Origin of the sequence: Streptococcus suis (assembly GCF_002960425.1) — a bacterium.
In the GTDB taxonomy this organism is placed as follows: Bacteria; Bacillota; Bacilli; order Lactobacillales; family Streptococcaceae; genus Streptococcus; species Streptococcus suis_S.
On sequence record NZ_POIZ01000087.1, the window covers coordinates 115,344 to 173,014 of the forward strand.

Below are 57,671 nucleotides of genomic sequence, written 5' to 3' on the forward strand. Positions count from 1 at the left end.
AACAGTTCTTCATCTGCCAAGCAGGTACAAGAACAAGGAACTATGACAAATTCCAGCTCTTCCAGTCCAACAGCTATCACTTGGGAAGTACAGGCTGAACCAGTCAAACTACCTATTCTCATGTACCATGCCATTCATGTCATGGCACCTGAGGAAGCTGCAAATGCAAATTTGATTGTTGACCCTGCAACCTTTGAAAGTCATTTAAAAGCCTTACAGGACGCGGACTATTACACGCTTTCACCTGAAGAGGCCTATAAGGTGCTCACTGAAAATGTCTTACCAGCTGGGAAAAAAGTGGTCTGGCTAACCTTTGATGATAGCCTCTGGGATTTCTATAGCCACGCCTACCCCCTGCTCAAGCAGTATCAGATGAAGGCTACAAATAACGTCATCACAGGTTTTACAGAATATGAACAAGCTGGTCATCTGACCATCGAGCAAATCAAGGAAATGCAGGCAGCTGGTCTTTCTTTCCAAGGTCATACTGTCAACCATCCAGACTTGGAATACAGTACCATTGAAACACAAACCGAAGAACTGACTACATCTAAGGCCTATCTAGATAGTCAGCTACAGCAAAACACCATCGCCATTGCCTATCCTGGTGGTCGCTATTCAGCTGATACAGTTGCCTTGACTGAACAAGCAGGCTACAAACTAGGTGTCACAACCAACAACGGTTTGGCTTCTGCTAGTGACGGCCTGCTCACTCTCAATCGCGTTCGCATCCTCCCTACCACTACAGCTGAAAATCTACTAGCAGAAATTGCCTATTAAATGTTACAAACATGTATATGAGAAAACTCCCCTGTCATCACTGACAAGGGAGTTCGTTCATATACTAGTATAGAAGATCTACCTAAAATTTCACTTTGTTATTTACCATACCAAGCAATACCTTCATATTTCCAACCACGTTCTTGAAGGATTTTCACCTCGTTCTCATCGGTAGTATAATGATGTGAGCCCGATGTAAGACTGCTATGGAATAATCGGTGAACATGCGTATCACCACCTGAATACCAAGCAATACCCTCATTTATCCAATTATACTGACTAGTTAAAATATCCACCTCATGTGTGTCTATTGTATAGTGGTGATCCTTCAATATTGGATTATAAAGGCGATATACAGCTTGACCTGATGCAGGTGACAACCAAGAGATTCCCTCATAAGAACCCCAACCTATTTTGGTTAGGAAATCTCGCTCATCAACTGACCCTGTGTAAAAATGCTCTTTATTATTGGGATTGTAAAAACGATACATTGGTCTGCCATCAAAAAAATCTGCTTCTACAACTGTAACTTCCCAACCAACCTTCACCTCATTAACTATTAATTTTAACGGTGACTTAGCCAATTCTTCTTGAAACTTTTTAGCCTGTATACTATCACCACTTGGAAAATTTGGAATGACTTCTGTTTTTCCAACTTTTAGCGCCTCCCAATTCCCCTGCTCATCAAATGAGATGATAGATGGGTCCCTTACCGTCATTTCAAATGAATAACGAAAATCTTTCAATGGGGAATTCTGAGGACGAAGAATTTGTCCTTTTTCACCCACTTTTAATGTCATTCTAAAGGTTCCTGGTTCATATTCTGAAGCACCATGACTGATAAATTCAACTAAATGTTCATCAGTTGAACTTATTTTTTCAACGACTGTACTATCATTTTCTAAAGCAGAAACACCTAGATTTCCAGATGGTTCTAATAATAAAACTGAAATAAGCAAAATAAATAGACCAATTATTTTTTTCATTGCTATCCTCCACAGTACCGTATCTTGCGGCAACGCTTTTAAATTAAAACGTAAATCATTTTATTTATGTTAATAGGTACAACTCCATCGCCTTCCTTCACGCTAATACTTAGTTTAATGGTAATATGGTTAGTCGAATCAAGTATCGTTCCGACACCTTGTGCTTTATATATTGATACATTTATTATAGAACTAATTATTGATACTGTCAATCAAAACAAAAATTCATTATAGGGGACTCCCTGCCTTCTACTGAAGAGAAAAACCTTCAAGTAGAAATTACCAATAAATTTTTACAAAAAATTATATGAGAAAACTCCCCAGTCTTCACCGACAAGGGAGTTCGTTTTATGTATACTCAATGAAAATCAAAATCAGGCTAGCTCCAAAGGTTTGGGGAACCTTTGGAGGTTAGAAATAGAACGAACGAAGTTCGCTTCTCCAAGAGCAGATAGCCCCCTACTACTTTCGCATCTTCAGGTAGTAGGCTGAAAAAATCCACAGGATTTTTTCACTCATCAAATCAAGTCAACAACGTCTGCTTTTTGATTTTCGAAGAGTATTGGATTGACTAAACTGACTTTGATACAGATTATAATAGAAACCCTTGTCTGCTAAAAGACTGTCGTGGTTGCCTTGTTCGATAATCTGCCCATCCTTCAAGACCAAAATCTTATCAGCTTCCTGAATGGTTGATAAGCGGTGGGCGATGACAAAACTGGTCCGCCCCTTCATCAATCGCTTCATAGCCTTTTGAATGAGGAGTTCCAAACGTGTATCAACGGAAGAAGTCGCTTCATCAAGGATGAGAATGGCTGGGTCCGCTAACAAGGCACGCGCAATAGTCAAGAGCTGTTTCTGACCTTGGGAAATATTGCTGGATTCCTGGTTCATTTCCATGTTGTAACCACCAGGCAGGGTGCGGATAAAGTGGTCGACATTGGCAGCTTTGGCAGCCTCAACAATTTCTTCATCCGTCGCATCCAGACGTCCAAAACGCAGGTTTTCCTTGATGGTCCCTTCGTAGAGCCAAGCATCCTGCAAGACCATACCAAATTGACTACGGTAGGATTGACGAGAAATCTTTCTAATATCCTGACCATCCACCTTGATAGCACCAGATGTGACATCATAGAAACGCATGAGCAGGTTGATGAGGGTTGTCTTACCAGCCCCTGTTGGTCCAACGATCGCCACCATTTCACCTGGTTTCACATCAAGAGTAAAATTACGGATAAGTGGCTTATCTTCTGAATAGCCGAATTCGACCAGTTCAAAGCTGACTTGTCCGGTCAGACTAGCTGACAACTCTAGCGCATTTGCGTCTTCTTCGTCAAGCTCATCTAGGACTGAAAAGATGCGTTCAAGGGAAGATTTAGCAGACTGCAACTGGGGTGCCAACTGGGTCAAGGTTTGGACGGGCTGAGAAATCTGCCAGACGTATTGGACGAAGGCCTGCATATTACCAACTGTCAATGTACCCGCAAGGACTTTCAGACCAGCAAGTAAGGCCACGACGACATAGGCAATGTTTGACAAACCGTGTACCAGGGGCATGAGCAAGCCAGACATGAAACTAGCCTTGAAGCCAACTTCCTGCAAGTCAGCAGTTATCTGGCGAAATTCTTGCGTGGACAACTCTTCACGACCGTAGAGCTTGAGGACGTTAAAACCAGTAAGGTTTTCTTGGACAAAGCCATTCAAACGGCCAAGCGCATCAGCCTGTTGTTTAAAGTAGGGTTGGGATTTGCCCATGACAAACTTGGAACCAAAATAGGTCACTGGAACCAAGGTTACGACTACAAGTGCTAGGGATACATCCAACCAGAAACACATGAAAATGGCTAGAGAGAGAGTCAGAACAGCATTGACTAACTGAAGGAAACTTTGTTGCAGGGCATTCGACACAGTTTCCACATCGCTTGTAAAACGTCCAAGTAAATCACCATACTGGTGCTTGTCAAAATAAGAAACAGGAATTTTGTTAATCTTATGGCTCAAGTCCTGACGCAGTTCCTTGGTCGCCCCCTGCACTGCCTTGGTCATAAAATAGTTAGAACCATAGGCACCGATTTCATACATCAGAGCGCGCAGGGCATAGATGGCAAGCATGATGGCGATGTAGGAATAGTTTAGTTGAGCCCCTGCTACTCCATTTGCCATGTCCAGCAAATTCTTGGTCAATTCTGTGATGATAAGCCCCAACACAAAGGGTTCCAAGGCATTCATGACTGCACTGATGGTCTTTAGAAAAACAGCTAAAAATACAGAAGATTTGTAACGACGTAGGTAGCCCCAAACACGGGTAAATACTGATGAATTCTTCATACATTCCTCCTATTCTTCTGTCAAGGATTGACGGTTAAGCTGGGAGTTGGCAATTTCACGGTAAATCTCATTGCTTTCCATCAATTCATTGTGAGTACCACGACCAACGATTTCACCCTCGTTTAGCACGATAATCTGGTCGGCATCCATAATGGTTCCGACCCGTTGAGCTACAATCAGCACCGTCGCATGTTCCGTTACTTCCTTCAAACGAGCTCTCAAAATGGCATCCGTCTTATAGTCCAAGGCTGAGAAGGAATCATCAAAAATATAAATGTCTGGCTGTTTGACAATGGCACGGGCAATAGACAAACGTTGCTTTTGCCCGCCCGACAGGTTACTTCCGCCCTCTGCTAGATGGGTGTCGAATTTCTCTTCCTTGCTCTCGATAAAGTCCTTGGCCTGAGCCACATCCGTCGCTTCCTGCAACTCCGCCAAACTCGCATCTAGCTTCCCGTACTTGAGGTTTTCTGCGATGGTTCCGGTAAATAGCAGAGCTTTCTGCGGAATAAAGCCAATCTTGCTACGAAGTGCCTTTAGATTGTAGCGTCTGACATCCACACCGTCCACCAAGATACGACCAAGTGTCACATCATAAAAACGCGGAATTAACTGCACCAAAGAAGACTTACCAGAACCAGTCGAACCAATAAAGGCAATGGTTTCCCCAGGCTTAGCCTGAAATGAAATATTGTGAAGAACAGGAGATTCCGTTTCACCAGGATAGGCAAAGGTTACATTTTCAAATTCCAAATAACCACGAGTGTCTGTTTCAGTAATGCCATCTTCATTCTTAGAAATGGAAATGGGCATGTCCAAGACTTCCTGAATCCGTTGGCTCGATACTGACATCCGTGGATACATGTTAAACAAGTTGGCAAAGAGCAAGAATGAGAAAAGCGCGTGGAAACTATATTCTATAAAGGCTACCAAATCACCGATTTGCAGACTGCCTGTTTTCAAGGGTTCCAAAGCAAACCAGACAATGGCCACAATCATAGCAATGATAATCTGCACAAAGAGAGGCTCTGTTAAACCAGTCAGATTAAAGAGTTTTTTGGATGTTTCTGTGTATTCTTCATTGACTGCCGCAAAACGCTCCTCTTGAAATTCTTCCCGAGTAAAAGCTCGAATAACCCGCAAGCCCATGAGGTTTTCACGAACATACTGGTTGATGGTATCCAAGCGTTTTTGCTGTGTTTCTGATAGAGGGCGGGTTTTAGTTGCTACATAGAAAATAACGATAACAAGAAACGGCATGGCTACTGCGACTGTCCAAGCTAGACTCGGACTGGTTACCAAGGTCATAATGACAGAAGCAATCATCATCAAAGGAGTGATAATTCCCAGCTTCAATACCATCTCCGCAAACTGCATCAAGACAAAAGCATCATTAGTCATACGAGCAACCAGAGAAGAAACACCAATCTGCTCATACTCGTTATGAGAATAGTCCTGAATTTTCTCGTACAAATCATTTCGAATATCTTTGACGATATTGGTTGTCAACTGACCAGCTGCATAGGCAAGCGTTATTCGTCCAAGAATTCCAAGCAAGACGATTAAGCCCATCATGCCCGCCCAATAATAGAGCTGACCAACATCATTTTTTGTAATTCCTTGGTCAATCATTCTCGCCAAAAATGTCGGCAAGCCCAAGTTTACCACTACAAATAAGAAGGCTCCCAACAAGTCCAAGGCAATCCACTTAGGATATTTTTTCAAATAGGTCCAAATCAGATTCATCTTTTCACCCTTTCTATATGTTCATACTCAATGAAAATCAAAAATAGACCAACTCTAAAGGTTCGTGGAACCTTTGGAGCTTGGTGATAGAGCGAACATCTTTGATTCTCTGAACGGATAGAAACCTGTTACTATTTTGTTTCAAGGTAACAGGATGAAAACCTCCACTGGAGCTTTTCACTCATCAAATCAAGTCAACAATATCTGCTTTTGATTTTCAAAAAGTATAAAAAGGGGCATAGCCCCTTTATCTAAGTTAAAAGCCACCAAATGGTGACTTTCTATTCTTTCTCGTCAATCACTAAACGAACTTTTTTATCACTTGTTGGAACAGAGTAAACAATCGTTCTGATTGCAGAAATTGTGCGTCCTTTTTTCCCAATGATACGGCCAATATCAGATTTATCCAAATCCAAATGATATTCTAAAAATTCAGGTGTATCAACAATTTTAATTGTCAAGCTATCAGGCTGTGAAATCAAAGGTTTCACAATCGCAATAATGAGATTTTCAATCATGTCCATAAGTGTTCTCGCTTACTGTTCTTATTTAGAGAATTTTTGCTCGTGGAATTTCTTCAATACGCCAGCGTTTGAAAGAAGGGCACGAACTGTATCAGATGGTTGTGCACCTTTTGCCAACCACTCAAGTACACGCTCTTCTTTAAGAGTTACTGAGTTTTCAGCCAAAAGTGGGTTGTAAGTACCAACTGTTTCGATGAAACGACCATCGCGTGGTGCGCGTGAGTCTGCAACGTTAATACGGTAGAAAGGTTTCTTTTTAGAACCCATACGAGTCAAACGGATTTTTACTGCCATTTTAAAATGTTCTCTTTTCTTTATTTTTTTATTCGGTGAAATAGCAGAGCTATTTAGCACATGTTCTATTATAACACACTTTGACCAGCTGTCAAGAAAAAAACTTGACAGAACGAAAAAATATCCGGCAACTCATTTACAACCTCATCAAAAACACATCCATCATTTCAAGATATCCCAACAAGCTCCACATTTTCTAGCATTCAAACGTCCTATAAAAAACGCATAAAATCAAATATTTTTAACCATATTGTATTCATTTAATCCTTCTTCAGTACTTTACTTACATTCTTGAAATCATTTCAATCACTTATAATGATGAACTATTTCCCGTGTCCAGTGCTATCGCGCTTCATTCGTTACATTATCCTCCATCTGCTGATTATTCTGCATTTTGTAATATATGCCCCCCATAGCCATCAATTCTTCATGATTACCTTGTTCCACAATTTTTCCATCCACCATGACCAAAATCAAGTCGGCTGATTGAATGGTAGAAAGCCGGTGGGCAATGATAAAGCTGGTCCGTCCCTCCATCAATTTAGCAAAGGCTTCTTGTACCAAGAGTTCGGTCCGTGTATCAATAGAGGAAGTCGCCTCGTCTAAAATTAGGATTTTAGGTATTTTAACAAAAACACGCGCAATGGACAAGAGCTGACGTTGCCCTTGTGATAAAGAAGAGCCGCCATCTGATAGCACCGTATCGTAGCCCTGCGGAAGCTGACGAATAAAGAAGTCTGCATTGGCTGCCTTAGCTGCCTCAATAACCAATTCCCGCGTGGCATTTGGATAGCCATAGGCAATATTATCATGAATGGTGCCAGATTTAATCCAGGTCTCCTGTAAGACCATGCCAATCTGTCTGCGAAGGTCTTCACGACTATACTGGCTAATCGAAACCCCATCTAAAACAATCTGACCAGCCGTTACATCGTAGAAACGCATGAGCAAGTTAATCATGGTTGATTTACCAGCTCCTGTCGGTCCAACAATGGCAACTTTCTGCCCAGATTTAACGTCAATATTTAGAGCTTCAATCAATGATTGATTATCTCTGTAAGAGAAAGACACATTTTCAAAGGAAATAGCCCCCTTCAACTCCTCCCAATCAATTTTCCGCTCTGCCCGATCGATAATACTGTCTTGAGCCAAGATAGCAAAGAGCCTGTCTGCACAAGCTAAGGCGCTCTGCAATTCCGATAGGACAGAAGAAATATCATTAAAAGGCTTGCTGTACTGACTAGCATAGTTGAGAAAGGTTGTCAGCGATCCCACTGTAAAATTCCCTGCCATAATTCTCAGCGCGCCAAGTCCAGCTAGTAAAGCATAAATAAGGGCGTTGACAAAGCGAGTGCTAGGATTGACTGTCGAAGAGGCAAAGATAGCTTGTTGGGAATAGGCTGCATACTGGTCATTGACGACCTGAAAATGCTTCGTAAATTGCTCTTGAGCATTGAAAGACTGAACCAGTGTCAATTGACTAATTGATTCCTCAAGCAACTGGGACTGCTGGCCACGCGCCTGAGTTTGCTTTCTATAATAACCATAGGATTTCTTAGCAATATAGCGTGCCACAAGCAGAGAAACAGGGGTCAGAGCCACAACGACCAACATCATGGTCATGTCCAGTCTAGCCATTGTAAAAATGGTTAGGAAAATAATCAAGATACCAATGAAAAATTGATTAAAGATCATCAAGAGACCATTTGTTAATTGCTCACTATCACTTGAAAATCGCGCTACTAAATCGCCGACTGATTGACGGTCTAAATAAGCTAGGGGCATATGGTGCAGCTTCACATAGACTTGTTCCCGCAAATCAGCCACCATTCCGTAAACCAAGCGATTAGTTAGGAGCGGGAGATACCATTGCACCAGCGTATTAAGCAAGATAACCATAACCATTTTTCCAAGAATACCGAGCAAGACCTGACTGTCTGCTATCAAAACTGCATCAACTGCCTGACCAATCAAAATCGGCAGATAGACTGTCAAAAGCACTTGCGCTAAACTTCCCACCAACATCAAGAACATTCGGAGTGGCTGTTTGAAAACCAATTTGACCAGTTCCTTAAAACTAGATTGTTTCATGGCTGCCCTCCTCCCTATGTTGTGATTGATCGATTTCTTGGTAAATAGCAGAGCTTCTCAGCAAGTCTTCATGGCGACCAAGTCCAACTTGACGCCCTTGATCCAAGACTAAAATCTGATCAGCTGCCCGCAAACTATTAGTCCTCTGCGACACCATTATTAAGGTTTGCTCTGGCAATTCACGACGAATCGCAGCCAATAAGCGACTTTCTGTTAGGTAGTCCAAGGCAGAGGTCGCGTCATCTAAAATCAAAATCGGTGCTTTCTGCAAAATAGCACGTGCAATGGTCAAGCGTTGACGTTGCCCACCAGAAAAATTCTTCCCAAAGGCTTCTACAGGACTATCTAAACCACCCTTGTCCTCTATGAAAGATTTAGCTTGAGCAATTGCTAAGGCCACCCACAAATCACTATCTGATACACTTTCCAATCCTAAAGATAGATTAGAACGAATAGTTCCAGCAAAAAGCTGTGCTTGCTGTGGAACGATAGCAATTTGCCGGCGCCACTCTTTTACATTCTTAGGACTTTTTCCATCCATATAGATAGAAAGTTGGCTGGTCGGTAAAGAATAGAGTGCCTGCAATAAATCCACTAGGGTGGACTTACCTGCTCCAGTCCCTCCAATAATTCCCATGAATTGCCCCTTGCGCAGTTGGAAACTTATGTTAACCAAGGATTTTTCAGCTGATTGGGGGTAAGTAAATGTAAGGTCATGAACTAAGAACACCAATTCCTTATCCCTACTATTAACCACAGGCAAATCAGCTTGCACATCTTCAGACTCTTGTTCAAAAACTTCTTGAATGCGTTGGACTGAAATATAGGTCTGATTAAGAGTAGACACAACCATAATCATCTTAACCAGCTCAACCAAAATTTGAAGGAGATAGTTGATAAGAGCAACCAACATCCCCTGTTCCAGTAGATTGTTTGAAATAGCTGTATTTCCTTGCCAGATGAGAATGAGTAAGGTGCTATTTACCACTAGAAAGGTCAATGGAGATAAAAGACTAGACCAAAAACCAGCCTCTAGTTGTTGCTGCTTATAACGCTGATTGATGCCTTGAAAAGCCTTTATTTCCCGCTCTCTTTGCCCAAATGCACGAATAATCCTCCAACCCGTAACCGTTTCTCGCACCTGTCCTACCAAACCATCTAATTCCTTTCGAATGGATTGGTAAATACGGCTGGTCAGGATGGAAATTCCAGTCACTATGATAAGTAAGAGGATAATCATTCCTAAGAAATAGACCGATAAATTTGGACTAATGTAGAAGGCCATCATCAGCGAACCAAATACAACTATGGGAGCTCGTAAAAATAAGCGTAAAAAGGTATTGATTCCTGTCTGGATTTGCAAGGTATCACTGGTCAGTCTGGTCAAAAGACTTGAAGAGGAAAGAATATCTCGACTAGATTTTGGAAGTGAAAGGACTTTTTGATACAAATCATTCGTAAGCTCCTTTGTCACACCAACTGCTGCCTTGGCAGAAAAGTATTGAGCTATCAGCGAAACAGTTATTCCGACACAAGCAAGACCGACCAATAATAAAAGCATAGCAACCAGGTTTCCCCGGTTGCCATTTGGAATAATGCTATCAACCATATAAGCAATCAACAAAGGTACCAACAGCTCGAAGCTAGCCTCCAATAACTTGAAAACTGGACCTAATAGTGTTTCCTTCTTATATGGTTTAAAATATCGAAAAAGTGATGTCATCTGATTACTCAGCAGCAATCGCTTGTGCCGCAGTAATAATACCCAATTTGTAGACATCTTCTGAACTACAGCCACGTGAAAGGTCGTTCACTGGCTTGTTCAAGCCTTGCAAGACTGGACCAACCGCTTCGTAGCCACCAAGACGCTCAACTACCTTGTAAGTAATGTTTCCTGCCTCAATAGCTGGGAAAACAAAGACATTGGCTTGTCCTGCTACTGGGCTTCCAGGTGCTTTCAAACGAGCTGTATCAGGAACCAAGGCCGCATCCATCTGCAACTCACCATCAATCAAAAGATCTGGACGGAGTTCTTGGGCAATACGAGTAGCTTCAACAACCTTGTCTACACGTGGACCAGAACCTGAACCTTTTGTTGAATAGGAAATCATAGCTACTTTTGGATCGATACCAAATGTTTTAGCTGTTTCTGCAGATTGGATCGCAATCTCAGCCAAGGTTTCCGCATCTGGTTCAATGTTGATTGCACAGTCACCAAAGACAAACTTGTGCTGGTCTTTCACCATCAAGAAGACACCTGAAGTACGTTGCACACCTGGCTTGGTTTTAATGATTTGAAGGGCTGGACGAACAGTATCCGCAGTTGAGTGAATGGCACCTGATACCATACCTTCAGCCAAGCCCATTTGTACCAACATAACACCAAAGTAGTTGACATCACGCAAGATTTCATCTGCCTGCGCCTCATCAACCTTGCCCTTACGAAGAGTCACAAACTCCTGCTTCATGGTATCAAAGTTTCCGTAATTATTCGGGTCAATCACCGTAATACCAGGGTTTGAGAAACCAAAGTCTGTCAACAAGGTATGAACATCTTCTGGCACACCAAGGATGATTGGCTCTACCAAACCTTCAAATTTCAAACGAGCTGCTGCACGCACGACACGCTCATCTGTACCTTCTGGGAAAACAATACGCAGTTTTTTACCTACGATTTTTTGCTTCATTTCACCAAATAAATTCCGAATTTCCATGAAAATTCTCCTTATATATATTATTTATTAGTTAACAAATTGATAACAGCCTGAAAATCGTCTGGAAGCTTTGCTTCCAAGTCAATCCTTTTGGCTGAAAAAGGATTGTCAAATGCCAAATGATGGCAATGCAAGGCTTGACGTTGAATACCACATTCTAAACTTCCCCCATACATATCATCTCCCAAAAGCGGGAAACCGATGTGAGAAAAATGAACACGAATCTGGTGGGTCCTACCAGTGTGCAACTGAATATCCACTAGATGAATATCCCCCCAAGATTGGACAAGTCGATAGGAAGTATGGGCATATTTTCCATTCTTGGTCACACAGCGTGTGATAATACTATCTTCTGGACGACCAATCGGTGCAATAATATCCCCCTCGGCTTCCAACACACCATCCCCTTTAACCAGAGCATAATAGCGCTTGTGGATGAGCTTGGCCTGCAACTGCTTGTCCAGTCGAGCATGGGCATAGCCATGTTTGGCAAAGAGCATGACACCCGAAGTATCTCTATCTAACCGCGTTACGATATGGACCTGCTTATTTTCGTAATCTTGCTCCACAAGGTAGCCTTTCACAAAATTAGCAATGGTCGAGGAATGCAGAGCTGACGGAATAGAAGCATAACCAACCGGCTTATTGATTGCTAGAAAGTGGTCATCTTCATAGACAATATCCAGCGAAAAAGAAATCGGTTTCAAACTTCCAGTCAAATCCTCCTCAGCTGGTATGTCAATTGTAACCCTATCTCCAATATCAAGCAAGTAAGTTGCATTGCGCTCGATGTCATTGACCCAAATATTGCCACCTGTGTACTTGATTTTTGCCAACAAGCCCTTTGAAACACCATGCTTTTTCAAAAACGTTTTAATTTTTGTATGCTGGTCAGCTATAAATTCAAACCGCATTACTCCACCTCTCCGATAAAGGCATCTTTCACACGGTTCCAGAAACTTGTATGGCTGGGGGTCGCAACAAAGTGAATTTTATGCTGGTCAATCTGGTACTCAATTTTTTCAATGTTGTCATAGACATAGGTCTTATTATCAACAGCAATCGAATAGCGGTCACTATGCTTGGGCTCAATGACAATCTTGTCTTTCTTGGGAACCACGATAGATGACCCTAGTGTGCGATAAACGCGGTTATTTAGACTGGCTACTTCTGCAATCTGCAAGGCCTCAATAGTCGGATGTAAAACAGCACCACCTAAGGACTTATTGTAGGCCGTCGAACCTGTTGGAGTAGATACTGAGATGCCATCTCCCCTAAAGCGTTCAAACGGTACATTGTTGATAATGACGTCTGCCACCATGGTTTTGGATAAACGCTTGATGGTCGCCTCATTCAGAGCACGCGCCTCCATAACCCGACCATCCAGTAGTTTGACCTTGACATTCAAAATGGGATAGGATACCTTGGCACCTGTATCAAGCTTGAGGTTCTCGATCAGTTTATCCACCTCAAAGTCACGGTAATCCGTATAAAATCCTAGATGGCCTGTATGAATACCGACAAAACGCACACGGTCAATCAACTTTTCATACTTATGAAAGGCCGACAGGAGCATACCATCACCACCGATTGAAATCACAATATCAGGATTTTTAGGTGTCAGTATGAAATTTGCTTCTTTCAATTTTGTCCAAAGTTCTTTGGAAACTGCCTCACTCTTTGGATTTCGGCTAGCGAGCAGAGCGATTTTTTTTCTACCTGTATTCTTCATCTGTATCATCACTATTTCCGACACCGTCATTCAGCTTCCTATGTGCAGGATCGAATAAGGCCTGGGCCTCCTGAATGTCGTTACGGATTTTTCGCATCTCCTCATCTAATTCATAGGCAATCTTTGCTGTCACTTCCAAGCGTTTCTTGATTTCTTCAGGAAAATTTCCCTTATACTTATAGTTGAGGGAATGCTCAATGGTCGCCCAGAAGTTCATAGAAAGAGTACGGATTTGGATTTCTGCAAGAACCGTTTCATTGCCATTTATGGTGTCCACAGGGTATGAAATAACTACATGATAGGACCGGTAGCCAGAAGCCTTTCGGTAGTTAATATAATCCCTTTCGTGGACAATTTGCATATCCTTGCGCTTGCGTAAAATCGCCAAGACTTCCTCAATATCGTCCACAAATTGAACCATAATTCGAAGCCCAGCAATATCCTGCATATCTTGAGCAAGATTTTCTAACTTAATCTGTCGTAGGGCCATCTTTTCCTTAATGGATTCAATAGGCTTTACCCGACCAGTCACGAACTCTATAGGAGAGTGCCGATTGGCTTTCCGGTACTGCTTGCGAATACCACGCAGTTTGATCTTCAACTCACCTACTGTCTGGATATAGGGGTCTAAAAATTCTTCCCAGTTAAAGTCCATACTACCCCTTTCTTGTCAAAATTTTTAAATTGTATTAGAATAACACAAAGACTATTCTATTATAACACATTGAAAGGGTTTACTGCATGAAAAACCACCTTGAAATTGAGTATAAAACCTTATTAACCAAATCCGAGTACCTACGCCTTCTCTCTGATTTTTCAGACGTAAGCCCTGTTCTTCAAACCAACCACTATATTGACACTCCTGATTTAGATATGAAGAACCACCGTTTTTCACTCCGTATACGGACTTTTAAGGAAATAGCAGAGCTGACCTTAAAAATTCCCCAGGAAATTGGCAATCAAGAGTACAATCAAGTTCTAGACATCCAGACTGCTCATCAGTTAATCGAAAACTTCCAACTGCCCGCAGGACACATTGCCGACATCATCTCAGCCACAGATGTTCCGATTGACAAACTGGCTGTCTGGGGGAGCCTGACTACCAAACGTCATGAAAAAGAAACCTCCATCGGACTGATGGCCCTAGATGAAAATGAATATGCCGGGCAAGTGGATTATGAACTGGAAGTTGAAGTGACGGATGCCCACCAAGGCAAAATTCTCTTCGAAGAATTTCTCAAGAAGAACTCCATCCAATTTAAATATGCCAGCAGTAAGGTTGCACGAACTGCCAGCCATCGAAAATCAGTCCAATAAGGCTGATTTTTTTACTTGAATACTGAAAAAATTTCTTTTTTTTGATAGAATAGAACCATCTATTGTAAAATTTTCTTTTATGTTTCTCATAAAAGCTTAGTGTGTAAAAGGAGTTACTTGAAAATGGGTCAACCACTCGGTGAAAATAACATTAAAATCTTCTCACTCAATAGCAATCGTGCCATCGCTGAAAAAATTGCCGCATCAGCTGGCCTTCCACTAGGAAAATTATCATCACGCCAATTCTCAGACGGTGAAATCCAAATCAACATTGAAGAATCTGTCCGCGGTGTCGATGTCTACATCATCCAATCAACCAGCTACCCAGTCAACAATCACTTGTGGGAATTGCTGATTATGATTGATGCCTGCAAGCGTGCAAGTGCCAACACTATTACAGCGGTTATGCCTTACTTTGGCTATGCTCGTCAGGACCGCACGGCATCTCCACGCGAACCAATAACTGCTAAACTCGTTGCAAATATGCTGGTCAAAGCAGGTGTTGACCGTGTATTGACACTGGACCTACACGCTTCACAAATTCAAGGTTTCTTCGATATTCCGGTTGATAACCTTCTTACAGAACCACTCTTTGCATCTTACTACATGGAAAAAGGGCTCTGTGGTGATGACGTTGTAATCGTTAGTCCAAAAAACTCTGGTATCAAACGTGCGCGTAACATCGCAGAATTCCTGAACGCACCTATTGCCATTATCGACTATGCCCAAGATGATTCAGAGCGTGCAGAGGGCTACATCATTGGTGAGGTTGCTGGTAAGAAAGCTATCTTGGTTGACGACATTTTAAATACTGGTCGTACCTTCTCTCAAGCTTCTAAAATTGTCCAAGAAGGTGGCGCCACTGAAATTTACGCCGTTGCCAGCCACGGTCTGTTCGCTGGTAGTGCGGCTGAACTGCTAGACGCTTCTCCAATTAAGGAAATTTTGGTGACCGACTCAGTTGCAAGCAAGGAACAAGAACCTAAGAATATCGCCTTCCTAACAGCTAGTGACTTGATTGCTAATGCCATCCATCGTATCCAAGAGCACCAACCACTCAGCCCACTCTTCAAGTTTACCAATCCTGAAAAAGAAAACTAGGAGTACCTTCTTTGATTTATTTAGATAATGCAGCTACCACTGCCCTATCTCCCACTGCTCTCCAACGGATGTTGGAAGTAGCACAAGAAACCTATGGCAATCCCTCCAGTATTCACCAGTCTGGAAGAAAAGCCAACCAAATTTTACGCCAAGCCAGACAGGATATCGCCCAAGTACTCGATGTCCCAGCAGATCACATCATTTTCACCGCAGGAGGTTCTGAGGCAGATAATTTGGCAATTCAAGGCTATGCCCTTGCCAATCAAGTCAAGGGTAAGCACCTGATTACTACTGCTATCGAGCACCATGCTGTTCTTCATACCATGCAGTACCTTGAGGAACGCTTTGGGTTTGAAGTAACCTATATTCAGCCAATCAATCAGGTCATCACTGCCCAGCAAATCCAAGAAGCCCTGCGACCAGATACTATCTTGGTCAGCACCATGTTTGCCAACAATGAAACAGGCCAAGTCCTTCCTATTAAGGAAATTGGTCAACTATTGGCCAACCATCAGGCCGTATTTCATGTAGATGCTGTGCAGGTCGTCGGAAAAATGGATGTAAAGCCTGCTGACTATGGCATTGATTTGCTAGCTGCTTCTGCCCATAAGTTCCACGGACCAAAAGGAGTCGGTTTTCTATACAGTCGCTTGCAGGGATTTGATTCCCTTATTCATGGAGGGAAGCAAGAAAATCAACACCGAGCAGGCACAGAGAACCTTCCAGCCATTGCTGCCATGGCACTTGCTCTTCAAGAACAGGTCTATCAACTTGACAGTAATGTTCATCACATCCAAGGCTTGAAAAATCACCTCCTAGCTGGATTAGATGGCTATTCATTTTACATCAACCAAGCAGGTCCCCATCTCCCTCATGTTATCAACATCGGTTTCCCTAATAAGCTCAATGAGCAAGTCCTCATGCGACTAGACTTGGCAGGCATTGCTGTATCTAGTGGATCAGCTTGCACTGCTGGCGTTGTTCAGAACAGTCATGTGCTGGAAGCCATGTATGGAACAAATTCCCAACGACTGAAAGAGTCTATCCGTATCAGCCTATCTGAAACAAATACCCTAGAAGAGATTGACGCTCTCCTCACTGAATTACAAAACATCATTGGAGGATAAAATGGCCTTTCAACAAACAGTAAGCCTAAAAGATTGCGCATTTACTTATCACATTAGCCCTAACATCAAAAAATATACCCTGCGAGATACAACATTTGAACAAACCAAAGCAGGACACTATCAACTCACTCGCCTACTAGAAGAAGTTCCCAACTCAAATCAAGGTTTTCTTTTAAAGATTATTGTCAATAAAGAACTTACTGGCTTTAAAATCAACATTACAGACAAATCTGGTTTGCATCTGGTTAATATCTTTAAAGAAAATGGTAACAAGGTCATTCAAGAAAAATTCTATTTCTTGATGGATAGTCTGGTAGACCGTGACCTGTTTACAAAGGAAGGTTAATGATGATCGTTGTTCACTATCAAGATGCATACAAAATAGATAGAAAACAGGAGTTTGACAATCTGGATGCTGCCAAACTGGCCTTCTCTGGTTGCCTCACTCTTCCTGATTACTATCCTGTGACCAAACTAACACAAGATGGTCAAGAATTAGATTATAGAGGTACAATCGGCGACCTCTACCGCTACTTTCAAACACTAGACTAAGCAAGATTTCAAGCTTAGTCTTTTTCAATCCAATCTGTTGATTTTTTCACAATCTTGGACTAGAATAGAAGAAAGAATTGATTTAGAATGATAGATGATAGGTCTAGGAATTGATAATTACCTATCAAATTGAAGGAGCAACTTGTGAAAAACGATAAAAAAGCAGATATCCCACGCGCCACTGCCAAACGACTTTCTCTCTATTACCGTATTTTCAAACGCTTTTATGCTGGAAATATTGAAAAGGCTAGTTCTAAGGAAATCGCTGAAGCAATCGGTATCGACTCAACAACAGTACGCCGTGACTTCTCCTACTTCGGTGAACTAGGTCGCCGTGGCTTTGGTTACAATGTAAAAGAATTGATGGATTTCTTTGCGGAAATTCTCAATGACAATTCGATTACAAATGTCATGCTTGTTGGTGTCGGAAATATGGGCCGTGCCCTTCTCCACTACCGTTTCCATGAGCGCAATAAGATGAAAATTGTTATGGCCTTTGAAGCCGATGATAATCCTGCAGTTGGAACGGTTGACGAAAATATTCCCATCCATGCCATTTCCGAAATCAAGGAACGCATTTTGGAAGCAGATGCCCAAACAGCAATTCTGACTGTCCCAAGTATCAAGGCTCAAGAGGTAACCGATATATTAGTCGAAGCTGGTGTCAAAGGCATTCTCAGCTTCTCTCCTGTCAACCTATCCGTTCCAAAAGATGTTGTCGTGCAGTATGTTGACCTGACTAGCGAATTACAAACCCTACTCTATTTCATGCGCAAGGGTGAATAAACAGTAACAGAGGATCCTCATCCAAGGACCCTCTGTTTTTCTTTCTAAAATAACTCACTCTCCTCCCTAAAGGAATAATAATTCTTATTTCCCACAATCAAATGATCCAACAGAACCAATCCTAGCGTATCGCAGGATTTTTTTAAATTCTCAGTAAACAATAAATCATTCTTACTTGGCTCCACCGAGCCTGATGGATGGTTGTGAACAATGATAATGGAAGTTGCCATAGACTTGACCGCATAGTGTAAGATTTCTCTCGGCTCTGCAATACTCCGATTAACACTGCCAATAAAAATCGTTTTTTGGCTGATAATCTGGTTTTGCGTATTGAGATAGAGAGCAACAAGATGCTCTTGCTTTTTATCTCCAAGTTCTTGGATCATCTTTCGTCCCAATTTCTCACTTCCTAAAATCCGTTCATTCATGAGTAATTCTGACTGGTTGATCCGTTTGCCCAATTCAATCATAGCCTTGATTTCAATAGCCTTGACACGCCCAATCCCTGTCAAACTCTGCAATTCTTCTATGGACAATTCTCTAAGGGCTGCCAAATTTTCCAAACGATTGAGCAGATTATTGGATAGGATAGAAACTGGCTCTTTTTTAGTCCCTGTTCGGATAAAAATAGCCAGTAATTCTTGATTGCTCAATCTTTCTGCCCCAACTTCTAACAATCTTTCTCGCGGCAAAAGTGCCTCTTCCTTAAAATCAATTTGGTACATAAAATCCTCCTCACTTATTTTATTCGTAAACAAGCAAGAAAATGAAAAAAGACTGAGAAAATTCTCAGTCCTAAACCTTACTGACCATAATCATATTGATTATATGATTTATTAAATGAATCAAGTATATCTTGTGAGGTTTCAGTATAAGGCGTTGTTGATTCTAGCACACCTTTTACGATAATCCGTGCAGTCGCATCATAGTCTTCACAAGTTACCAATGTTACTTCTGTACGTCCTTCTACATCATCAATGACATAGACACTCTCAGGTGTAACTGTCTGCACACTGTCAATCACATAAGTATAGACATTGGTCTTGTCAGTGATATAGATTTTCATACCATTCTGGGCCCTATCCAATGGAGAGAAGAGAACATCCGCCGCACCGGCTACACCAAAAATGTGGTGACTAGCCAAAGCATAATTCCCTTTCCCCATTTCCTGGGTTTCCTTCATGGTTCCAGCACCGTACATTAGAGATGTGTTCCCCACACCTTTGAAAATAGGTAAATTGATGCCAAGTTCTGGGATTGAAATACCACCAATTACAGGCAACCGTTGGGCTTCCCACTGGGCCGCTAATATGGCTTCCGTTGAAATTGCCTGAACCTGTTCAAAATCAAAAGTCGTTTCTGCCTCTTTGTTTTTTTCAATGTCCTCAGCAGTGACTTTTGAAATCTGATATTTATTGGTATTCCATCCAATTATAAAATTACGGATAGAGGTGTTAAAGATGAGAGCCAGGGAAATCAAAACCAGCAGCAAAGCTAGAAGATTACGCCAAATCCCACTTTTTCCTTTTTTATTTTTAGTACGTTTTAACATACAACTACTCCTGCTCTTCTTCATTCTTAGCATCTGCAGCATCTACCAGTGCAAATGTCATAATTTTTGCCTCATCGTTTAGACGCATTACCTTGACACCCATGGTTGAACGACCAGTTTGGGAAATATTGGCAACACTTGTACGAATAATTACACCTGTATCGGTAATGACCATAATGTCCTCATCACCAGATACCGTTGTCAAACCTGCCAGAGAACCATTTTTCTCAGCAACTTTGAGGGTCTTAATCCCCTTACCACCACGGCCTTTGGTAGGATATTCGCTGGCTGGTGTCCGCTTACCAAAGCCTTTCTCCGTCAAAACAAGAACTTCCTGGTCATCTGCAATCATGGTCGCACCAACCAACTGATCTCCCTCACGTAAATTGATACCACGAACACCCGTTGCAGTACGCCCCATATTCCGAACATCTGTTTCTGTAAAGCGAACAGAGTAACCAAATTTGGTTCCCATGATAATATCCGCCTGACCATTTGTCAAGAAGACGTTAATCAATTCATCTTCTTCTTTCAGATTCAAGGCCTTAAGACCACTTTGTCGAATATTAGCGAATTCTGAAACACTGGTCCGTTTGACAACACCTTGACGGGTTGCGAAGAAGAGATAGCTGTCTGCTTCCTGGTCCTTGGTCACATTGATGATGGTCTGGATTGCTTCATTTTCTTCCAACTTGAGCAAGTTGACAACTGGCAATCCTTTAGCCGTACGACCATATTCTGGGATTTCATACCCCTTCAAACGATAAACACGACCTTTATTGGTAAAGAACAAGAGGCGATCATGGGTGCTAGTCGAAACTAACTCACGCACAAAATCATCGTCCTTGACACCTGTTCCTTGAACACCACGTCCACCACGTTTCTGAGCCTGGAATTCATCCTGAGCCAGACGTTTAATGTACCCTTGATTTGACAGGGTAATCAAGACATCTGTTTCCTCAATCAAGTCCTCATCTTCAAGAGAAAGAACTTCTCCGACCATCAATTCTGTACGACGTGGGTCAGCGTACTTGCGTTTGACTTCATCTAATTCTTCCTTGATAATCGTGACAACACGCTCTGGTTTAGCTAAAATATCAGCCAAATCAGCAATCAAGGCAATCAGCTCATCATATTCAGACTGAATTTTGTCACGTTCCAAGCCTGTCAAACGACGGAGACGCATATCAAGAATAGCCTGACTCTGACGTTCAGAAAGCTCAAATTTCTCCATCAACTCAGCCTGGGCAATAGCGTCCGTTTCTGAATTACGGATAATGCGAATGACCTCATCAATGTGGTCAAGGGCAATCAGCAAGCCTTCCAAGATATGAGCCCGCGCTTCTGCTTTTTCTTTATCGAATTGCGTACGACGAGTGACTACTTCCTTCTGGTGTTCAATATAAGATTCTAAAATCTGACGGACAGAAAGAATTTTCGGCACCCCGTTTTGGATGGCCAACATATTGAAACTGAAATTAGTCTGCAACTGAGTTTGCTTGAAGAGATTATTCAAAATAACATTGGCAGAAGCATCGCGGCGAACTTCGATAACAAATCGTACGCCTTCGCGGTTGGATTCATCCCGAACAGCTGTAATCCCGTCGATGCGCTTTTCTTGCACCAATTTGACAATGTGCTCTTGAACCTTGGACTTGTTGACCATGTATGGAAACTCGGTTACGACAATCCGTTCACGACCATTGCCATATTCTTCAATCTCTGTACGAGAACGGAGGGTAATAGAGCCTTTCCCTGTTTCGTAGGCACGGTGAATACCAGATTTGCCCATAACCAAGGCACCCGTCGGAAAGTCAGGACCAGGCAAGACTTCCATGATGTCACGAGTGGTTACCTCTGGATTGTCCATCACCAGCTTCACAGCTTCGATGGTTTCGCCCAAGTTATGTGGCGGAATGTTGGTCGCCATACCAACAGCGATACCTGTCGTACCGTTGACCAAAAGGTTAGGGAAGCGAGCCGGTAGAACTTCTGGCTCACGCTCATTGGCATCATAGTTGTCCGCAAAGTTTACAGTATTTTTGTTAATATCACGGAGCATTTCAAGCGCAATCTTGCTCATACGAGCTTCTGTATAACGCTGGGCAGCGGCTCCGTCACCATCCATGGAGCCAAAGTTTCCGTGTCCATCTACCAACATATGACGGTAAGACCACCATTGCGCCATACGGACCATAGCCTCATAAATGGCAATATCACCGTGTGGGTGGTATTTACCCATAACATCCCCTGTAATACGGGCTGATTTCTTATGGGGTTTGTCTGGTGTAATCCCTAACTCATTCATTCCATACAAAATACGGCGATGAACAGGCTTGAGACCATCACGTACATCTGGCAACGCACGTGAAACGATAACACTCATAGCATAGTCGATGAAAGATGACTTCATCTCATTGGTCAGATTTACCGTTACTAAGTTTTTATCTTGCATTATATGCCTCTTTCAACAGTCATTGTGCCTCTATTATATCATATTTTGCCATAAAACTCTTTGTTGGAAACCAGCATGTAAACATTTTCAAAGCCCCTTTCACAAGTGACAAAACCTTTAAAAAGTGCTAGAATGGAAGATGGTCGGGATGATGTCATCCCCAAATAAAACTAAGGAGATGTTTAGAATGACTGCAACTAAACAACACAAAAAAGTTATCCTTGTCGGTGACGGTGCCGTAGGTTCTGCTTATGCTTATGCTCTTGTTAACCAAGGGATTGGTCAAGAATTGGGTATCATCGATATCAACAAAGACCGTACTCAAGGTGATGCAGAAGACTTGAGCCACGCATTGGCCTTCACATTCCCTAAAAAAATCTACTCTGCTGAGTACTCTGACGCTCACGATGCAGACTTGGTTGTATTGACAGCAGGTTTGCCACAAAAACCAGGTGAAACTCGTCTTGAGTTGGTTGAGAAAAACCTTCGTATTAACCAACAAATCGTTACTGAAATCGTTAAATCTGGTTTCAACGGAATCTTCCTTGTTGCTGCTAACCCAGTTGACGTATTGACTTACTCAACTTGGAAATTCTCTGGTTTCCCTAAAGAGCGCGTTATCGGTTCAGGTACGTCACTTGACTCAGCTCGTTTCCGTCAAGCCTTGGCTGAAAAAATTGGTATCGACGCACGTTCAGTACACGCCTACATCATGGGTGAGCACGGTGACTCCGAATTCGCAGTTTGGTCACACGCTAACGTTGCTGGTGTGAAATTGTACGACTGGTTGCAAGATAACCGCGATATCGATGAGCAAGGTCTTGTTGACTTGTTCGTATCTGTTCGTGATGCAGCTTACTCAATCATCAACAAAAAAGGTGCAACATACTACGGTATCGGTGTTGCCCTTGCTCGTATTACTAAAGCAATCTTTGATGATGAAAATGCAGTTCTTCCATTGTCTGTATACCAAGCAGGTCAATACGAAGGTGTTGAAGATGTCTTCATCGGTCAACCAGCTATTATCGGTGCACACGGTATCGTTCGTCCAGTAAACATCCCATTGAATGATGCTGAATTGCAAAAAATGCAAGCTTCTGCTAAGCAATTGAAAGACATCATTGACGATGCTTTCGCCAACCCAGAAATTGCTGCTGGTGTTAAAAACTAAGATATATAGAAAAGGTGAACCCATTACGGTCCACCTTTTTTAATTCCGAACGTCATAACGCAACATAGCAATGCCATCTGTAACTGTAGTTTCTACCAAGGTCAACTTCTGCTCATCTGAAAGCTTATCAAAAAGAGAAATCCCTTCTCCTAAGATTGTTGGAATAATACCGATGATGAAATGGTCAATCAATTTGGCTTCCAAACAAGTCTGTACCAACCCTGCACCACCAAAAAGCCAGATATCACTTCCCTCTTCTGCTTTCAATCGCTCAATTTCTGCAACAATGTCCTGCACAAATCGAACATTGTCATAATCCGTCTGTGCCCTACGACTAGCGATAATAAATTGCTTATTCTGATATCCCTCAACCATCTCCAAAGGGCAATCTTCCAGTGATTTTCGCCCCATGATGACTGTATCACAAGCATTAAAAAAAGCGGGATTATCGAATTGCAGGGCAGTATCATATTGATTTGTTCCTTGCCCTACTATCCAATCATAGCTTCCATCTGTTCTGGCAATAAAACCATCCAAACTCATGGCAATGTTTAGTACTAAACGTCTCGTCATATCTATCCTCCTAGCCTACTTATCAAGTATCCAGTATACCATAAAAATATAAAAAAATAGCTTAGAATATCCTTGTCAGAGACCTACATTCTAAGCTATTTAACTTATTCAGATTTCAATTAGATGGGGATTTTTATCCAACCACCTTACTTGGATTTAATATAGTTAATACCGTCTGCTTTTGGTGCGACTGCTTTTCCGAAGAAAGCAGAGAGGGCAACTACTGTGATAAGATATGGGGCGATTTGAAGATAGACGGTTGGGATATCTTTCAAACCTGGAAGCTGACTTCCAACTACTGCCAAACTTTGAGATAAACCAAAGAAGAGACTGGCTAACATTGCACCAATTGGATTCCACTTACCAAAGATAACTGCGGCCAAGGCGATGAAACCCGAACCCACGATAGTTGTTGCAGAGAAGTTGATGTTTACGGATTGGGCGCTTACGGCACCACCAACACCACCAAGGAATCCAGCAATCAAGACCCCTGCAGAACGCATTGCATAAACATTGATACCAAGCGTGTCAGCAGCCTGTGGGTGTTCACCAACTGAACGCAGACGAAGTCCAAACTTGGTCTTATAAAGGATGAACCAAGCCAAGAATGCCGTTGCAATGGCAACATAACCCATCAAACTCGTATTCTTGAAGAAAATATCTCCAATAACAGGAATATCAGCCAGGATAGGGAATGAAAATTTACCAAATGACTGGGTGATACTATCTGTTTGCCCCTTGTTGTAAATAACTTTTACAAGGAAAACACTCAAGGCTGGTGCCAAAAGATTCAATACTGTACCAGATACAACGTGGTCCGCACGGAGATAAATGGTAGCAATAGCATGAATGGCAGCAAATAGGATACCTGCCAGACCACCAACAAGAATAGCTAGCAAAGGAGTTGTTTTGCCAAATGTTTCAGCAAACTCAATGTTGAAGACAACACCAGCAAAAGCACCAATAACCATGATCCCCTCCAAACCAACGTTTACAATACCGCCACGCTCAGAGAATACACCACCAAGACTAGTAAAAATCAAAGGTGCTGAGTAAATCAACATCTGCGAAATGAGTAAGGCAAGAATTGAAATATTCATCTTATTTCGCTCCTTTCGCTTTATTTTTGGCTTTAAGCAACTGCTCAAAGATAAATTTCACACCGATAAAGAAGATGATAGACGCTGTAACAACGTTAATCAATTCAGGTGGAATTTGGGCACGAACCATACCTGGTGCACCAACAGAAAGGACACCGAAGAGGAAGGCTGCCAAAGGAATTCCCAGTGGTGAGTTTGAAGCCAAGAGGGCAACAGACATGCCATTGAAACCAATATCCAGGTTACCACTTTGAATGTAGACATTTTGGAAGGTTCCAAGACCTTGAATAGCACCTGCAAGACCTGCAAGAGCTCCTGAGATAACCATTGAAAGAATAATAGTACGTTTAGCTGACATACCTGCGTAGTCAGAGGCTGTTGGGTTCAAACCAACTGAACGAATTTCAAAACCAAGGGTTGTCTTGGTCAAGAGGAACCAAATAACCACTACGGCAATGATTGCAAAGAAGATACCCAGGTTCATACGGGAATTATCTGTCAATGCACGCAACCACTCTGTCTGGTAAGAAGCATTAGCTGATACATTGACAGTAGAATCTGTATTCTTCATCAAACTATCCGCAAAAACTTCACGAATGATATAGTTACATGAATAAAGCAAGATGTAGTTCATCATGATGGTGACGATAACTTCACTGGTTCCAAGGTAGGCACGCAAAATACCTGGAATAGAACCTGCAATACCACCAGCGACCATAGCGATGATGACTGTTGCTAGAATAAGAATTGGACGAGGCATATCAGGATTTGACAAGGCAAACCACCCTGCAAATACCCAACCAACATAGGCTTGACCAGGCAAACCAACGTTGAAGAAACCTGCACGACTAGCTACAGCAAAACCTAATGCAGTGAAGATTAGCGGTGCCATAGCACGGAAGATCTCACCGATAGATTTAATATTACCAAAGGCTGAATAAAATAGTTCTTCGTAGCCCCAAATTGGGTCGTAACCGAAGATAAGCATGATGATGGCACCTAGCAACAGACCAGAAAATACTGCCAAAAATGGAAGGGCCACATTGTGATATTTCTTAGGCATGACTTTCTCCCTTCTCTAATTTTCCACCTGCCATCAAGACACCAAGCTCCTGCTTGTTTGTTGTCGCAGGATCTACGATTCCATGAATGGTACCGTCGTGAATAACGGCAATACGGTCTGAAACATCCAAAATTTCATCCAATTCAAAGCTGACCACAAGAACTGCCTTGCCCTTGTCACGCTCTGCAATCAAACGTTTACGAATGTATTCGATAGCACCAACGTCCAATCCACGAGTTGGCTGGCTAACGATTAGAAGATCTGGGTTACGGTCAATTTCACGGGCGATAATAGCTTTTTGCTGGTTACCGCCTGACAAGGCCTTAGAAGGTACTAACTCACTAGCACCACGCACATCAAACTCTTCCATGAGTTGACGGGCCTTTTCATTGATAAAGTTATAGTTCAGAATACCATTCTTAGAGTTTGGCTCTTTATAGTAGGTCTGTAGGGCAATGTTTTCTGCGACAGACATTTGTAAGACCAAACCATCACGATGACGGTCTTCTGGGACGTGGCTGACCTGCATTTCAGTGATTTTACGAGGTGTTTTTCCGACAATTTCTTCACCTTTGATGGTAATAGAACCGGATTTAACCTTACGCAAGCCTGTAATAGCTTGGATGAGCTCACTTTGTCCATTTCCATCGATACCAGCAATACCAACGACTTCTCCAGCCCGAACATCAAGGTTAAGTCCTTTTACAGCTGGAATACCACGGTTTTCATTTACTACCAAATCCTTGATAGAAAGGATAACTTCTTTAGGATTGGAAGCAATTTTCTCTGTTTTGAAGGATACAGAACGACCAACCATCCACTCAGCAAGGTCTTGGTTGGTTGCACCTGCTACATCTACTGTTTCAATGGATTTACCGCGGCGAATAACTGTTACACGATCAGCTACAGCACGGATTTCATCTAGTTTGTGGGTAATAAGGATGATGGACTTACCTTCTTCAATCAATTTCTTCATGATTTTAAGAAGCTCTGCTATTTCCGCAGGAGTCAAAACGGCTGTCGGCTCATCGAAAATCAATAGGTCAGCGCCACGGTAGAGGGTTTTCAAAATCTCTACACGTTGTTGTGCTCCGACAGAAATATCTGCTACTTTTGCTGTCGGATCGACCTCTAAACCATAACGCTCTGATAGCTCTTTAATTTCAGCAATGGCTTTCTTGAGATCAATCACGCCACCTTTAGTCGTTTCGGAACCAAGAATGATATTCTCCGCAACTGTGAAAGCATCAACCAACATAAAGTGTTGGTGAACCATACCGATCCCAAGATGGGCAGCTTTAGAAGGTGAGTCGATCGATACAACTTCACCATTGATTGCAATTTCTCCGCTGGTAGGCTCCAAAAGTCCTGCCAACATATTCATAAGAGTTGACTTACCAGCACCGTTTTCACCGAGAAGGGCATGGATTTCACCTCGTCTGACATGTAAGTTGATGTGGTCATTTGCTACAAACTCACCGAAAATTTTGGTGATATTGCGCATTTCAATGACATTATCCCTAGTCATAATCTTCTTCCTTTCTGACGATCATTTTTGTCAGTAAAACCTACCATTCATTGATAGGCTTTACTGAGAAAAATTCTCAGCTCCGAAAAGGGCGACCGATCAGGTCGCCGTTTCGGATTCTTGTTTATCTATGATTAAGGAGCTTCTGGAACAGTTACTTTACCGTCCAAGATAGCTTTCTTAGCTTCTGCAATTGCTTTTGTAGCATCTTCTGAAAGATTCGTTTCAGCCAAGTCAACACCTCCATCAGCCAATGAGAATTGGATGATTTCGCCACCTGGGAACTTACCTTCAACTGCCTTGTTAGCAATATCTTTTACTGACGTACCAACTTGTTTCAAAGTAGAAGCCAATACGAAGTTAGAAGCTTTACCATCTTTAGAAGTGTATTCACCTTCAGCAGATTGGTCACGGTCAACACCGATTACCCAAACTTTATCTGCTTCGTTACGAGTTTCGTTTTCAGCTTTTGCAGCTGCGAATACACCGTTACCTGTTTGACCTGAAGCGTGGAAAATAACGTCAGCACCTGCAGCATATTGAGCTGCTGCGATTGTTTGACCCTTAGCCGAGTCTACGAATGAACCAGCGTAGTCAACTGTTACTTTGATGTCAGGATTTACAGATTTAGCACCAGCTACGAAACCAGCTTCAAAGCGGTCGATAACGACACCTTCCATACCACCGATGAAACCGATATGATTTGACTTAGTTGATTTAGCAGCCGCTACACCAGCAAGGTATGATGCTTCATGGTCAGCAAATCCAACACTTGCTACGTTTGGCTGATCTTTAACAACAGAGTCTACGATAACGTAGTTTGTATCTGGGTTATTTGGCGCTACTTCAGCGATAGCAGATTCCAAGGCAAAACCAATACCGAAGATAACATTGTATCCAGCAGATACTGCTGAGTCAAGGTTAGTGATGTAATCTGCTTCACTAGCTGATTGGAAGTAGTCATAGCCGCTACCTTTAGACAAGCTATGTTCTTCACCCCAAGCCTGCAAACCTTCCCAAGCTGATTGGTTGAATGAACGGTCATCAATACCACCTACGTCGGTAATGATCGCAGCTTGCACTGATGACTCAGTGGATTCGCTGCTTGAAGAGCTAGTAGACGTACGGCTACCACAGGCAGCAAGAGTAAGTGCTGCAAGTGATACAACACCCAAACCAACAAGTTTCTTGTTCATTTCTGAACCCTCCTAAAAAATTCTTTGGCAACAAATTGTTGCGATGATAAATGTGTTCAGTCTACCGACTGGCTTACAAACTTAAGTCAAGTCTGTAAAAGAGTATGGAAGTAATTCCCCGACTGTCATCTCGACTGTCGATTTATCTTTAGCGACCAAGGTCACTTTTAGATCCTGTTCAAAAAATTCCGCCATCACTTGACGGCAGGCCCCACAAGGGGAGATTGGCTTTTCTGTTTCACCATAAATGACGATTTCAGAAAAATCAAGAACTCCTTCGGAAACAGCCTTAAAAATAGCTGTTCGCTCTGCACAGTTTGTCAACCCAAAGCTGGCATTTTCAATATTTACTCCAGTAAATACTTGGCCGTTTTTGGCAACCAAGACTGCACTTACTGGAAAGTGGGAATAGGGAACATAAGCATGGCGGCTATTTTCCACGACCAAATCAATCAGATTAGTAGTCTCCATCCGCCTTTTCTCCCTTCATGATTGCAACACCTGATGAAGCACCAATACGAGTTGCACCAGCTTCAATAAAAGCAATGGCATCTTCATAAGAACGAGCACCACCAGAAGCTTTAACCCCCATATCAGGTCCAACAGTTTTTCTCATAAGAGCAACGTCTTCAACAGTTGCACCACCCGTTGAGAAACCAGTTGACGTCTTGACAAAATCAGCACCTGCTTCTTTTGATAGTTCACAAGCTTTTACTTTTTCCTCATCCGTCAACAGACACGTTTCGATAATGACTTTGACAAGCTTATCGCCACTAGCAGTAACAACAGCCTTAATGTCCTCTAAGACCAAATCATAGTTTTTAGATTTTAAAGCACCGATATTGATGACCATATCAATTTCATCAGCACCATTTTCAATAGCATCCTTGGTTTCGAACGCCTTAAGAGCTGGAGTATTGGCACCCAAAGGGAAACCGATGACGGTACAAACTTTTACATCGCTATCTTTCAACTCTTGAGCTGCATAAGCCACCCAAGTCGGATTGACACAGACACTGGCAAAATCATATTCTTTGGCTTCTGCCAAGATTTGTCCAACTTGTTCTTTACTGGTTTCTGGCTTTAAAATGGTATGGTCGATATATTTATTCAGTTTCATACTTTCTCCGTACATTAAGAAATAATTTCAATAATTTCTTTCGTTTTTACACTATCTTTATCTATTTTAACATTTTTCTTGAAATTTGTAAGCAAATTTTCCGAAATATTTTCATTTGCGTAAATTGTTGCTACGGTTTCTCCTTTGGAAACTGGCTCTCCAACTTTCTTATGGAACACAATTCCGGTCTCATAATCCAAATCGTCTGTCTTCACAGCCCGACCAGCACCAATTCTCATAGCAAATAGTCCAAATTCCAAGGCTGGAAGTCCAACAATATAGCCGTCTTCATCTGCCAAGACATCTACTTGATGTGAAACCTGAACTGGACGATACAAGTCTTCCAAATCACCACCTTGTGCGACAACCATCCCTTCAAATTTCTTGAGGGCAGCTCCGTTTTCGATATGCTGATGGACTTCTTCTACTGTTTTTTCAACATTTGCCAAGCTGAGCATAATCTGAGCCAATTCACAGATGAACTCGGTCACATCTGCTCTGCCTTTGCCCTGAAGAATGTCCAAGGCTTCAAGAATTTCCAAACGATTACCAATAGAAGTGCCTACTGGCTGAGACATATCTGTCAAAACAGCCACTGTCTTACGACCAACTGCTTTTCCAAGGTCAACCATGGTACGAGCCAAGACACGCGCGTCTTCGATGTTCTTCATGAAGGCGCCTTCGCCAACAGTAACATCAAGAAGAATGGCATCCGCACCCGCCGCAATCTTTTTAGACATAACCGAACTGGCAATCAGCGGAATGATATCAACTGTGGCAGTCACATCACGCAAGGCATAAAGCAATTTATCTGCCTTAACCAGATTATCCGACTGACCGATAACAGCCACACCCGTTTCTTGAACTTGTTTAATAAAATCTTCTTGGCTCACTTCGATTTGGTAACCCTTGATAGCCTCCAGTTTATCCAGAGTACCACCTGTGTGCCCCAAACCACGTCCACTCATCTTGGCAACAGGAACACCAAAACTTGCCACAAGCGGTGCCAAAATCAAGGTAACCTTGTCACCTACACCACCAGTCGAATGCTTATCAACCTTGACACCTGCAATTGCCGAAAGGTCAATTTCTTCTCCAGAATGCACCATAGCCATGGTCAAGTCTGAAATTTCTCTTGTAGACATCCCTTTAAAGTAAATGGCCATTGCCAAGGCAGACATCTGATAGTCTGGAACACTACCGTCCACATAGCCATCAATCAACCATTGGATTTCTTCAGTAGATAACTCCAAGCCGTCACGTTTTTTCTGAATTAAATCAACTGCTCTCATTCTTTCACACTTTCAAGGATATAGTATCCCTTATCTTTTTTAATAATCTGGCAATTTCCAAATACTTCTTCCATCCGTTTCTTAGCACTTGGTGCCCCTTGTTTCTTCTGGATGACAATAGTTAAGCTACCACCGTCAACCAAATGTTCCTTGGCACCTGTAATCACTTCATGCACAACTGACTTCCCAGCTCGAATGGGAGGGTTAGAAATCACATAATCAAAACGACCCTCAACTGCTTCATAGACATCGGATTGGAAAATCGTCGCAGAAACACCATTTTTCTCAGCATTTTTTTCTGCCAACTCTAAAGCTCTGCTATTGACATCAATCATGGTAACATTTAGGTCATAGACTTTTGCTAAGGTCAATCCCAGAGGTCCGTAGCCACATCCTACATCCAAGAGAGTTTTTCCCTTCGCTAGTTCCAGGGAATTCAAAAGCACCTGACTTCCATAATCAACCATTTTCTTACTAAATACACCAGCATCTGTTAAGAAAGTCATAGGAGTATCCAGCAAGCTGACACGGAGTTCATGAATATCATGTGCTGCACTTGGATTCTTTTCATAATACATATTAGACATACCTTGATTATACCATTTCTTAAAAACGTTTTCAAGAGTTTTGCAAGATTGGAAAATATGATAAAATGTAAGTATTATGTAAAACGCTTACTTCTATTAGAAAGAATAAACTATGAAGAATGAATTTTTAAATTTTGAAGAAATCGACCGGAAAACCTGGCAACAGCTCCATCGGAAGACCACTATTCCCCTGAGCCAAAAAGAGCTCAATTCAATCAAGAGTTTCAATGACCGTATCCAACTGCATGAAGTATCGGACATCTATCTGCCTCTTATCAACCTTATTCATATTTATCGGAAGGCTCGAAAGGACCTCAATTTCACCAAGAGCCTCTTCCTGCAAAAATCCATCAAACCTCAGCCTTTTATTATCGGTGTTTCTGGTAGTGTGGCCGTAGGAAAATCCACCACCAGCCGCCTGCTTCAAATTCTTATCGCCCGTACCTTTAAACACGCCAAGGTTGAATTGGTCACAACAGATGGCTTCCTCTATCCAAATGCCATTCTGGAAGAGCGCCAGATATTGAACAAAAAAGGATTTCCAGAGTCCTATGATATGGAAAAATTGATTGATTTCGTGGATAAGATAAAAAATGGTTATGATTGTCAAATCCCTGTCTATTCTCATGAGATTTATGACATCGTACCTGATCAACTTCAGGAAATTAAGGCCCCTGACTTTCTGATTGTAGAGGGAATCAATGTGTTTCAAAATCCACAAAACCAACGACTTTATGTCAGCGATTATTTCGACTTGTCTATATACGTTGATGCCGATGTGGAACATATTGAAACCTGGTACCTAGAACGTTTCCAAAAATTATTAACTCTGGCAAAGAATGATCCCAACAACTACTACCATCGTTTTACTCAGATGACCTATCCAGAAATCATTGCCATTGCCCAAAATACTTGGAAAAATATAAACCTAGCTAATTTGGAAAAGTTCATCGAACCCACCCGAAACCGTGCAGACATTATTCTCCATAAGGCTGATAACCATGAGATTGATAAAATTTATCTAAAAAAATAAATTTCACTTGTCAAAACCTATCTTTTCAGATATAATGGTATAGTTAGTACAAGAAAGGGTGGAGGTGAAACCATTGGCAAACATTAAGTCAGCTATCAAACGCGCTGAATTGAACGTTAAACAAAACGAAAAAAACTCAGCACAAAAATCAGCTATGCGTACTGCAATCAAAGCATTTGAAGCTAACCCATCTGAAGAGCTTTTCCGCGCTGCTAGCTCAGCAATCGATAAAGCAGAAACTAAAGGTTTGATTCACAAAAACAAAGCAAGCCGCGACAAAGCACGTCTTGCATCAAAACTTGCTTAATAAAAAAAGAAACCTTCGGGTTTCCTTTTTTTATTCTCTCATACTCACCAGCCAGTCACTTCAAATGTATAGGTCTGGTTATTATAATAGTACTGATAGGTATAGACATAACCCAGGGCATCAAAGAGGGAATTATTGTCGCTTCCTGCCAGGTTTACCATTTCCTGCAAAGCTTGCTGATTTGAAAATTGCAGAAAAATCCTCTCTGCCCCCTGCTCTTTCTGCTGACGAACACTTTCTAAGATAGCTAGCTCATCAAAGCTTGGGAAATAGGCTCCCATCTGCATATAATAATTAAGGGAATTGTCTTGAGCAGATGGATAGGCCAAGGGCCTTGACTGAAAAGGGTATTCCTTGCCCCAGTAAACCAGTAAATCACTATCAGCCTTTCTACTTCTATTTAAAAATTCATCCGTAACACAGAGATAGTCATAGGAAATATCTGATTTCGCTTGACCACCCATGGCTTCTTCAAAGACAGGATCACCCCAGGTCGTGTCAATACCGTAGTACTGACCATCAATCTGAACCAGGTTCCATGCATGGCCGATTTGGTTTCCCTGCTCACTATTGGCCATTCCACTCACATAGATACAATCTATACCAGCTAATTTACATAAATACTGAAAGGTTCGGCTATAGCCTGCACATACAGATTTCCGTTCAAGAAGAACACTGGTAATCCCCTGTTCTTTCCAAGAAAGACTGTCATTGGACAGGGCCTCTAAATCATAGTCAGTTTGTTTGATAATGGTTTCGTAGAAAAACTTGACCATCTCATAATCTGAACCTTTAGGAGCTTGTTCAATAATAGCTCGGGCAAGATTTTCAAGTTGCCAACTGACTTGCTCAACATCATCAGGATAGATAGGATTTGATAAGTCTGAAAAACCAATGCCATCAACCATGGCATCCGTCAACCAGTAGTATTCCGGGAAATCATTGGCAACAGAAAAATAGACACGAGTATAGGTTTCCTGATTGACCGAATCAATCTCAATCCTGCTTTCTCTTTTTCTCAAGCCATTAACAAATTGGAGATAGGCACGCCGTTCCCTATCTGTATCCAACTCTTGAAAATAAAAATTCCCCGCAACTTCTTCCCTTAGTGCAGACAATTCTGCCTCACGTTCTTTTTTCTCCTGAACAAATTCAAATTGCAGGTCTTTTAGTTTGTCTGCTACTTGATTAGTTGAACAAGCAGTCAAAGTGATTGCCGAAAGACTGAGGAGGCAAATAAGGGATAATTTTCGGGCATAGAAATACTCTTTCATGGTTCACTCCTAACAACAATTTGCTCTTGAACTAGGGAATCAACAGAGTTCAGAGCACTTACAGATTAGTATATCATACTTGACAAAAAAGAGGAGTAGGAAACCTGTTTAAAGGTTCCACTACTCCTCCTAGTTTATCTCATTTGTTCAAGAGCTAATCTTGCTAGTATTATTTAGGGATATGGACTTCAAAAATACTGCCTTTTGGCTGATTGTCTTTTACCAAAATTTGACCATTAAGGGATTTGATAATCTGCTGAGCCAGAGAAAGCCCCAGACCAAATCCACCTTTTTGCCGTGTCCGAGCCTTATCAACCCGATAAAATCGGTCAAATATTTTCTTCTTATCTGCGTCAGAAATCCCCAAACCATTATCAGCAATAGTAAAGGAAACATAGCGCTCCTTGATGGTTGCTGTGATATGAATAGCACCGTCCTCACCCGTATATTTCATTGCATTGTCAAACAAAATCGTCAATAATTGCTTGATCAAGACCCTGTCCGTTCGGATTGACTGGCCAATATTGTTTTGAACTTGGAACTGCTTGCCATTATCCTCAGCAATCATGCCATAATTTTCAAATATTTCATCGAAATAGGATGGGGCAACGTATGCCATCTCAAGCTTGAAACCATCATCCCGACGGGCAAGATTGAGCAGATTAGTCGTCAATAATCGCATATTCCGCACTTCTTCCAGACTAGAACCGATGCTCTCACTACTTTCTAAAATCGTTGCTTCTGGATGACGGAATAGGCTTTCCAAACGATTTTGCAAGACTGCTAGTGGTGTCCGCAATTCATGGCTGGCATTTTCAACAAAATCCTTCTGCTTTTGATAGCTGACCAAAATTGGTTTCATACTAAGGTTTGCCAAATAAATACTCGCTACAATCGAAATCAACCATGCAGAAATCATAACAATAGCTACTGTGGATTCATAGGTCGCAATAGAAGATTTTATCTGGCTAACATTGACCAAAATTGTCGCACAAGTAATGTCATAGCTGGAATAGTAGCCCAAATCTTCTGGAGATATTTCAATCGTCACATACCGATAGTGTTCTTCGGTTCCAAATGGAGATTCAACCGTCAACTCCTTGATTTCGCCCAATTTTTCCTTATCAACCTTCAAATTAGACAAGCCTGTAAAGTTATCAGGATTCAAGAGCTCCCCACTCTTACTATAGAGCAGAACGTGAGTATTAGTTCCCAGCCGCATTTGATGCTTCCCCTTCATATCCTTTTGAGGCGGTTCTTGGGACGAAGAAGATGTTGAGGAAGAAGTTGGAGATGAACTAGTCGCTGACGGCTGGTCATTTTCGTCCTGAATAATAAATTCAGAATCAGGTTCATAAGTCCGTGCAATCGCAAAACCAACCAGCATGGCTGGTTCATCTTTAATCCGATCTAGTGTATCATCTGTTGTTTGATACATGGTCGAACGCATAAGCTGAAAGATGATAGCTGTCATCAAGCCAAATATCAGGGTAAATACAGCAAAATAGCGAATGAAGAAGGAAAAACTTTCCGTAGCTACTATCTTTTTATATCTCTTAAACATTCTTCAGAATGTAGCCGACACTGCGAAGGGTTTGCAGATTTTCTCCGAAGGTCGTTCCTTTCAATTTTTTACGAACTTTAGACACATAAACTTCTACTACTGAAATCGTTGTATCGCTATCAAATCCCCAGAGACGATCAAAAATCTGTGTCTTAGGTAGGATAACATTCTGATTTTGTAGGAAGTAGACCAACAAATCAAACTCTTTGCCAAGAAGTTCCACTGCTTTACCATCTACCAAGGTCGTATTAGTTGATAGGTCAACTGTCACATCTCCATAGGTTAATAAATTATCATTGAACTTACCCGAACGTTTGAGGAGGGCTTGAATGCGCATCTTCAATTCCTCCAGATAGAAAGGCTTGGTCAAATAGTCATCAGCACCAAGCTCAAATCCATGCCCCTTATCCTCTAAACTTTCCTTGGCTGTGGTAATAAGAACTGGAGTGGTCACTCCCTTCTCACGCAATTCTTTCAAGACTTGGAAGCCATCTTTTTCAGGTAACATCAAATCCAAAAGAATTAAATCGTATACACCCGACTCAGCTTCGTAAATTCCTTCCTCTCCATCGAAGACTTGCATAACATCTGCAAAATCATCTAGGAAATCAAAAACGGAGTTGGATAGGCTTAAATCATCTTCTACCAACAAAATCTTTATCATGTCTATCTCCTTAACCTAATCTTTAAAAGACAATTCAAAGACACAAGTAAAAACTTGGTCTTTGAACATATTTTTTCACTTTAATAAGTTGCCTCTGCATTTCTGTCAGAGTTTCATTTATTATACCACTTATTCCTTATTTTTCCTATGGATTTGAAGTGCTAGAGCTACCTGAAATTTGTGCTTTGATTTCTTGATTTTTCTCTTTTAAAGCATTTACTTCATCTGAGGAAGTATTTGATTGCCTTGCACCACTTGTGGTATTTGGCGGTGTAGTACCTTGCCCCGATGGTATACCTTGAGTGGTGCCATTTTGTCCTGGCGGCATTCCTCGCATTGCTCCGTCTCGGCCTTGTGGCATACCTTGCATTTCTCCGTTTTGCCCTGGTGGCATACCTCGCATTTCTCCATTTTGCTCTGGTGGCATACCTCGCATTTCTCCATTAGGGGCAGTTGGCATTTGATTACCTGTGTTTGAATTAGCCTGGCTATTTGCTGTACCAGCTTGATTTTGAGCCAAAGCTGCCTGGCTTTGTGTAGTGGCTGTTCCAGCATTTTTTGCAACTGACATCCCACCAGCAAAGCCTACAGTTGCCGCTGTAATAGCAACCGCTGCCAAAACTGTTTTGGATTGTGATTTCAATTGATTGATCAATGACATAAAGTTCCTCTTTTCAATAATTTTTATCATAGTGAATAAGCACTCACCTGATGATAAGAATAGTATAAAAGGAGAAACTTAAAGCAAGCTAAAGATATATGGCACTTTTCTTAAAGCAAACTAAAAGAAGTCCTTTCGGACTTCCATTTTACAATTCTGTAATATCACCTGTGCGAAGGTAAACAACCCACTCACAAATATTTTTAGCATAGTCACCAACACGCTCCAAGTAGGTCAAGACTTGGAAATAGTCACGACCAGCAACCAAAGAATCTGGATTTTTCTTGATTTCTTCAGTTGTCAATTCTTGGATTGTTGAATAAAACTCATTAACAACCTCATCACGAGCAGCTACTTCATATGCGACTTCCATATCCGCATCACCAAGATAAAGCTCCAAAGTTTCTTCAACAAGTTTTCGAACTTCGCGACCCATCTTCTTCACTTCATCTTCAACTACTGGAATACGGACTTCGCCTTTCATACGAATAGCAGCTTTTGCGATCGAAACTGCGTGGTCTCCCATACGTTCTAAGTCACTTGTTGCTTTCAAGACAGTGATTACACGACGTAAATCTGTAGAAACTGGCTGTTGCAATGCAATAATCTCTAAAGATTTCTTTTCGAGTTTAATTTCAAAATCATTGATTTTTTTATCTGCTTCGATCACTTCTTTCGCCAATTCACGATCATGAGTTGTAAAGGCACGAACAGCATTATTAATTTGAGCCAAAACTTCATTTCCCATAGCGTAAAATTGGTTGTGGAGTTTTCCTAATTCTTCTTCAAACTGCGCTCTTAACATATAAACCTCTTTTCTTTTTAACAGGCCTAACCAAACTTACCTGTAATATAATCTTCTGTCTCTTTGTTTACTGGGTTCATGAACATTTCTTTAGTAGAATTGTATTCGATTAAATCTCCATCTAAGAAGAAACCTGTTCTATCTGAAATACGAGACGCTTGTTGCATAGATCGTGTTACCAAGACCATGGTGTACTTATCCTTCAAACCATACAAGGTATCTTCAATCTTACCAGCTGAGATAGGGTCAAGTGCTGATGTTGGCTCATCCAACAAGATAATTTTAGGACTAGTAGCCAAGACACGCGCTACACAGACACGTTGCTGCTGACCACCTGACAAACCAACTGCTGAATCATGCAAACGATCCTTAACCTCGTTCCAAATAGATGCACCAATCAAGGCACGCTCTACAGTCTCATCAAGAAGTTGCTTGTCCTTAATACCATTGATACGAAGACCGTAAACAACATTCTCATAGATGGACATCGGGAATGGGTTTGGTTGTTGGAAAACCATCCCGATTTCCTTACGAAGGTCTACAGTATCCGTACGAGGACTGTAAATATTTTTACCATTGTAATCAATAGCACCAGTCAAGGTTACTTCTGGGTTCAAATCACCCATGCGGTTAATCGCACGCAAGAGCGTTGACTTACCAGAACCTGACGGACCAATCAAGGCTGTAATTTCATTTGGATAGAAATCAATTGAAACACTATTCAAAGCCTTTTTCTTATTGTAGTAAACAGACAAATCTTTTACTTGTAAAATAGGTGATGTCATTGTTTCCCTTTCTATCCAAAGTGTCCTGAAACGTAATCGTTCGTAGACTTGAGTTTGGCATTTTGGAAGATATTTGCTGTTTTATCGTACTCGATTAAGTCACCAAGATAGAAGAAAGCTGTGTAATCACTTGCACGCGCTGCCTGTTGCATATTGTGCGTAACGATGATAATCGTGTAGTCTTTCTTCAACTCAAACATGGTTTCTTCCAACTGCATAGTGGCGATTGGGTCCAAGGCTGAGGCTGGTTCATCCATGAGCAAGATTTGTGGTTTAACAGAAATCGCACGCGCGATACACAAACGTTGCTGTTGTCCACCAGACAAGGTAAAGGCTGACTTGTGCAAATCGTCTTTTACCTGATCCCAAAGGGCTGCTTGTCTCAGTGAGGTTTCAACAATCTCATCCAAGACTTCCTTATCTTTTACACCTGCACGCTCGTGAGCAAAGGTAATATTGCGATAAATCGATTTTGCAAATGGGTTAGGACGTTGGAAAACCATTCCGATATGCTTACGAATTTCGTAAACGTTCATATCTGGTCTGTTGATGTCAATTCCTTCGTAGAGGATTTGGCCTGTTACCTTAGCAATATCGATCGTATCATTCATACGATTGAGACTGCGAAGATAGGTTGATTTACCACAGCCTGAAGGACCAATCAAGGCTGTAATTTTATTTTTCTCGAACTGCATATCAATGCCCTTGATGGCTTCATTTTTACCATAGTAAACATGAACATCTTTTGTTGAAAGGGCAATTTTTTCCTCTGGGAAAGTGATGATATGGCGTTCATTCCAGTTGTAATCTGCCATTTTTTCTCCTTAATAGTCAGACTTCTAAGCTGCTGAAGTCATTTTCGCATGAAGTTTCTTACCGATATAACGGGCAGAAAGGTTGAAAATCAAGATGAAGACCAAGAGGATTGCTGCTGAACCTGCAGAAACTTGGGTTGCATCTGGAATTGTACCTTCACTGTTTACCTTCCAAATGTGAACCGCGAGGGTTTCTGATTGACGGAAGATAGAAATCGGACTTGTAACGCTTAATGGATTCCAGTTTGACCAGTCAAGTGCTGGTGCTGATTGACCTGCTGTATAGATGAGGGCAGCCGCTTCACCAAAGATACGACCAGATGCCAAGACGATACCTGTGACAATCCCTGGAAGTGCTTCTGGAATAACAACATGAAGAACAGTTTCCCAACGTGAAAGACCAAGAGCCAAACCAGCCTCACGTTGCGTATGGTGAACGTGGCGAAGGCTATCTTCTACGTTACGTGTCATCTGTGGCAAGTTAAAGACCGTAAGGGCCAAGGCACCTGACAAGATAGAGAAACCATACTCAAACTGAACAACGAAAATCAAGTAACCAAACAAACCAACGACAACGGATGGTAGGGATGACAAGATTTCAATACAGGTACGAATGAAGTTTGTCAAAGGACCTTTTTTAGCATATTCTGCCAAGTAAATCCCTGCCCCTGTTGACAAAGGCACAGAAATCAAGAGCGTCACAACCAATAAGAAGAATGAGTTGTAGAGCTGAATTCCGATACCACCACCAGCTTTATAAGAGGATGATTTGCTGGTCAAGAAATGCCAGTTAACATGTGGCAAGCCACGGAGCAAGATGTAGAGAATGAGTGATGTCAAGATGACAACAATCACCGTAGCGATGGAGTAAAGAATACCAGTCGCCAATTTATCGAATTTTTTAGCGTGCATAGTTTTTCTTACCCTCTCTCGTAATAAATTTCATAATCATGTTAAAGATAAGGCTCATCAAGAGCAAGACAAGGGCCAATGACCAGAGAACGTTGTTTTGAACTGTTCCCATAACCGTATTACCGATACCCATGGTCAAAACAGAAGTCAAAGTCGCTGCTGGCGTTGTCAATGAAGTTGGAATCACTGCTGAGTTACCAACCACCATCTGAATCGCCAAGGCTTCACCGAAGGCACGAGCCATACCGAAGATGACTGCTGTGAAAATTCCTGGCTTGGCAGCATTCAAGATAACACGCCAGATGGTTTGCCAGCGAGTTGCCCCCATGGCCAAACTTGCTTCACGATAGTGACGAGGCACCGCACGCAAGCTATCCACTGTCATAAAGGTCACTGTAGGTAAAATCATGACAAAGAGTACAAAGACACCTGACAAGATACCAAAACCAGTACCACCGAAGATAGAACGCACGAATGGCACAACCACTTGCAAGCCAATGAAACCATATACAACGGATGGGATACCGACCAAAAGCTCGATAACTGGTTGCAAGATTTTAGCACCACGCTTTGGTGAGATTTCCGTCATAAAGACTGCCGCTCCGATAGCGATTGGCGTTGCTACAATGGCAGACAAAATCGTCACGATGAAAGAGCCTGAAATCATCGGCAAGGCACCAAAGATTTTAGAACTTGGTTCCCACTTGCTACCAAATAGGAAATCAACAATGCTAACACCGTCTACAAAGAAGGTAGACAAGCCACGTTGCGCAACGAAAATCAAAATCATGGCAACGATAAAGACAATCAATGACAGGCAGAGGAAAGTAATAACCTTACCAAATTTCTCCAAACGGGAATTTTTAGACGGAGAAGATAATTCTTTTGCTAATTGTTCGTTTTTCATGCTTACTCCTTCTCAGTCACCGTGCCATCAGCACTCTTTTCAACCTGCATATCGTTGATAGAAATGTAGCCCATGCTTTCAACGATGCCATTTTGAACTTCATCAGACATCATGTAGTCCAAGAATTCGCCTGTCAATTCAGTTGGCTCTCCCTTGGTGTACATGTGCTCATAAGACCAAATTGGCCAAGCATTGGTTGCTACGTTTTCAGTTGTTGGCGCAAAGCCGTTCAATTTGATGGTTTTTACAGAATCATCCACATAGGCAAATGACAAGTAAGAAATAGCACCAGGGGTTTGAGCTACAATGGACTTAACCATCCCGTTTGAATCCTGCTCTTGACTTTGAGCCGCTGCATGTCCATCCATAACGACTGTATCAAAGGTTGCACGAGAACCAGAACTTGCTGCACGGTTGATGATTGAAATCTCCAGATCCTTACCACCAAGCTCTTTCCAGTTGGTAATTTCACCCGTGAAAATCTTACGAAGATCTTCTGTGGTAATATCCCCAACTGTCACCTTTTCATTGACAATAACAGCTAGACCAGCCACGGCAACCTGATGGTCTACTAGCTTGCTAGCATCGATACCGTCCTTCTCTTCCGCGAACACGTCCGAGTTACCAATCTGAACTGCTCCAGACTGGACCTGTGACAAACCAGTACCTGAACCACCACCTTGAACATTGATAGACTTACCGATATTGACACTACCGAATTCGTCTGCCGCCGCTTCAACCAACGGCTGAAGAGCTGTAGAACCTACTGCAGTGATAGACTCTCCGCGATCAATCCATGAGGAACAACCTGAAAGAGCTACACTACTCAAAAGAAACAAAGCTGCAATTCCAAGCTTCTGCTTTTTTTTCATTTCGTTTTTTCCTTTACATTTTTCAGTGGAATCTCCAATAAGTACTCTGTATTTTACAAGGAATTTACAAGATATTTCCACTCATCCACTATATCATATAAAAAGACAAGTTGCAAAAAAAATCTGCTTATTTTCAGTTAAAATCTGAGACCTTTGGGAAAGGCATTTTTAAGGGTTCCAGATACAATTTTTGCAAAGCCTAAACCATTTCCTTGAACTGCTACCTGATACCAACCATTTGGCAAGTCTTTGGATACTGCAAGGGTTTGTCCAGAAACATAGGCCGGGAAATCTTCTAGGCTAATCTCAACTCGATTCTTGACTTCTGTACTGTGAAGTGCCAAGCCTAAGGCAAAACTAGGTTCAAATCTTTTTTTCTTGAATGTCCCCAAATGAAGACCGTTGCGAGCAATCTTAACTTTTGATAAATCTGGCAGACCATCTGGTAGGAGATAGAGATTGTCACCAAAAACCTGCAACAAACCTGTTAAGGAAACCTTCAAGTGTTTTTGTTCAAATTCTTTCCAGAGAGTCTGTTGCTCCCTGTTCAAATTTGATTTTCCTGGTTTGAGTTTTTTCTGCTTGGATTCCCCTAAAAACTTGAACTTAGCAACAAACTGCCCTTCACCTGAAAAATGATGAGGATACATACGAGCCGTTTGAGGATAATCAATCCCTTCTACCATGCCATTGATTTTGGGAATATCAACCAACTCTAGCTCATAATTCTCCAGCAACCAAGTGACGATTTCTTCATTTTCTTCAGGTGACCAGGTACAAGTCGAATAAATCAACTGCCCATCTGGAGCCAGCATGGTCAAGGCGGATTCTAAAATCTCTCTCTGCAAGCTAGCACACTGGGCAGGATAGTCCTTGGACCAGTATTGGATAGCATCAGGGTCCTTTCTGAACATCCCCTCGCCTGAGCAGGGGGCATCCAGCACAATCATGTCAAAATAGGCAGGAAATACCTTGGCTAAACGGTCCGCAGACTCATTGGTCACGACCACATTTCTTGCCCCAAATCGTTCGATATTTTCTGCTAGAATTTTGGCACGTTTGCTTGAAATTTCATTACTCACTAGCAGTCCAGTATTGTCCAAATAGGAAAGCAAGTGGGTGGATTTTCCACCTGGCGCTGCCGCTAGGTCCAATACCTTCATACTTTTTTCTGGGCTTGCAACCTGTCCTACCACTTGCGCAGCTGGTTCTTGCGAATAGACCAGGCCTGTCACATGTTCAGGAGATTTTCCAGAAACCTTTCCATAATAGGACCAGGGCATGTCTGGAATTGGGTTGTCAAAAGCAATTTGCCCTTCCTTCAAGGGATTGGTCCGAAAACCCGAAATAGCTGGCTCATCAAAACTCTCAAAAAATGCTTGGGCTTCTTGACCAAGCAAATGACTATATTTATCAATAAAATCCTGTGGTAATTGCATTAGAATAGATACCTCTTTACTTCTTCCAAGTGCTGATTGGCAACTAGGATGACGTGTTCTCTTTTATCAAACGATGGATTTTCAGCCTCCAAGCTCAACAAACTAAGACCTAAGCCTTGTCCAAGAATACTGGCTGCAGCATAGTCCCAAGGATAGAGATAGGAAGCATAGGCAAACAATCGTCCTTCTAAGACATGAGTAAATCCAATGCCAGCACTGCCAACAGAGCGTGTTCCTAAAGTCTTATTCGCCAAGTCTGCCAAGCCGTGTTTGTTAGCAGCATAGAGCTGAGCATTCAGCCCCATCAAACTCTGCTTGAGTGGGGAAGATGCTGGCTTAGACAGAACTTGTTGATTACAAGCAACAGGAAATCTTCCACCGCCATGAAATAGCTTGTCTTGCATGACATCGTAAATCAATCCAAATTGACCAATGCCATTTTCAAAATAGGCCAGCATAATGGCAAAATCATTTTTCTGGGCAATAAAGTTACTGGTGCCATCAATGGGATCCAAGACCCAAACATTTCCCTTTGAAACAGAGCTAACATCCCCACCTTCTTCACCAAAAATCAAGTCAGTAGGGTATTCTTTCTTAATACTGGCTGTCAAAAAGTCTTGCACTTCCTTGTCCAGATGGGTCACCAAATCCCTAGCACAAGCCTTTTCTTCAATCTCTAACTGGTCATCAATATGCTGGCGTAAGAAATCCCCTGCTGCCAAAACAAGCGACTGGGCTAAGCGATACTTAGTTTCCAAGACGGACAACCCCTTTCCCCTTTTCCTTGGCAGCCTTGACAACTTGATAGGTAGAATAGCCAGAAACATCTTCAAATTCACGATCAATCTGGCGTTCCTGTCCCTTGCTTTTGACAACTTCTTTAAACTGTTTGTAGCTAGTCAAAATGGTCGTTGCATCTGCACCCTTTTCATAGGCTGCCTCCACCTGATTTAAAAAAGAAAGCACGGAGGAAATCTCCTCTGTGCTCCACGAAAAATCAAGTGGATATGAATAATTCTTGTTCATATCTCTTATCTTTCTTATCCTATTTCTGCTCTCAATGTAGCATTTTTTAGTTCTTGTTTGCGATATTTGCGTGGCAAGAATGCACGGATCTCATCTTCATTAAACCCAATCTGCATCCGCTTCTCATCCAAGATAATCGGACGACGGAGCAAACTTGGATAGGTTTCAATCAAGCCAATTAACTGCTTAATGGATAATTCATCCACATCAACATTAAGCTTTTGAAAGACCTTCGAACGAGTGGAAATCAAATCATCTGTTCCATTCTCTGTCAAGGCTAAAATCTTCTTCAGCTCATCTGCTGTCAGAGGACTGGTCATAATATTATGTTCAACGAAAGGGACTTCGTGGCTGGTCAACCAAGCACGCGCCTTACGGCAACTGGTACAACTGGGTGACAAAAACAAAGTAATCATACACTCATCCCCCTCTCTACATTATCCCTTAATTCTATTATAATGCATTTCAACATCGTTTTCAATAGGGAATTTTAGTCTAAATCTCTTAATTTTTCTAAACTTTCTATTTTAGCTTCTAGTCGCTTGATTAGCTCCGTTTGTTCATCCATTTTGGCAATCAATAAATCCAACTTGGTTTCTTTTTCAGTTTCAGAGAAAAAGCGGGTAATGGTCGAAGTCACCATACCAAAAGTACAGATTCCGACTAGCATCAAAAGAATGGCAATGACTTTCGAAATAGTGTCTTGGGGAACAATATCTCCATAGCCTACTGTTGTCATGGTCACAATCGACCACCAGACTGCATCAAAAAAGGATTTTCCCTCAATTGCTGACAGCAGGACACTGGCTGTCAAAACGGCTGATATATTTAACATCAAGACCTTGGACAGACTATTTGTATGCAAGAGCCTATTAACCGTATCCCAGAAACGATTGGATAGAGCAAAAATGCGGGCCACCTTAACCAGTCTAAATAGTCGAGCCAAACGCCCCAAACGAAAAAAACTGAAAACAGAGTCAAATGGAATGATGGCTATCAATTCCAAGACATGACTTTGGATGTACTCCATGCTATCATCTGCATGGTAAAGGTTTACAAAGTAATCACAGACAAAGATAAACCATAATAACCAGTCGATTATGTTGTAACCTGCTGAGTTGGCAATACTCGCATCCATCAACTCAAGCACTATGAGAAAGACATAGACAATGGCTAGATAGGTCATGCCTTTTTCATATCGGGGATCCTGAATTATTTTCTTAATCATCTTTCCCCCACTCTAGCGCACATTCTTCATCTCGTTTCATCTGCTCCATTAGGCTATCAATTCCATCAAATTTGACCATATCTCGAATTTTTTCAAGCCAAAAAACCCTGATTTTTTCACCGTAGATAAAGCGATCGAAACCAAAAATATGCGCTTCTATCCGCATTTCCGTTCCATCAAAAGTAACATTTTTCCCTACGCTGGTCATGGCACGGTAGCGTCTGCCATCCACTTCAACATCTGCTACATAGACACCCTCTGATGGCAAATGAACTCGGTCAAAGGGGGCTAAATTGGCAGTTGGATAACCGATTGTGCGGCCTCTGGCATCTCCATGAACCACAATCCCTTCAGTCATAAAGGTATAGCCCAGTAGGCGATTGGCTAAATCAACCTGTCCAGATTGGATAGCCTGACGAATACGCGTAGATGAAATCTTTTCTCCATCAAGGCAAATTTCTTCTACTATTTCAACCTGCCCATCAAATAAGCGGGTCAAATCTTGTACATCCGCTCTGCAATTCCCGAAATGGTAATCAAAACCAGCCACCAAAACCTGCGCATTGAGGCCTTTAATATAGCGGTCCATAAACTGCTGAGGAGTATTGCTGGCAAATTCACTGGTAAAGTTGGTCAAAACCAGCTGGTCTACACCGTATGTTTCTAGGAGGCGGTAGCGTTCCTCTTGACTGGTCAAATGGAGCAAGAGCTCAGGAGAAAAGCGGGCAAAGGCCAGGCGTGGGGTTTCTGGAAAAGTAAGGACGGTTACAGACAATCCTTTTTCATCAGCCACTCGTCTTGCACGTTCTAAAAGGGCCTTATGACCCAAATGAATGCCATCAAAATAGCCTAGAACTAAGACAGTTGGCTCTTCCTGATGAAACTCTTGATAATCTTTAATTGTTCTAATATTCATAGTGTTTATTTTATCACAACTAGGCTAAAATCTCTTCCAGAAGAACCTTCCGAGGTTTATAGACTTGGTCACGCTTTTCTAGGATAGCCACCAGTTTTTTCTTATGAAAGCCTGCAACCAATGCTGCATCCGCTTCAAGTGAGATAAATCTACCAAATTTTGCATCAATGACCTGTTCAATCGTCAAGTCAACAATAGGCAAATCCCCAATTCCTTGCTCAATGGGACGGAGGAAGGAATAATCAGCCTGGACAACCTTGTCCGCAATTTCCTCGATTGTCAGGGCATCTGCCAAATGCATACCTGCCGAGCCTGTTCGCTCCAACTTGGACATATGGCTGGCGTAGCCTAGCTTAGAGCCCAAGTCAACAGACAGGGTACGGACATAGGTGCCTTTACCACAGCGAACTCGGAAAGTGAATCGTGCACAGTCATCCGTCAACTCAATAGGGCTGGTCCGTTCAAAACTGTAAATGTCAATTTGGCGTTGAGGACGTTCGACTTCTTCGCCCGCCCGTGCGTATTCGTAGAGTTTGCGGCCATTTACTTTGACAGCAGAATACATAGGCGGAATCTGGGTAATAGTACCGACAAAGCTAGCCATGGCCTCATCAACTGCCTGCTCTGCTATGTCCAAAACCGGTGTCCGCTCAACAAGGTCCCCCGACGCATCTTCGGTCGTGGTCGAGTAGCCCAGGGTAATCTCTCCCTCGTAAATCTTGCCCTCTTCCTGCATATACTCAATCATGCGAGTAGCCTTGCCGACTGCAATGGGCAGAACGCCTGTCACATCTGGGTCCAAGGTGCCCCCATGACCGATTTTCTTCTCTTGCAAAATCTTGCGGAGCTTAAAAACCACATCGTGCGAGGTCATGCCCGCTTCTTTTTTGACGTTAATAATTCCTGAAATCATGTTTTCATTATAACACAAAGGACCGCACTTGTGGGCGGTCTGGTTGGATTAAATATCCCGATGAAAATCGCTGTCAATCTCAAAAAATGGTTGGATATCTTGGACGTATTCCAAGACACCTTGAAACTCTCCCTGTTCATCACGCACGGCCTTATAGACCACATAGACAAACTTGCCCATACTCTCGGACTTGAACCACATGGTCACCTGGTCTTTTTGCCCTGTTCGAAGCAGTTCAAAAATCTTCTTGACCTTGTCTAAGATTTTGGGCGGATGGCAGAGCTCCACATGACGTCCAATCTGGCTCGGAGTCCGTTTGAAAATCATGTCTTCAACAGGGTGGCTGTCATTATAATATTGGAAAATGTCATCCTTGTTGACAAAGGTGAGTTCCAGCGGTAAATGGTTGAGAATGAGATTGGCCTGTTCGACAGACAAGTAGCCATTGCCAAAGGTCTGCGGACTGGTCCTGTCTTGAACAGATTCTGATTTCTTTTTCGGTGTGAAGGTAATGGTGAACTGGCCTTCTGGCGTATCGATAATCTGCTGGTTTGGCCCAGCTGTCTGCGGAGCAAGACTGTCGGCCGCCTGCTCTGCTATTTCTCCAAAAGCCTCCCGATGAGGCACCCACTTGGCTGTCGGCTTAACAATAGCGTAGCCGTAGGCGTCGCTGTCCGCTGCCACTTGGAGCCAGTCGTCCTGGGTGAAAATCTCCAGCAAAATCATGAGGAGAATAGCTTCCTCCTTGAAAATCATCTCCTCGAACTCCTTGGCGAAGCTTTCAAAGTGAGCACGTGTCGCAGCTAGGTCGCCTGTGGTAAGAGCCTTGTGAGCCGTCTTGAAGAGGTCGCGAATCTCGTCGTCCACGCCCCACATGACCTTTGGCGGTGCATCGTGACCGTAGCGTTCCATAATGGGAAAGAAGACCTTTTCCTTGCGGGTATAGTGGTTTTCAAACTGACCGAGGAGGCCAAACTGGCGTGTCAAGCCCTGCTGGAGCTGGTCTTGCAGTTCCGCATCTTCTGTCTGCTCATACTGGTCGAGGATACGGCGGATGCGTAGGAGAGCCGCCCGCAGTGCTAGGTTTTCCTGCTTGAAGACATAGACAGGGTGTCCTTCCTGGTCCATATCTGCCACTTCCACATCTGCAATGGCTCCTTTGAAAAGGTTGGCGTGGATATTGCAGAGGCTCATGACGTCTTCAAAAGTGATGCCCGTATCGCTGGACATGAGCTCATGCTCCATTAGGGAGATTTCGAGGGCAGAAACACCCGTAAAATGCTGATTAAACTGGTCCTGAACAGACTCTGGACTGGCACCATTGTGCAGGTCCAAGAGAATATTCTTCAAAATGTCAATCCGTTGGTCTGTCATGCTTCTCCTCCTATTACCTCATAGCCGTTGCATTCCAAGACCTGTTGAATACGGTCTAACGGAATCTTGGTCATCTTGGAGCCTGTCTTCAGACTGGTCACCTTGCCAACTGTGTTGAGCATGGCTGGATTTGCCAAAGGCTTGAAACCAAGCTCTACCAGAATCTCCTTGACTTCTGGGTGCTGGTTGATAATCTCTGCAACAGGCAGATTTAGGTCGATTGTGTTCATCCTATTCCTCCTTCAACGCCTCAAACTTTGCTTTCATGGTTGGGTTATTACGGGTTAGTTTTTTGACAGAAACGTCTTCCAGCTTATTATTTGCCAATCTGAGCTGGTTTTCGCTGGTTGTTAGGGCTGCCTTGACAGCTTCCATCCGCTTAATGGCCTTGTCGATTTCATCAATTGCTTTCTGGAAATTATTGCTGGCTGACTGGTAGTTCTTGGCAAATGCTGTCTTGAAAGTAGCCAAATCTTCTTCAAAATGGGTAATATCGATATGCTGTTCTCTGACCAAGGCCAGCTCCTGCTTGTACTTCAAGCTGTTCAGCGCAGCATTTCGCAAGAGCCCAATCAACTGAATAAAGAACTGGGGACGGACCACGTACATCTTCTCGTACTTGTGGCTAACGTCCACGATGCCCGTGTTGTAATAGTCATTGTCCGCTTCTAACATGGTCACCAAGACCGCATACTCGCAGTCCTTCTCCCGACGGTCCTTGTCCAGCTCCTTGAAAAAGTCCTCGTTCTTGTGCTTCTTGACCGTGTCGTCCGCCTCGTTTTTCATCTCAAACATAATGGAGAGGATTTCCACGCCGTTCTCATCCAACTCCCGATAGATATAGTCTCCCTTGGAGCCCCGTGCCGATACCTGATTATCCTTCTCAAAGTAGGCATTTGGAAAGGCCAACTGCCGCACCTTGTTGAACTCCGCCTCGGCATACAGCTCCAAACTCTCGCCGATCGCCTTGGTGGACTGCTGGGCCTTGAAGTTCTTGTAAAACTCCACCTGCTCATCCGCCGCCTTGAGCCGCACCTCATACTCCTGACGAGTGGTCGCCAAAGCCAACTCCTGCTTCTGTTCCTGCATAGCCAAAGCATTTTGAGCCGCATCCCGTTCCTTCTCCACCTGAGCCACCGCTTGTTGCAATTCCAAATCCTTAGCTAGCCCGATTTGTCCCAACTGAGCCTTAAGCTCTTGGATTTCTTGGTCTTTTTTGGAAAGTGCAGAGCTGATTTCCAGCTCCGTCTGACTAGCCAGCTTATCCAACTTTGCTGTCAGTTCAAGAATTTCTTGGTCCTTTTGGGAAATGGCAGAGCTGATTTCCAGCTCCGTTTGACTAGCCATCTTGTCCAAGCGTGCAGTCAATTCTAGGATTTCCTTGTCCTTATCGCCCAGTTTAGCTTGCAAGTCATTTTCAGCCTTTTGAGACAATAATTCCCGTTCCCGCTCCAATCGGTCATGGATTTCCTTGTCAAACTCTGTACCACGTACCTGGGCTAAGAGCTGACTGTATTCTGTTTCATTAACCGTAAAAACGGTAGCGCAATGAGGGCATGTAATTTGTTGCATGGTCATTCCTTTCATTCATCCTTCTTCAATCAAATTTACTAAAGTCGGTGACAGTTCCTACTTCTTCCTGACAATATAGCGAATCAGTTTATAAAAAATATATAAAAAACTTAAAATACATAGAAAATAGAAAAAACGGAAAAAATTTCTTGGTTCGAGCCAAAACAGTCGATACAGGACACAAAAGGTCACGACAATCGGCCAACGCCAACCCCAAGTCATTTTTCTTTTTATGAACCACTCTAGCCAATCCTCACCTGAATTGTAACGTGTTTCATAATATTCTTCTCTTATTTGAGCCCACCATCTCTTCATTTGGTTCACCTCATTTTCTACAACTTCAATTCCTTTTCTAAAAAAGCCGACCATTTTTCCTGCAATGGTTGACGTGCAGGCAGGTCCTGACCTTCTAAGAGTTTTTTGATGCATTCATTCTGCACCAGCCAACCTGTCATATCTTTTTTAGCATCCGCAAATTCATTGCCAAAATCAACTGGGATTTCTTCCTCAAAGACAATCAGCGTCTCTTGCTCCTGCTGGCTCAAGCTGAAGGAAAGCCTAGCTGTATCCCAGGTGTAAGCAATCTTTTCACCTGGTTGATAGGTCAACAAGTCCATGGTTTCATGGAAGTCTTCCATTTTAAATACCAACTTGTCACCTTCAACCCTCAACTGAGGAAACCAGCGGGCAAATCCACTATCCGTTGCCAACAAATCCCATGCCTCCACCAAACTAACTGGCACGGTATAGCAAATGCTTAACAGGTATTTCTCAACTTCTTTTTTGACAGCAGTCTTCATATGACACTCCTATTCTATCCTTTTATTATACCAAAAAACACCGGTCCATAACCGATGTTCTCTATGTGTTTATAACTTTTTAACCATGACCAAGCAGGGATTCCATTCATCCCAGAGGCTTGGAAATACCTCTAACTTGACAAAACCGCAGGATTTATAAAAAGCAATGGTCTGGTCATATTCCTTATAATGCCCTTCATCCACTGTCTTGACTTGCAAATAGGCATAGTCCTTCCGAGCCTCTTCCTCCAAAGCCTGCATGAGCAAACGACCAATTCCCTGGCGATGATAGGCTTTCTTGATGCCCATACAATGAACATCTCCGCAAGCCTCTGAAGAATTAGTCAGGGTCACAAAACCAACAGCTTCATCAGCAACATAGGCAGCCCACAGTGGCAAGGCAGAGCCGTCTTTGATGTACTCTTTGGTACTCTCAGGTAAGCCAAACCATTCTGGCAAGTCCGCCAGCACTTATTCGATAATCCTTGCCTTGTCAACAGCAGTCGATACAGTTACAATCTTCATTTCTACTCCTTTTGGGAGATTAGTTTCTGATAACCTCCCCTTGATTTATTTTTTCTACAGCCATTCTATTATTTGATACTTTCATCTTAATCGCCTCCTTTCCTTTTAATTTTATTATATAGGATTGAGCTTAGTATTTCAAGCACTCCTCTCCCATTTTATGCTATACTAGTCTTATGAAAAAAGGAGGTAACTATGATTAAACTAATCGCTCTTGACATGGACGGAACCCTCTTAAACGAGAATAAAGAGTTGATGCAGCCACAAATTGATGCTATTCATCAGGCTGTTGAAGCTGGGGTGACAGTCGTTCTCTGCACAGGACGGCCCTTGGTTGGCGTTAAGCCTTTCGTAGAGCAACTTGGCTTTGACACCGAAGAGGAATATATCATTGTCAATAACGGTTGCTCAACCCATTCCACAAAGGATTGGAGCCTGATTGACTGGGAAGAACTATCTATCTCTGATATTGATTATCTTTCCACTTTTATTGAAAATGATGATGTGCAAATCTCTCTCTTTGACGAGGAAGATTACTTCGTTCTGGCAGAAAAAGCCAATGCACGTGTCAACCTAGATGCTGGTTTGGTAGGAATGATACCCCAGCCCATCGATTTGTCAGAAGCTAGATCTGGCAAACACCGTTTCTTTGAAGCCATGTTCGTCGGTGAAAAAGAGCATATTGATGCCTTTGAAAAGCAACACAATCCTATACTCAGCCAAGGCTATTCCACTGTTCGTTCACAGGACTATCTGTTAGAAATTTTACCAAACGGTGCAAGCAAGGCCACTGGTTTGAAAAAATTGGCAGACCGCCTCGGTATTCTTCCTGAAGAAATCATGGCTATGGGAGATGCCAACAACGACCTGGAAATGATTGCATTTGCTGGACTTGGTATTGCCATGGGCAACGCCAACGAACAAGTCAAAGCTATCGCCCAGGACATCACGGATACCAATGAAAACAACGGCGTTGCCAAGGCCATTGAAAAACATATTTTGAACAAGTAAGGAGATACTATGAAATACCCAACACTCTTAGACCGCTTTTTGGTCTACGTCAAAGAAAACACCCGCTCTGATGAAAACTCTACGACTACTCCATCTACCCAGAACCAAGTTGAGTTCGCACAAAATATCCTTCTTCCTGAAATGAAACGTATCGGCTTGCAGAATGTCCACTACCTGCCAAATGGCTTTGCGGTGGGAACACTACCTGCTAACGACCCAAGTTTGACCCGTAAGATTGGTTTCATCGCCCACATGGATACGGCTGATTTCAACGCAGAAGGCGTCAACCCACAAATCATCGAAAACTACGACGGCAATCCCATTGCCTTGGGAACTTCTGGCTATGAATTGCATCCGAAAGACTTCCCACAACTCGCCAACTACCAGGGGCAAACCCTGATTACCACAGACGGTACGACCTTGCTAGGCTCTGATGATAAGTCAGGAATTGCAGAAATCATGACGGCCATTGAATTCCTAGTCCAAAATCCTGACATCAAGCACTGCGAAATCCGTGTCGGCTTTGGTCCTGACGAAGAAATCGGTGTCGGTGCAGACAAGTTTGATGTGGAAGACTTTGATGTGGACTTTGCCTACACCATGGACGGTGGACCGCTAGGCGAGCTCCAGTACGAGACATTCTCGGCTGCCGCTGCAAAGATTGACTTCCTTGGACGCAATGTCCACCCAGGCTCTGCCAAGGACCAGATGATTAATGCCTTCCAATTGGCTATTGATTTCCACAATGCCCTTCCTGAAGCAGACCGTCCTGAAAAAACCGAAGGTTACGAAGGTTTCTTCCACTTGATGAACATGGAAGGCAGCGTCGATACTGCTTCTACCACCTACATCATCCGTGACTTTGAAGAAGAGGATTTCCAAGCCCGCAAGCAACTCATGCTGGACATTGCTGACAAGATGAATGCCAAGTTTGACACCCCACGTGTCATTGTCAACCTGCATGATCAGTACTACAATATGAAGAAAATCATCGAAAAAGACATGACCCCAATCAACATTGCTAAGGAGGTCATGGAAAATCTGGGCATTAAGCCACTGATTGAGCCTGTTCGCGGAGGGACAGATGGCTCTAAGATTTCCTTCATGGGCATCCCAACGCCAAATATCTTCGCAGGTGGTGAAAACATGCACGGCCGCTTCGAGTTCGTCAGCCTCGAAACCATGGAACAAGCTGTTGACGTCATCCTTGGAATTGTCGCGTACAAGTAATCAATTTTTCAGACTTTCTTAAGAAGGTCTGATTTTTTCTGGAAATCTTCCAAAATTTTTGAAAAACACTTGTATCATTGAACTAATACTGTTATAATAGAACCATCAAAAAAGAAATGGAGTTTTATTATGATAGAAGAAACAGTTGCACAAGATTTATTGGTTGGTATCTGGGGGAGTGTTGTGGTTTTCTCACTCATTTGGAATATCCTCCTTGCCATTTCCAATTATATCCTCTTTAGAAAAGCTGGTTACGCTGGTTGGAAATCCCTCATCCCCTTCTACAACCTCTATGTTCAACAATGCATCACATTTGGAGAGGATAAGGGCTGGTTTATCTTCTTCTTGCTCATTCCACTTGCAGGACCACTCTATGGCATCTATCTAACCTATTGTTACGGTAAAGCCTTTGGTTTGTCAGATATTCAGGCCATCTTCTACGTATTGTTTACACCGCTACTCAACCTCTACATCGCCTTCAATGACGGAAGCCGTTACCAAGGTCCACAGAAATTCTTTATCGACTAATAAAAAGCACACAACTCAACTTGATAGTAAGAGTTGTGTGCTTTTTATCATGTCATTGATTAATGATAAATATTTTTATAGCTTTCAGCCCTAATTAGTTTACTGAAAAAATCATCTAAGGTTTAACTCAATCAATTTTATCACTTCCACATATTTCGGTATTGATGAACTGAGTTTCAACCAATTCTTTATAGAGTTTATTCCTTGATAGTAATTCTTGGTGAGTACCGAAGTCATGTACTTCGCCTTCTCTTATTAAATAAATTGAATCAGCATTTTGAATAGTAGATAATCTATGAGCAATTATTAAGACAGTCTTCTTGCTAGATAAATCTTTAATTAATTGTTGAATTTTCGACTCGTTTATACTATCTAAATTTGATGTAGTCTCATCCAATAATATTATGTCATTTGGAGAAATTAAGGCCCTAGCTAATGATAGCCTTTGTTTTTCACCACCACTCAAAGTGATTCCAGACTCCCCTATTACTCTATCTAGTATTTCTTCAGTAGGAATATCCTGAAAAAGATTAACCAAATTAAGTGCGTTCAAGCAGTCAAATCTTGAAGCATTTTGATTAGCAATTTGTAGATTCTCTAGTACTGTGCCAGAAAAGATTGAAGCATTTTGTTCCACAAAGGTTATCTTTGAACGAAGAACTTTAATTGGCAAATCATAAATATTATTTCCATACAATTCTATTAACCCATTATCTGAATCATAAAATCTTTCAATAAGTTCAAATATAGTTGTTTTTCCTGAGCCAGACGGTCCAACCAATGCTGTCACTCCCGGACCATTAACTGAAATATCAATCTTGTTTAGAATGTTTTTATCAGAATTGTCGTTATATTTAAAGGTTAAATTTTTAATTTGCAAAGCCTGATTCCCTTTTTTATCAAGAACATCTAAAGAATTTACATCTTCTTCTACCGGAAGTTCCAATGCAAGTTTAATTCTCGAATAAGCTCCCAACCCCTCATTTATTGATGATAATACTCCTCCTAGCATTGCAGCTGGAGTCAGTACTAGCATCACATACATTATAAAGGCGCTTAGATTTCCAATAGATATAATCCCTGTAGCAACTCTAATTGAACCAATTCCAATAATCGTTATAAGCATTATTTGTAGTGCTATATTGGAAAAACCACTTATAATTGATTTAAAAATAGCTACTTTTTTACCAATTTTTGTCGCATTAGTTACAACACAACTCATTCTTTCAATAAAAATATCTTCTGATAAAAATGCTCGAATAGTCCTAATCCCCCGCAAAGTTCGTTCCAACTCAGAGGATAACTCCCCAACTACTTCTTGTAAATCCTTCGCAATCGGTCTAGTTTTTTTCCCAAGCAACAAGCCACACATTAAAAGAGAGAGAACGGCTAACAAAGATACACCAAATAATTGAACATCAAGATAAAACATCATAATTAATGCAAATATCATTGTAAATGTTTGCGATACCAATTCTACTATTCCTTGACTCAAAATCCCCCTTAGCTGGGCTGTATCTGCACTCAAGATTGATGCTAAATCCCCAATCTTTTTAGTATCAAATACCTCAATCTTATATTTTATTGCTCGATTCACAATTTGAATTCGTAAACTACTCACTAAATTTTCACTAATACTCTCCAATATATACTGCTTAATTGAGTTAAGGATTGCAGATAACAATACTATTAGGGAGAAAAATACTACAGTTTGCCCCAAAATATTATCGTTAATATTGTCAATAATTTTTGAAAGAAGTATTGGTTGAAAAATTGATAATGTCGACGAAATAAATGCAATAATCAAAGCAATACTTATAGCTATTTTATACGGTTTTAGTAATGTTAACAATTCCCTGAAAGTGACTTCTGAATGTTTTTGACTATTCATTTTTCAACCTCTTTTTGACTTTCAAATAAATTAATAGGAGTAAAATCAAATTCCACAATAATAGTATGATATGACTAGCAGATATTGCTGATATTTTGAAGCTTTCAGAAATAGTTTCATAATAAATGTATGGTAATGCTCCAGGAAATACACGTTCAATATAGGGGATAACTAATATTGGAAATAGCAACAAAGTAGCTAACGCTGTCATCGAACTCTTAAAAAATAAAGTTAAATAATATGCAATGAAGAAACACAAAACGCTACTAAATAGATAAGAGATAAACTGTATTACGCTAACTTCTTTAATAGTTCCTTTAAATGTGAAGAAACTTACGATAACTAAAAATGATAGAATGGCTTGTAATGCACAGTCTATCAACTCAACAATAATGATTTTTTGTGTACTACTATTTTTGTTTCCAGTTAATAAATAGACTATTTTAGATTCTGGATTCTCGACTTCCATAGAGCCATTTATCAGGCCACCTATCATAAATAAATAAGATGCAATTACCAAAATTTGATTAATTGATAAAACAATATAATTATCATTGATTTCAAATGTTATCAAACTAAGAATACAGGTAAATAGAATAAGCAGTAACTGACTTAAAATTTGTATTTTTACCGCATTCAAACTGTATTTTTTATAAATAAGAGCATATACTGTTTCATCCATATTTCTTGTCCTTCTGATTTTTATACCAAGCTTTAATATACATCAAAATAGTTACTATTGATGCTTGAGATAATAATAATAACAAACCATACATTTCTGAAGGATTGTTATTTTCTACTCTTCCAAATGCAAATGACTTTGCACCTATTAGGGGTAATAAATTTTCAAGTGTCGGAGAAACTACTCTCAATACGCCTGATAAAGTTATAACAAGAAGACTTA

Annotated in this window: 61 protein-coding genes (2 of these 61 cut by a window edge); 13 read left to right on the forward strand and 48 right to left on the reverse strand. The window is 41.9% G+C overall.

Annotated features, from left to right (window positions below; genetic code table 11):
• On the forward strand, positions 1-780 hold the 3' portion of the coding sequence (locus C1G57_RS10150; RefSeq protein ID WP_105114791.1) for a polysaccharide deacetylase family protein. Its footprint begins 159 nt before the window's first position; 780 of the gene's 939 nt are visible here — the last part of the coding sequence; the start codon falls outside the window, past its left edge; the stop codon is at positions 778-780.
• A gap of 98 nt (positions 781-878) precedes the next feature.
• On the opposite strand, the gene C1G57_RS10155 is transcribed toward C1G57_RS10150, so the two are convergent.
• From C1G57_RS10155 to C1G57_RS10205, 11 genes are all read right to left on the reverse strand, one after another.
• The gene (locus tag C1G57_RS10155) at positions 879-1,766 is read right to left on the reverse strand and encodes a hypothetical protein (protein ID WP_105114792.1); all 888 of its coding nucleotides are present in this window, start codon (positions 1,764-1,766) and stop codon (positions 879-881) included.
• Positions 1,767-2,294: 528 nt separating this feature from the next.
• Positions 2,295-4,094, reverse strand: a complete 1,800-nt coding sequence (locus tag C1G57_RS10160) for an ABC transporter ATP-binding protein (RefSeq protein ID WP_105114793.1) — start codon at positions 4,092-4,094, stop codon at positions 2,295-2,297.
• 9 nt (positions 4,095-4,103) lie between these two features.
• Positions 4,104-5,840 (reverse strand): ABC transporter ATP-binding protein, encoded by a 1,737-nt coding sequence (locus tag C1G57_RS10165; RefSeq protein ID WP_105114794.1) that lies wholly within the window; start codon positions 5,838-5,840, stop codon positions 4,104-4,106.
• 281 nt (positions 5,841-6,121) lie between these two features.
• Positions 6,122-6,364, reverse strand: coding sequence for a KH domain-containing protein (locus C1G57_RS10170; protein ID WP_002940680.1), 243 nt, complete (start codon positions 6,362-6,364; stop codon positions 6,122-6,124).
• A gap of 21 nt (positions 6,365-6,385) precedes the next feature.
• Positions 6,386-6,658 (reverse strand): 30S ribosomal protein S16, encoded by a 273-nt coding sequence (rpsP, locus tag C1G57_RS10175; RefSeq protein ID WP_024392238.1) that lies wholly within the window; start codon positions 6,656-6,658, stop codon positions 6,386-6,388.
• Positions 6,659-7,000: 342 nt separating this feature from the next.
• Entirely contained in the window at positions 7,001-8,749 is a 1,749-nt protein-coding gene (locus C1G57_RS10180) for an ABC transporter ATP-binding protein (protein ID WP_105114795.1), read from the reverse strand.
• Positions 8,736-10,472: an ABC transporter ATP-binding protein gene (locus C1G57_RS10185; RefSeq protein ID WP_105114796.1), complete on the reverse strand. Its 1,737-nt coding sequence runs from the start codon at positions 10,470-10,472 to the stop codon at positions 8,736-8,738. The genes C1G57_RS10180 and C1G57_RS10185 overlap by 14 nt, the downstream gene beginning before the upstream one ends.
• A gap of 4 nt (positions 10,473-10,476) precedes the next feature.
• Positions 10,477-11,463, reverse strand: coding sequence for a phosphate acetyltransferase (gene pta / locus C1G57_RS10190; protein WP_105114797.1), 987 nt, complete (start codon positions 11,461-11,463; stop codon positions 10,477-10,479).
• A gap of 20 nt (positions 11,464-11,483) precedes the next feature.
• Positions 11,484-12,377 carry an RluA family pseudouridine synthase gene (locus C1G57_RS10195; protein WP_105114798.1) on the reverse strand — a complete coding sequence of 298 codons (894 nt, stop codon included), beginning with the start codon at positions 12,375-12,377 and terminating at the stop codon, positions 11,484-11,486.
• A complete protein-coding gene (locus tag C1G57_RS10200) occupies positions 12,377-13,195 on the reverse strand; it encodes an NAD kinase (RefSeq protein ID WP_105114799.1) in 819 nt (272 codons plus the stop codon). Before C1G57_RS10200 ends, C1G57_RS10195 begins: the two co-directional genes overlap by 1 nt.
• Complete coding sequence (locus tag C1G57_RS10205; protein WP_105114800.1) at positions 13,179-13,850, reverse strand: GTP pyrophosphokinase; 672 nt, start codon at positions 13,848-13,850, stop codon at positions 13,179-13,181. The genes C1G57_RS10200 and C1G57_RS10205 overlap by 17 nt, the downstream gene beginning before the upstream one ends.
• A gap of 86 nt (positions 13,851-13,936) precedes the next feature.
• On the opposite strand from C1G57_RS10205, the gene C1G57_RS10210 reads away from it, so the two are divergent.
• The 6 genes from C1G57_RS10210 to C1G57_RS10235 all read left to right on the forward strand — a co-directional run bounded on the left by C1G57_RS10210 (position 13,937) and on the right by C1G57_RS10235 (position 18,078).
• Complete coding sequence (locus tag C1G57_RS10210) at positions 13,937-14,512, forward strand: CYTH domain-containing protein (RefSeq protein WP_105114801.1); 576 nt, start codon at positions 13,937-13,939, stop codon at positions 14,510-14,512.
• 123 nt (positions 14,513-14,635) lie between these two features.
• Entirely contained in the window at positions 14,636-15,613 is a 978-nt protein-coding gene (locus tag C1G57_RS10215) for a ribose-phosphate diphosphokinase (protein WP_105114802.1), read from the forward strand.
• An 11-nt stretch (positions 15,614-15,624) separates the two neighbouring features.
• Complete coding sequence (locus C1G57_RS10220) at positions 15,625-16,740, forward strand: cysteine desulfurase family protein (RefSeq protein WP_105114803.1); 1,116 nt, start codon at positions 15,625-15,627, stop codon at positions 16,738-16,740.
• A gap of 1 nt (position 16,741) precedes the next feature.
• Positions 16,742-17,086 carry a DUF1831 domain-containing protein gene (locus C1G57_RS10225; protein WP_105114804.1) on the forward strand — a complete coding sequence of 115 codons (345 nt, stop codon included), beginning with the start codon at positions 16,742-16,744 and terminating at the stop codon, positions 17,084-17,086.
• Positions 17,086-17,292: a DUF4649 family protein gene (locus C1G57_RS10230; protein WP_172028910.1), complete on the forward strand. Its 207-nt coding sequence runs from the start codon at positions 17,086-17,088 to the stop codon at positions 17,290-17,292. The genes C1G57_RS10225 and C1G57_RS10230 overlap by 1 nt, the downstream gene beginning before the upstream one ends.
• A 144-nt stretch (positions 17,293-17,436) precedes the next feature.
• Entirely contained in the window at positions 17,437-18,078 is a 642-nt protein-coding gene (locus C1G57_RS10235; RefSeq protein WP_105114805.1) for a redox-sensing transcriptional repressor Rex, read from the forward strand.
• A gap of 44 nt (positions 18,079-18,122) precedes the next feature.
• Here the strand turns inward: C1G57_RS10235 and radC are convergent, their stop codons facing one another.
• From radC to gyrA, 3 genes are all read right to left on the reverse strand, one after another.
• Positions 18,123-18,803 carry a RadC family protein gene (gene radC, locus C1G57_RS10240; protein ID WP_105114806.1) on the reverse strand — a complete coding sequence of 227 codons (681 nt, stop codon included), beginning with the start codon at positions 18,801-18,803 and terminating at the stop codon, positions 18,123-18,125.
• Between the two features lie 77 nt (positions 18,804-18,880).
• Positions 18,881-19,630 carry a class A sortase gene (locus C1G57_RS10245; RefSeq protein ID WP_105114807.1) on the reverse strand — a complete coding sequence of 250 codons (750 nt, stop codon included), beginning with the start codon at positions 19,628-19,630 and terminating at the stop codon, positions 18,881-18,883.
• Between the two features lie 4 nt (positions 19,631-19,634).
• Positions 19,635-22,085, reverse strand: a complete 2,451-nt coding sequence (gene gyrA / locus C1G57_RS10250) for a DNA gyrase subunit A (RefSeq protein ID WP_105114808.1) — start codon at positions 22,083-22,085, stop codon at positions 19,635-19,637.
• 187 nt (positions 22,086-22,272) lie between these two features.
• Here gyrA and C1G57_RS10255 point away from each other — a divergent pair, with 187 nt between their 5' ends.
• The gene (locus tag C1G57_RS10255; RefSeq protein WP_024378725.1) at positions 22,273-23,256 is read left to right on the forward strand and encodes an L-lactate dehydrogenase; all 984 of its coding nucleotides are present in this window, start codon (positions 22,273-22,275) and stop codon (positions 23,254-23,256) included.
• A gap of 39 nt (positions 23,257-23,295) precedes the next feature.
• Here the strand turns inward: C1G57_RS10255 and C1G57_RS10260 are convergent, their stop codons facing one another.
• The 9 genes from C1G57_RS10260 to C1G57_RS10300 all read right to left on the reverse strand — a co-directional run bounded on the left by C1G57_RS10260 (position 23,296) and on the right by C1G57_RS10300 (position 31,715).
• Positions 23,296-23,829 carry a dihydrofolate reductase family protein gene (locus C1G57_RS10260; protein ID WP_105114809.1) on the reverse strand — a complete coding sequence of 178 codons (534 nt, stop codon included), beginning with the start codon at positions 23,827-23,829 and terminating at the stop codon, positions 23,296-23,298.
• Positions 23,830-23,975: 146 nt separating this feature from the next.
• Positions 23,976-24,929, reverse strand: a complete 954-nt coding sequence (locus C1G57_RS10265) for an ABC transporter permease (RefSeq protein ID WP_105114810.1) — start codon at positions 24,927-24,929, stop codon at positions 23,976-23,978.
• A gap of 1 nt (position 24,930) precedes the next feature.
• Entirely contained in the window at positions 24,931-25,992 is a 1,062-nt protein-coding gene (locus C1G57_RS10270) for an ABC transporter permease (RefSeq protein WP_105114811.1), read from the reverse strand.
• On the reverse strand, positions 25,985-27,520 hold the full coding sequence (locus C1G57_RS10275; RefSeq protein WP_105114812.1) for an ABC transporter ATP-binding protein: 1,536 nt from the start codon (positions 27,518-27,520) through the stop codon (positions 25,985-25,987). The genes C1G57_RS10270 and C1G57_RS10275 overlap by 8 nt, the downstream gene beginning before the upstream one ends.
• A 134-nt stretch (positions 27,521-27,654) precedes the next feature.
• A complete protein-coding gene (locus tag C1G57_RS10280; RefSeq protein WP_105114813.1) occupies positions 27,655-28,716 on the reverse strand; it encodes a BMP family lipoprotein in 1,062 nt (353 codons plus the stop codon).
• Positions 28,717-28,797: 81 nt separating this feature from the next.
• Complete coding sequence (locus C1G57_RS10285; RefSeq protein ID WP_105114814.1) at positions 28,798-29,187, reverse strand: cytidine deaminase; 390 nt, start codon at positions 29,185-29,187, stop codon at positions 28,798-28,800.
• On the reverse strand, positions 29,174-29,836 hold the full coding sequence (deoC, locus tag C1G57_RS10290; protein ID WP_105114815.1) for a deoxyribose-phosphate aldolase: 663 nt from the start codon (positions 29,834-29,836) through the stop codon (positions 29,174-29,176). The genes C1G57_RS10285 and deoC overlap by 14 nt, the downstream gene beginning before the upstream one ends.
• Before the next feature lie 14 nt (positions 29,837-29,850).
• The gene (locus C1G57_RS10295) at positions 29,851-31,128 is read right to left on the reverse strand and encodes a pyrimidine-nucleoside phosphorylase (protein ID WP_105114816.1); all 1,278 of its coding nucleotides are present in this window, start codon (positions 31,126-31,128) and stop codon (positions 29,851-29,853) included.
• Complete coding sequence (locus C1G57_RS10300) at positions 31,125-31,715, reverse strand: class I SAM-dependent methyltransferase (RefSeq protein WP_105114817.1); 591 nt, start codon at positions 31,713-31,715, stop codon at positions 31,125-31,127. Before C1G57_RS10300 ends, C1G57_RS10295 begins: the two co-directional genes overlap by 4 nt.
• Before the next feature lie 112 nt (positions 31,716-31,827).
• Between C1G57_RS10300 and coaA the strand changes: the two genes are divergently transcribed.
• Complete coding sequence (gene coaA / locus C1G57_RS10305) at positions 31,828-32,748, forward strand: type I pantothenate kinase (RefSeq protein ID WP_105114818.1); 921 nt, start codon at positions 31,828-31,830, stop codon at positions 32,746-32,748.
• Positions 32,749-32,806: 58 nt separating this feature from the next.
• Entirely contained in the window at positions 32,807-33,055 is a 249-nt protein-coding gene (gene rpsT / locus C1G57_RS10310) for a 30S ribosomal protein S20 (RefSeq protein WP_012027069.1), read from the forward strand.
• A 44-nt stretch (positions 33,056-33,099) separates the two neighbouring features.
• Here the strand turns inward: rpsT and C1G57_RS10315 are convergent, their stop codons facing one another.
• The 22 genes from C1G57_RS10315 to C1G57_RS10425 all read right to left on the reverse strand — a co-directional run bounded on the left by C1G57_RS10315 (position 33,100) and on the right by C1G57_RS10425 (position 52,053).
• Positions 33,100-34,329 (reverse strand): transglutaminase domain-containing protein, encoded by a 1,230-nt coding sequence (locus tag C1G57_RS10315; RefSeq protein WP_105114819.1) that lies wholly within the window; start codon positions 34,327-34,329, stop codon positions 33,100-33,102.
• A 169-nt stretch (positions 34,330-34,498) separates the two neighbouring features.
• Positions 34,499-35,893, reverse strand: a complete 1,395-nt coding sequence (locus tag C1G57_RS10320; RefSeq protein ID WP_105114820.1) for a sensor histidine kinase — start codon at positions 35,891-35,893, stop codon at positions 34,499-34,501.
• Entirely contained in the window at positions 35,886-36,557 is a 672-nt protein-coding gene (locus C1G57_RS10325; RefSeq protein ID WP_105114821.1) for a response regulator transcription factor, read from the reverse strand. The genes C1G57_RS10320 and C1G57_RS10325 overlap by 8 nt, the downstream gene beginning before the upstream one ends.
• A gap of 145 nt (positions 36,558-36,702) precedes the next feature.
• Positions 36,703-37,218 carry a hypothetical protein gene (locus tag C1G57_RS10330; protein ID WP_105114822.1) on the reverse strand — a complete coding sequence of 172 codons (516 nt, stop codon included), beginning with the start codon at positions 37,216-37,218 and terminating at the stop codon, positions 36,703-36,705.
• Positions 37,219-37,366: 148 nt separating this feature from the next.
• Positions 37,367-38,023, reverse strand: a complete 657-nt coding sequence (phoU, locus tag C1G57_RS10335; RefSeq protein ID WP_105107612.1) for a phosphate signaling complex protein PhoU — start codon at positions 38,021-38,023, stop codon at positions 37,367-37,369.
• Between the two features lie 26 nt (positions 38,024-38,049).
• Positions 38,050-38,808: a phosphate ABC transporter ATP-binding protein PstB gene (pstB, locus tag C1G57_RS10340; RefSeq protein WP_105114823.1), complete on the reverse strand. Its 759-nt coding sequence runs from the start codon at positions 38,806-38,808 to the stop codon at positions 38,050-38,052.
• Positions 38,809-38,819: 11 nt separating this feature from the next.
• Entirely contained in the window at positions 38,820-39,623 is an 804-nt protein-coding gene (pstB, locus tag C1G57_RS10345) for a phosphate ABC transporter ATP-binding protein PstB (protein WP_105114824.1), read from the reverse strand.
• Between the two features lie 24 nt (positions 39,624-39,647).
• Entirely contained in the window at positions 39,648-40,535 is an 888-nt protein-coding gene (gene pstA / locus C1G57_RS10350; protein WP_105114825.1) for a phosphate ABC transporter permease PstA, read from the reverse strand.
• Positions 40,525-41,442, reverse strand: coding sequence for a phosphate ABC transporter permease subunit PstC (gene pstC, locus C1G57_RS10355; RefSeq protein ID WP_105114826.1), 918 nt, complete (start codon positions 41,440-41,442; stop codon positions 40,525-40,527). Before pstC ends, pstA begins: the two co-directional genes overlap by 11 nt.
• A gap of 2 nt (positions 41,443-41,444) precedes the next feature.
• Entirely contained in the window at positions 41,445-42,314 is an 870-nt protein-coding gene (locus C1G57_RS10360; RefSeq protein ID WP_105114827.1) for a phosphate ABC transporter substrate-binding protein PstS family protein, read from the reverse strand.
• A 137-nt stretch (positions 42,315-42,451) separates the two neighbouring features.
• On the reverse strand, positions 42,452-43,753 hold the full coding sequence (locus tag C1G57_RS10365; RefSeq protein WP_105114828.1) for an RsmF rRNA methyltransferase first C-terminal domain-containing protein: 1,302 nt from the start codon (positions 43,751-43,753) through the stop codon (positions 42,452-42,454).
• Positions 43,753-44,511, reverse strand: coding sequence for an inositol monophosphatase family protein (locus C1G57_RS10370; RefSeq protein ID WP_105114829.1), 759 nt, complete (start codon positions 44,509-44,511; stop codon positions 43,753-43,755). The genes C1G57_RS10365 and C1G57_RS10370 overlap by 1 nt, the downstream gene beginning before the upstream one ends.
• Positions 44,501-44,779, reverse strand: a complete 279-nt coding sequence (locus C1G57_RS10375; protein WP_105114830.1) for a UPF0223 family protein — start codon at positions 44,777-44,779, stop codon at positions 44,501-44,503. Before C1G57_RS10375 ends, C1G57_RS10370 begins: the two co-directional genes overlap by 11 nt.
• Before the next feature lie 14 nt (positions 44,780-44,793).
• Positions 44,794-45,195 (reverse strand): Spx/MgsR family RNA polymerase-binding regulatory protein, encoded by a 402-nt coding sequence (locus C1G57_RS10380; RefSeq protein WP_105114831.1) that lies wholly within the window; start codon positions 45,193-45,195, stop codon positions 44,794-44,796.
• A gap of 74 nt (positions 45,196-45,269) precedes the next feature.
• A complete protein-coding gene (locus tag C1G57_RS10385) occupies positions 45,270-46,007 on the reverse strand; it encodes a potassium channel family protein (protein ID WP_105114832.1) in 738 nt (245 codons plus the stop codon).
• Positions 46,000-46,923 (reverse strand): bifunctional riboflavin kinase/FAD synthetase, encoded by a 924-nt coding sequence (locus C1G57_RS10390; RefSeq protein WP_105114833.1) that lies wholly within the window; start codon positions 46,921-46,923, stop codon positions 46,000-46,002. Before C1G57_RS10390 ends, C1G57_RS10385 begins: the two co-directional genes overlap by 8 nt.
• Before the next feature lie 19 nt (positions 46,924-46,942).
• A complete protein-coding gene (gene truB, locus C1G57_RS10395) occupies positions 46,943-47,833 on the reverse strand; it encodes a tRNA pseudouridine(55) synthase TruB (protein ID WP_161941158.1) in 891 nt (296 codons plus the stop codon).
• Between the two features lie 51 nt (positions 47,834-47,884).
• Positions 47,885-49,210 (reverse strand): DUF438 domain-containing protein, encoded by a 1,326-nt coding sequence (locus C1G57_RS10400; protein WP_105114835.1) that lies wholly within the window; start codon positions 49,208-49,210, stop codon positions 47,885-47,887.
• The gene (locus C1G57_RS10405) at positions 49,207-49,440 is read right to left on the reverse strand and encodes a DUF1858 domain-containing protein (protein WP_029172144.1); all 234 of its coding nucleotides are present in this window, start codon (positions 49,438-49,440) and stop codon (positions 49,207-49,209) included. The genes C1G57_RS10400 and C1G57_RS10405 overlap by 4 nt, the downstream gene beginning before the upstream one ends.
• Position 49,441: 1 nt before the next feature.
• Positions 49,442-50,782 carry a DUF2130 domain-containing protein gene (locus C1G57_RS10410; protein WP_105114836.1) on the reverse strand — a complete coding sequence of 447 codons (1,341 nt, stop codon included), beginning with the start codon at positions 50,780-50,782 and terminating at the stop codon, positions 49,442-49,444.
• Positions 50,783-51,114: 332 nt separating this feature from the next.
• The gene (locus C1G57_RS10420) at positions 51,115-51,582 is read right to left on the reverse strand and encodes an ATPase (RefSeq protein ID WP_105114838.1); all 468 of its coding nucleotides are present in this window, start codon (positions 51,580-51,582) and stop codon (positions 51,115-51,117) included.
• Between the two features lie 69 nt (positions 51,583-51,651).
• A complete protein-coding gene (locus C1G57_RS10425; RefSeq protein WP_238595292.1) occupies positions 51,652-52,053 on the reverse strand; it encodes a GNAT family N-acetyltransferase in 402 nt (133 codons plus the stop codon).
• A gap of 249 nt (positions 52,054-52,302) precedes the next feature.
• Between C1G57_RS10425 and C1G57_RS10430 the strand changes: the two genes are divergently transcribed.
• The 3 genes from C1G57_RS10430 to C1G57_RS10440 all read left to right on the forward strand — a co-directional run bounded on the left by C1G57_RS10430 (position 52,303) and on the right by C1G57_RS10440 (position 54,876).
• Positions 52,303-53,118, forward strand: a complete 816-nt coding sequence (locus C1G57_RS10430; protein ID WP_105114839.1) for a Cof-type HAD-IIB family hydrolase — start codon at positions 52,303-52,305, stop codon at positions 53,116-53,118.
• A 9-nt stretch (positions 53,119-53,127) separates the two neighbouring features.
• On the forward strand, positions 53,128-54,348 hold the full coding sequence (gene pepT, locus C1G57_RS10435; RefSeq protein WP_105114840.1) for a peptidase T: 1,221 nt from the start codon (positions 53,128-53,130) through the stop codon (positions 54,346-54,348).
• A gap of 129 nt (positions 54,349-54,477) precedes the next feature.
• Positions 54,478-54,876, forward strand: a complete 399-nt coding sequence (locus C1G57_RS10440) for a DUF5684 domain-containing protein (RefSeq protein WP_105114841.1) — start codon at positions 54,478-54,480, stop codon at positions 54,874-54,876.
• A 127-nt stretch (positions 54,877-55,003) separates the two neighbouring features.
• On the opposite strand, the gene C1G57_RS10445 is transcribed toward C1G57_RS10440, so the two are convergent.
• The 3 genes in view from C1G57_RS10445 to C1G57_RS10455 are tightly spaced (each overlapping or abutting the next) and all read right to left on the reverse strand, a layout consistent with a single transcriptional unit that may run on beyond the window.
• A complete protein-coding gene (locus C1G57_RS10445) occupies positions 55,004-56,767 on the reverse strand; it encodes an ABC transporter ATP-binding protein (RefSeq protein ID WP_105114842.1) in 1,764 nt (587 codons plus the stop codon).
• Positions 56,760-57,449 (reverse strand): hypothetical protein, encoded by a 690-nt coding sequence (locus tag C1G57_RS10450; protein WP_044981420.1) that lies wholly within the window; start codon positions 57,447-57,449, stop codon positions 56,760-56,762. The genes C1G57_RS10445 and C1G57_RS10450 overlap by 8 nt, the downstream gene beginning before the upstream one ends.
• A protein-coding gene (locus C1G57_RS10455; protein ID WP_044981418.1) for an ABC transporter permease crosses the window boundary here: on the reverse strand, positions 57,442-57,671 show its 3' portion. It continues 571 nt past the right edge of the window; 230 of the gene's 801 nt are visible here — the last part of the coding sequence; its start codon lies beyond the right edge, outside the window; its stop codon occupies positions 57,442-57,444. The genes C1G57_RS10450 and C1G57_RS10455 overlap by 8 nt, the downstream gene beginning before the upstream one ends.

Coding starts and splice junctions, on each gene's coding strand:
- C1G57_RS10230 (WP_172028910.1), top strand. CDS start 17,086: ATGATGATCGTTGTTCACTATCAAGATGCATACAAAATAGATAGAAAA.
- C1G57_RS10170 (WP_002940680.1), bottom strand. CDS start 6,364: ATGGACATGATTGAAAATCTCATTATTGCGATTGTGAAACCTTTGATT.
- C1G57_RS10255 (WP_024378725.1), top strand. CDS start 22,273: ATGACTGCAACTAAACAACACAAAAAAGTTATCCTTGTCGGTGACGGT.
- radC (WP_105114806.1), bottom strand. CDS start 18,803: ATGTACCAAATTGATTTTAAGGAAGAGGCACTTTTGCCGCGAGAAAGA.
- phoU (WP_105107612.1), bottom strand. CDS start 38,023: ATGTTAAGAGCGCAGTTTGAAGAAGAATTAGGAAAACTCCACAACCAA.
- C1G57_RS10295 (WP_105114816.1), bottom strand. CDS start 31,128: ATGAGAGCAGTTGATTTAATTCAGAAAAAACGTGACGGCTTGGAGTTA.
- C1G57_RS10210 (WP_105114801.1), top strand. CDS start 13,937: ATGAAAAACCACCTTGAAATTGAGTATAAAACCTTATTAACCAAATCC.
- C1G57_RS10430 (WP_105114839.1), top strand. CDS start 52,303: ATGATTAAACTAATCGCTCTTGACATGGACGGAACCCTCTTAAACGAG.
- C1G57_RS10160 (WP_105114793.1), bottom strand. CDS start 4,094: ATGAAGAATTCATCAGTATTTACCCGTGTTTGGGGCTACCTACGTCGT.
- C1G57_RS10420 (WP_105114838.1), bottom strand. CDS start 51,582: ATGAAGACTGCTGTCAAAAAAGAAGTTGAGAAATACCTGTTAAGCATT.
- C1G57_RS10315 (WP_105114819.1), bottom strand. CDS start 34,329: ATGAAAGAGTATTTCTATGCCCGAAAATTATCCCTTATTTGCCTCCTC.
- C1G57_RS10155 (WP_105114792.1), bottom strand. CDS start 1,766: ATGAAAAAAATAATTGGTCTATTTATTTTGCTTATTTCAGTTTTATTA.
- C1G57_RS10245 (WP_105114807.1), bottom strand. CDS start 19,630: ATGTTAAAACGTACTAAAAATAAAAAAGGAAAAAGTGGGATTTGGCGT.
- C1G57_RS10440 (WP_105114841.1), top strand. CDS start 54,478: ATGATAGAAGAAACAGTTGCACAAGATTTATTGGTTGGTATCTGGGGG.
- coaA (WP_105114818.1), top strand. CDS start 31,828: ATGAAGAATGAATTTTTAAATTTTGAAGAAATCGACCGGAAAACCTGG.
- pstA (WP_105114825.1), bottom strand. CDS start 40,535: ATGCACGCTAAAAAATTCGATAAATTGGCGACTGGTATTCTTTACTCC.
- C1G57_RS10275 (WP_105114812.1), bottom strand. CDS start 27,520: ATGACTAGGGATAATGTCATTGAAATGCGCAATATCACCAAAATTTTC.
- rpsP (WP_024392238.1), bottom strand. CDS start 6,658: ATGGCAGTAAAAATCCGTTTGACTCGTATGGGTTCTAAAAAGAAACCT.
- pstB (WP_105114824.1), bottom strand. CDS start 39,623: ATGGCAGATTACAACTGGAATGAACGCCATATCATCACTTTCCCAGAG.
- C1G57_RS10450 (WP_044981420.1), bottom strand. CDS start 57,449: ATGGATGAAACAGTATATGCTCTTATTTATAAAAAATACAGTTTGAAT.
- C1G57_RS10300 (WP_105114817.1), bottom strand. CDS start 31,715: ATGTCTAATATGTATTATGAAAAGAATCCAAGTGCAGCACATGATATT.
- C1G57_RS10165 (WP_105114794.1), bottom strand. CDS start 5,840: ATGAATCTGATTTGGACCTATTTGAAAAAATATCCTAAGTGGATTGCC.
- C1G57_RS10330 (WP_105114822.1), bottom strand. CDS start 37,218: ATGTCATTGATCAATCAATTGAAATCACAATCCAAAACAGTTTTGGCA.
- C1G57_RS10390 (WP_105114833.1), bottom strand. CDS start 46,923: ATGAATATTAGAACAATTAAAGATTATCAAGAGTTTCATCAGGAAGAG.
- C1G57_RS10285 (WP_105114814.1), bottom strand. CDS start 29,187: ATGGAGACTACTAATCTGATTGATTTGGTCGTGGAAAATAGCCGCCAT.
- C1G57_RS10405 (WP_029172144.1), bottom strand. CDS start 49,440: ATGAACACAATCGACCTAAATCTGCCTGTTGCAGAGATTATCAACCAG.
- C1G57_RS10410 (WP_105114836.1), bottom strand. CDS start 50,782: ATGCAACAAATTACATGCCCTCATTGCGCTACCGTTTTTACGGTTAAT.
- deoC (WP_105114815.1), bottom strand. CDS start 29,836: ATGAAACTGAATAAATATATCGACCATACCATTTTAAAGCCAGAAACC.
- C1G57_RS10400 (WP_105114835.1), bottom strand. CDS start 49,210: ATGACAGACCAACGGATTGACATTTTGAAGAATATTCTCTTGGACCTG.
- C1G57_RS10180 (WP_105114795.1), bottom strand. CDS start 8,749: ATGAAACAATCTAGTTTTAAGGAACTGGTCAAATTGGTTTTCAAACAG.
- C1G57_RS10360 (WP_105114827.1), bottom strand. CDS start 42,314: ATGAAAAAAAAGCAGAAGCTTGGAATTGCAGCTTTGTTTCTTTTGAGT.
- gyrA (WP_105114808.1), bottom strand. CDS start 22,085: ATGCAAGATAAAAACTTAGTAACGGTAAATCTGACCAATGAGATGAAG.
- C1G57_RS10265 (WP_105114810.1), bottom strand. CDS start 24,929: ATGAATATTTCAATTCTTGCCTTACTCATTTCGCAGATGTTGATTTAC.
- C1G57_RS10260 (WP_105114809.1), bottom strand. CDS start 23,829: ATGACGAGACGTTTAGTACTAAACATTGCCATGAGTTTGGATGGTTTT.
- C1G57_RS10205 (WP_105114800.1), bottom strand. CDS start 13,850: ATGGACTTTAACTGGGAAGAATTTTTAGACCCCTATATCCAGACAGTA.
- C1G57_RS10270 (WP_105114811.1), bottom strand. CDS start 25,992: ATGCCTAAGAAATATCACAATGTGGCCCTTCCATTTTTGGCAGTATTT.
- C1G57_RS10325 (WP_105114821.1), bottom strand. CDS start 36,557: ATGATAAAGATTTTGTTGGTAGAAGATGATTTAAGCCTATCCAACTCC.
- C1G57_RS10215 (WP_105114802.1), top strand. CDS start 14,636: ATGGGTCAACCACTCGGTGAAAATAACATTAAAATCTTCTCACTCAAT.
- pta (WP_105114797.1), bottom strand. CDS start 11,463: ATGGAAATTCGGAATTTATTTGGTGAAATGAAGCAAAAAATCGTAGGT.
- C1G57_RS10380 (WP_105114831.1), bottom strand. CDS start 45,195: ATGATTACTTTGTTTTTGTCACCCAGTTGTACCAGTTGCCGTAAGGCG.
- pstC (WP_105114826.1), bottom strand. CDS start 41,442: ATGAAAAACGAACAATTAGCAAAAGAATTATCTTCTCCGTCTAAAAAT.
- C1G57_RS10320 (WP_105114820.1), bottom strand. CDS start 35,893: ATGTTTAAGAGATATAAAAAGATAGTAGCTACGGAAAGTTTTTCCTTC.
- C1G57_RS10200 (WP_105114799.1), bottom strand. CDS start 13,195: ATGAAGAATACAGGTAGAAAAAAAATCGCTCTGCTCGCTAGCCGAAAT.
- C1G57_RS10375 (WP_105114830.1), bottom strand. CDS start 44,779: ATGAACAAGAATTATTCATATCCACTTGATTTTTCGTGGAGCACAGAG.
- C1G57_RS10225 (WP_105114804.1), top strand. CDS start 16,742: ATGGCCTTTCAACAAACAGTAAGCCTAAAAGATTGCGCATTTACTTAT.
- C1G57_RS10185 (WP_105114796.1), bottom strand. CDS start 10,472: ATGACATCACTTTTTCGATATTTTAAACCATATAAGAAGGAAACACTA.
- C1G57_RS10365 (WP_105114828.1), bottom strand. CDS start 43,753: ATGCAATTACCACAGGATTTTATTGATAAATATAGTCATTTGCTTGGT.
- C1G57_RS10195 (WP_105114798.1), bottom strand. CDS start 12,377: ATGCGGTTTGAATTTATAGCTGACCAGCATACAAAAATTAAAACGTTT.
- C1G57_RS10385 (WP_105114832.1), bottom strand. CDS start 46,007: ATGATTAAGAAAATAATTCAGGATCCCCGATATGAAAAAGGCATGACC.
- pepT (WP_105114840.1), top strand. CDS start 53,128: ATGAAATACCCAACACTCTTAGACCGCTTTTTGGTCTACGTCAAAGAA.
- C1G57_RS10280 (WP_105114813.1), bottom strand. CDS start 28,716: ATGAACAAGAAACTTGTTGGTTTGGGTGTTGTATCACTTGCAGCACTT.
- pstB (WP_105114823.1), bottom strand. CDS start 38,808: ATGACATCACCTATTTTACAAGTAAAAGATTTGTCTGTTTACTACAAT.
- C1G57_RS10445 (WP_105114842.1), bottom strand. CDS start 56,767: ATGAATAGTCAAAAACATTCAGAAGTCACTTTCAGGGAATTGTTAACA.